Here is a 55937-nt window from a genome sequence, read left to right as displayed (position 1 = left end):
ACAGTTAAGACCGAAAAAACACCATAACAGTTGTGCTGGCGACAATAGCAAGAGTGAACCACCTGATCCCTTCCCGAACTCAGAAGTGAAACCTCTTCGCGCTGATGGTAGTGTGGGGTTACCCATGTGAGAGTAAGTCATCGCCAGCTCATTATTCAAAACCCCCAAGCTGATGCTTGGGGGTTTTTTTTAGTCTGCGCTTAGATAGACTAGGGTTTTATTAAGAGATAAGTATGCAATCAATGTAAGTTACGAATAATACATAGTGATAGTTAATGAACATGCTATATAGTCAAAATTCGTTAATCAATCATTGCTCGCATTATGAATACCTTAACAGACAAAAAAGTGTTAAATACATTGGCTGTATTGCACGAAAAAGCAGATGCTGACCAAGAACTTCGCTCTAAAGAAAGACAAATTGCTAAAGAAAAAGGTCAAGAGATTAAACATGCATGGGCAACTGCTTATAGTGCTGTCGGTGCTGAAGAAGGTCATCTTCTTTATTTTTTGGCAACAGCTTCACAAGCCAAAAATATTGTTGAATTTGGCTGTTCTTTTGGCATTTCAACCATATATTTAGCTGCTGCTGCAAAAAATAATGGAGGTAAGGTAATCACGACAGACTTTGAACCAAACAAAGTTGCTGGAGCACAAGAGAATATAAAAGAAGCTGGACTTGAGGATTTTGTAACTATCTTGGTGGGTGATGCTTTACAAACACTGGCGTCAGTTGAAAGACTGATTGATTTTTTATTTCTCGATGGTGCCAAAGATCTTTATCTTCCTCTTTTTGACTTACTTTATTCAAAATTAAGCAAGAATGCCATAATTGTTGCAGATAACGCCAATCAGGAAGGTGCTCGTCCATTTGTTGACTATATTTTGAAGTCAGAATCTGAATTTACGTCCATTCTATTATTCAATAAACGTGTTTTAATTAGCTATCGAAATTAATTTTTACTTTAATTTCAATGGAATCGGCCGGTAACAACGGTTTGGTAAAATGGAGAATTAAAAGCAGAGTTGAATGTTCAGTCTTTTATATTCGTCATTAAATCAAACCATTTTCCTGATATTAAAAATCAGATAGGATTAACACTAAGGCAATAATTAGATATACCAAACAAACAATTATTGTAATTTTGATTTAATAACAAAATACAAATCGATATTTTTATATCACTTTTTTTGTGATGTAGGTGTTTCACAAATAGGTAAAAGTAATGACTATTTTTATTATCGATTAGTCTGATGGATAGATAAAAAGTATCTAATTATTGATATATTAAAGAAAAATCAACGTGAGATGATCATTTGCTGCAAGTCATTACGCAACTTATCGGTGGGATTGGTTTATTTCTACTCGGCATGTCTTTAATGACCGATAGTTTGAAAGCCATGGCAGGGGAATCTTTGCGACAATGGCTATCCCGTTTTACTGGTTCATCATTCAAGGCCATGCTTTCCGGTATTGGCTTTACGTTGGTGGTGCAATCCTCTACTGCGACCACGTTGGCAACCATTGGTTTCGTCAGTGCCGGGGTATTAACCTTTGCTCAGGCCATCGGCGTGGTGATTGGTGCCAATATTGGTACGACCAGTACAGGCTGGATGGTGGCATTACTTGGATTAAAATTTTCGATTGCCAGTTTTGCCTTGCCTATGATTGGTGTTGGTGCGTTGATGAAGTTGTTAGGCAAGGATCGTTTGGCACTTTTGGGATTGGCATTTGCCGGTTTTGGTTTAATCTTTTTTGGTATCGATGTGTTGCAGCTTGCTATGGCAAGTTTTGCCGAGCGAGTGGATTTATCTGTTTGGTCGAATAACAGCTTTTCCACACGTTTGATTTTGGTACTTGTAGGGCTGGTGATGACAATATTGCTTCAGTCTTCAAGTGCTGCTGTGACAGCAACTTTAGCAGCACTGGCCAGTCAGGCGATTGATGTACAACAGGCGATGGCACTGGTAATTGGGCAAAATATTGGTACCGTGGCAACGGCGATTTTGGCAGCGATTGGCGCAACCACCAGTGCAAAACGAACCGCAGCAGTCCATGTAATTTTTAATGTAGTGACCGCAGTTTTCGCATTTTTTATCTTAATGCCGGCTATGTTATGGATGTTAACGCATTGGGCTTGGGCTGCGACGTGGGATAATACCATCATCATTGCTGCATTTCACACAGCCTTTAGTTTAATGGGCGCAATGATTTTTATGCCCTTTATTCCCCAGTTACAGAGTGTTATCAGTAAATTAATTCCGGAAAAAGAAGTTGAAACAATCCGTTATCTGGATGAATCCTTGTTTAGTATGCCTTCATTGGCTATTGCAACGGCACAGGATTCGATTTGTCATTGTCTTGCTGATATGTATCGTTTATTGATTAAAGCTGGACGGGGCGAAATTATTGGCGCCATGATCAATACCAAAGAGCTGGATCATGTGCTGTTAAAGGTGGATGAATATTTAAAAAAAATGCCAGTACCACAAGCACAAGCCGATCAACAGCGTTTAATTGAGCTCATGCGCTTGATTGTCTATACCCGTGTTGTACGGGAGGATTTACAGCATACTGCTAATCTTGATATTTTGCGGGCTCACTTCGATACAGAGGATTTAAAGGAATTTATAGGCATTATCGAAAAATTGGTGCTGTATTTCAGACAAACGCCTGTACAGAAAATTCCGGTACAAGATGTGGAAAATTTAGAACGGTTTAGTGCACAAATCAAAATACATCAACCAGCAATTCGTCAAAATATCGTAGCGCAATCGGCGACCTCCCAAGTGAAAGCAGCTGATGCCCTAGATTTAATCATTGCCCAGCGCTGGTTAGAGCGATTGGCCAAACATACGGCAAAAATGGCGATCTTGTTGAAGGAAGATACATCTACTATTTAATAAGGTTACTGAGTGAATCAACATGATCTGCATTTTGTGCTTTTATCACAGATCATGTTGGGGATTGATCAGTTATGATCTTTTTTAGATGAATTCTTGGGTAATCTTAACTTTCCAATAAACCCGGCATCGGGACAAAGTTAGGGAGCTTACGCATACGTTGTACCCAGCGACGGATATGGACAAAATCATCCAGATCAATTCCTGCATCCATAGATAATGCAACCAGTGGGAAAATTGTTAAATCTGCAATAGACGGTGTTTTTCCTGCCACTAGCCACTGTTGTTGTAAAACCGTTTGGACACATAGATGGTCATTGAGTTGATTGAGTAGAACAGTGCTTTGTTCTTGTAATATGTCTTCATCATCCAGAAAAGTCGACATACTTAAACTGGCTTGCCGTAGCCGTCCCAGACAATTTTTAAGTTGTTGATGAAACGCTTCCCAATGCTGGAAGTGTTGTGCATGTGAAGGTTCTGCCCAATCGGGTTGTGCTGCAAACTCTGCAAGGAACTCAAGGCTTGGACGTATGCCGTAAATGATTTGATCATCTGCAACCACCAGTTCTGGAATTTTATCACTGGGTTGCAAAGGATCAATATCTGCATAGTCACTTTGAAATGGGACTTGGTGATAATACAGAAATAAACGCACTGCATAGCAATCCGACGACATCGGATCATCTTTTAGGATAAGACGAGGTGAGTTGGTCAGTGGAGAATGGTCGAGATTTGTCATTTAAGCTGCCACCTCTTTTTTTAAATCACTGCCATAGGTCCAATTTTTTTCAAATAACCATTTACGATAGGCAGTTGCCATGGCATCAGCCCGTGTTGGAATTTCAATTCTGGCGGCCAAGGGGAGTTTTAATGGCACATGATTTTCTAGAATGGGTTTATCTTGGGTAAAGATTTTTTGCTGGAATAGCACCATATCTGTCATATGGCTACTTTGATCATCCAATACCATGAGTAAATGAGCACGAATTTGGGTTTCGCCTAAAGGCTGAATAAAAAGACAAATCACATCGGCTGGAATAATGCCTGATGCTGCGGTATTGATTTTATAGAGTAAGACATTTAAAGGTGATAATACCCGATAAATATATTCGGTTTCCTGTGGTTCTTGTGAGTTGGGTGCAGCAAGGGGTTGGGTGAAAACGCATTCAGTCGCCCATAATTCATCAACATTTTGTCGATGTTCAACTTTATAAGGTTTCACTGCTGTTAAGGGTTCTGCACCCAGAATATTGGTGTGGACATAGGGGAAATGTGCCATATCCAGAAAATTTTCCACAGCACGTAGCGGTGAAGTACGTACGCCATAAGCACCACATGGTACAAGTCGTGCTTGTGGATGGTCATATTCTTCTAGGGTAAACAGTGCTTTGTTGGCTGTGCCGATGCATAACCAAATAAATCCATAGGCTTCTTGCGCTTGGACGGGGACAGCCTGCATTTCGCTGGATAGAAACTGGATTTGATAATGCTGCTCTAGTTTATCAATACGTAAGGCATGCCGATCAAGGCGGGTGGTAACGCTGTTTTTATCCTTAAATTCTTCTGTAGACGCGACCACGATCCACTCTCCAATCAGGGAGTGATCAATGGGTAAATATGCTAATTCTTGGTTAGAGGACGGCATATTGGTGCTCCTCAAGTTGTTGGCGAATTTGAAATAAACTGTCTAGGCTGCGTTGTACGCTTTCGGCCTGTGGTTGCAGGGCATGCAGTGTGGTTTTTTCAGTGTCTGTTGGGGTGATAATAAGTTGAACATCAGCAAACTCATCATCGCCTAAAAAACAGTAGGGAGAAACTTGCCTAAAATGCAGATGCTGTAAAAACTCGCTCACTTCATCAATAGCGCAATGGATCAGAACCGATCCGGCATAATGTACAGGCGTGATTTTTGGAAATAGGGTTTGCTGAGATAAGGGTTCCGGCTTAAGCTCGTGGTCAAAACCACCAAACCAGATCATGCCGTTATTTTCTGATACAGGATAGGCTTTACTGCATACACTTTTCGGTGCACGTTGTTCCGGTTGAGCCGGAATTTTTTGGCAGGAACCATCTTGGGCTGCAAATTCCCAGCCATGGTAGGCACATACCAGATTTTCACCATCAACATGACCTAGACTCAAGCGGACACTGCGATGCGGGCAGCGATTTTCCCAAATTTGTACATGACCTAATGCTGACCGCCATACCACAACTTCCTTGCCATTGATCAGTACTTTTAGCACTTCGGTATTTTGCAAAAGTTCAGATGGTAAAATGGGTAACCACTGCACAGACATCATTTTTCTCCTCAATCAATCATACTTCAATCAAAATCTTACTTTGGTAATGCCCCAGTGACACCTTGGACATAAAAGTTGATTTTATTGAGTGCATCATCGCTATAGACTTGTCCGGCTTTGACAAATTGCTGTCCGGCTTGATTATAAAGCGGACCTGCAAAAGGATTAAGTTTGCCGGATTTTAATGCAGCACGACGTTCTTGAAAGATTTTTTTGGTTTCGGCTGGAATCGACGCATTCAAGTTTTCAACATCAACTGCACCTTCCCGAATACCATAATAGATGGGTGTATTGGTCCATTTGTTGGCTTGCACATCACGCAGGGTTTTATCGTAGATTTTGTCCCAGTGAATTGCTGCGGCAGCAAGATGGGCTTCGCTACCGAATTTTGACATATCAGAATCCCAACCAAAGGCATATACACCTTTGGATTGTGCTGCCTGTACTACCGCTGGAGAGTCAGTGTTTTGCATCAGTACATCATTTTTTTGCGAAATCAGGGTGAGTGCAGCATCACGTTCCTTGCCTGGGTCGTACCAAGTATTGACCCAAATGACTTGTGTGGTGACTTTTGGATTAACACTGCGCGCTCCAATGGTGAAGGCATTGATATTGCGTACAACTTCTGGAATTGGGAAAGAACCGACCACACCGATTTTATTGGTTTTGGTGGTTTTACCTGCAAGCACACCGAGCAAGTAAGCATTCTGATACATACGAACATTATAGGTGCCGAGATTTTTTCCGGATTTATAGCCTGTTGCATGCATAAAAATGGTATTTGGGAACTGGCGCGATACTTTTTCCATGGCATTCATATAGCCAAATGAGGTACCAAAAATCACTTTGTTACCTTGTTGTGCCAGATTACGAAAAATACGTTCGGCATCCCCTGTTTCTGGAACATTGGCAACAAAACTGGTTTTTACTGCTCCTTTTAAATCTGCTTCGGTGCGAATACGGCTTTGGTCATGGGCATAAGTCCAGCCATGATCACCGGGAGGGCCAAGGTAGACAAAAGCTGCTTTTAAAGGTTGTGCTGCCTGAGCATTGGTGCTGCAAATGGCAATCGATAATCCTGTGATGGCTAAAAAACTGCCGGTTGTGGCGATGGCGGTTTTTTTAAACTTAGCCATCATGTGCTGTATAGAATATTTTTTTGTTGCACAGGGAGATGATTTTTCGTCTATTTTTTTCATATGATTAAGCATACAAACTCCTATACCTATTTTTGTATCAAAAATACAAATGTGGGGAAACGCAAGACATGACTCTCAGCGCACGATAAACAGCGATTAGAAGTAATTAAGCAATATCTATACCATTAGAAATAAAAACAGCCTATTTTTTGTAGACAATTGAATTTTAGATTGTGAGCAATAACTAATTATTTGATAACATTAAAGATGATTTTTTTACAATTCTCGATAAAATTTTAAGGTCACTATAAAATCATTGGGGAAAAAATTTTTATTTTGATCATCATGCAAACCTTGCACCATAGATTGACAGGATAATCTTCTGATGTATGCAAGCAGTGATCTTAACCTGATTAAAAGGTTGTATTAAAGCGTTGATCCTGATTTTTTTGATCAACAATATCCATTAACACTTGATGGATAAAATGTAATTTTTCCAATACTTTATCTGATAAGGTGAACGGATAGGCGTCTTCCAGTCCCATACTGCGATTGAGTGAGTTTAAACCGTAGGTGAGGGCAAACCAGTTTTTGACGGTTAAATGGAAATTTGCACTATCGACAGGGCAACCATCAAATTTAAGCTCATGATCAAGTGGCGACTGTTTTTGAATGGAGATCCCGGTAAAAAATGCGGTATCCAGCGTACTGATCATATGTAGATAATGCGCCCAAGTTTCGGCCCAGTCTTCCCATGGATGACTGCTGGCATAGGCACTGATGTAATTTTCTTGCCATCTGGCAACTGGCCCGTGATCATAATAATACTGTAATGTTTCGCCGTAATCCTGACGTTCATCACCAAAAAGCTGTCTAAATGATTCAATCCATGGCGTATTTTGTACTAATACATCAAAATAAAAATGGCCGCTTTCATGGCGAAAATGCCCTAGTAAGGTACGATAGTTTTCACCCATCGAAATCCGAGTGGTTTCACGATAGACGGTATCGGCTTCATAGGCATTTAACGTGATGACACCATTGGCATGGCCTGTAAGTACCGGTTGATCGTCGGTAGGTACCAGAAAATGAAAACTTAAGCCCCGAGGATCATCAGGTGTTTTTTTGGCACAGGGGAAAATGTTCAGACGTTGGGTCATGTATAAAAAACGGCGTTTGGCTGTTTCCAGTTTGGCCCAATATTCAATATTTTTTGCTTCATGCAAATCGGGAATCACCGTAGTGAGCTGGCAGGAACAACACAAATCTGATGCACTATCTTGTTCTACCATCCAGTTGCAAACATTGTGTTGTTGATAATTCCGACATGGGCGATAATATTTTTTTGAACCGTCCAGCGCCATCCAGCCTTGTTCGTCGACATGGAAGGTCATCATACTTTGCAGGCGTGGCACATAACCAACCGGATGCTGGCAACCTCCACAAAAATAGTTGGTAAAAAAAATCTCGGATTGGCATTGAGGACAGTAAAATACTTTCATTTTATCATGACTATAAATTCTTGATCTTTGTTATGTATTGTAGATAAGTTGGATTAAAAAGCAATTTGATGTTTGTGTCTTAAACAGGGAATTTTAAGAGTTCATGTAACCAGAGATACTTTATCAAAATTTTATGAAACACAAAAATGTAATGAGGCATTGTCATCACCAACGTATGATAAAAATAGATAAGTGATTGAAAAATAAATTATAACAGTAATACAACAGCATTTTTTAAGTGATTTATTAAAATAACTGCGTACTGATATTGTACATCCTCTCTTTTGTTTACAGCTGCAAATTCTATTTTCATACTCCGCAACACTGCGAAATACAAATTTAAAAATATATGGGGGAAACATGCCTTCCAAAAAGACAGTCAAAGGCTTTGATAATATCAATCCGAATGTTTTTTTTAGCGCAGTCATTGTCATTGCTATTTTTTTAGCAGTTGTGGTGATTGCACCAAATTCATTTGAATTGTTAACCAAACAACTGAATGACTGGATTACCACTTCCTTTAGCTGGTTCTATGTTTTATCGGTTGCTATTTTTCTATTGGTGCTGTGTTATTTTGCCTTTTCTGATGCCGGTAAAATCAAACTGGGACCGGATCACAGTACACCTGAATATAGCAATCAATCTTGGTTCGCCATGCTGTTTACTGCCGGCATGGGGATTGGTTTGATGTTCTTTGGTGTCGCAGAACCCATTATGCATTATACCAGTCCACCGACTGGAGAACCGGAAACCATTGCCGCAGCACAGTCTGCCATGCGTATCACCTTTTTCCACTGGGGGTTACATGCATGGGGCATTTATGCGTTGGTGGGCTTATCGCTGGCCTATTTTGCTTATCGGCATAATTTACCGCTGAAAATCCGTTCCGCGCTGTACCCTATGATTGGTAAAAAGATTTATGGACCGATTGGCGATAGTGTTGATACTTTTGCCACCATTGGTACGGTATTTGGTGTTGCCACCACACTGGGTTTCGGGGTGACACAGATTAACTCTGGTTTAAGCTATTTATTTGGCATCCCACAAAGTTCAACCACACAAATTATTCTAGTGATTGTAGTCAGTATCATGGCGTCAATTTCTGTTGTATTGGGTGTAGATAAGGGCATTAAACGACTGGCGGAATTGAATCTGGTATTGGCTGTTATTCTATTGTTATTTGTGTTTTTTGCTGGTCCTACGGTGTATTTATTACAAACCACATTGCAAAATACCGGACAATATATTTCCAATCTCTTTAGCATGACGTTTAATCTATATGCCTATCAACCCAATGGTTGGATTGGCGGTTGGACTATTATGTACTGGGCTTGGTGGATTTCCTGGTCACCTTTTGTCGGCATGTTTATCGCCCGTGTTTCACGAGGACGTACGGTTCGTGAGTTTATTGTTGGTGTCTTGCTGATTCCAACAGGCTTTACCATCATCTGGATGGGCTTTATGGGCAATGCCGGATTATTCAGTGTCTTGCATGAAGGACATGCCAGTCTGATTACTGCGGTACAACAGGATCCATCGGTAGCATTATTTGAGTTTTTGGGTGGATTGCCTTTTGCTGATGCCTCAAAATTGCTGGCTACGGTTCTAGTGGTATTATTCTTTGTCACTTCTGCCGATTCCGGCGCTTTGGTGACTGATTATCTCACAGCAAAAACGGATCAATCACCTTTATGGCAACGATTATTCTGGACGGCATTGATGGCAACACTGGCCATTATTTTGTTGCTGGCAGGCGGGTTATCGGCCTTGCAATCGGCAACCATTTTAAGTGCTTTGCCTTTTACCTTTATCATGCTGCTGATTTGTATTGGTTTAATCAAGGCATTGCGTATGGATGTGATTAAAATGAATGCCTTACAGGCGGCACGTACCACACCATATGCGATACATACACCTAGAAGCTGGCAGCAACGTCTGAGTTTGATTATGCATTATCCGCATACGCAGGAAGAGGTTGAACAATATATTGAAAGTACCGTTGCACAAGCATTTGCCAGCATGTCCAAAGAATTGCAACGTCGTCATGATCTACAGGTCAAAATTTCCCCGGTGGAGCATGGTTTACAGCTACGGGTAGATCATCAGGAAGAGATTAATTTTATCTATCAGGTTGTATCCAGAGAAACCCAACCACCAAGTTTTCTGGGGGAAACAGAGCAAGATGAGGAACAAAAATATTATCAGGCCGAAGTGTCCTTAAGAGAAGGTGGACAAAATTATGATGTGATGGATTGGACACAGGAAGATTTGCTCAAGGATATTATTGATCAGTATGAGCGGCATTTACATTTCCTGAGTGTGGTGCGCTAAATGTCAGAATCCGCAGAGCAAATGTTTTGCGGATTTTTTATATCAGGAGAATGGTTTTTTATTTCACTGCTTTGATATGGCAAATAAGGTTTTGACGTTTGAATAAGTAAAGCGACGATTTGTTTTCGAGAGGATATTATTTGTATCAATCTTAACAGCATTTAAACTACAAAACTCAAATATAGAAAATCATTAAAATTTGTTTTAATAACAAATGATAAAAGTGTAATAAAAGGTATAGAAGAGATGAAAAATGCATGGTTAAAAATTATATTTTTGAGTGCAGTATTTGCTAGCGTTCCGGCTTGGGCAGGCGACGATGCCAAAGCGATTGCACAAGGATTACAGCATCCGGTGACTGTTGCACAGGCAAAAAAATTACCGGATGAATCATTTATTACTTTAACTGGAACTTTGGTACGTAATCTGCAAAAAGATCATTATGAATTTAAAGATCAAACCGGCACTATTTCGGTCGAAATTGATGATGACCTATTACATCCAGCTCATTTTAAACCAAATACTCAGGTGAAATTGGTAGGTGAAGTGGATACCCATCGTTATAAACCAACAGATATCGAAGTTTTACAGTTAGAAATTTTAAAATAAAAGTCAAATTGCATAGGTCAGAATAAGTGCGTCATGGCAGGAAAAATGCTAAAATGCTGCGCTTATTCTTTTTAGCCTTGCATAGTTGTTGCTCATGACTACCAATACCCAAATTACTGAAGATCGCATCCTGATTCTGGATTTCGGTTCACAATATAGTCAGCTTATTGCCCGTCGTGTCCGTGAAGCTGGTGTTTATTCTGAAATGTACGCTTTCGATATGTCCGAAGATGATATTCGTGCGTTTAATCCAAACGGCATTATTTTATCCGGTGGTCCGGAAAGTGTGCATCTTGAGGGTAGTCCTCGTGCACCCAAAGTCGTGTTTGAACTTGGTGTGCCAGTATTAGGGATTTGTTATGGTTTTCAAACCATGGCAGAACAATTGGGTGGTAAAGTTGAAGCAGGGACTGTACATGAGTTCGGCTATGCCGAAGTTGATATCCAGCAACGTGATGCCTTAATTGCTAATTTGCAAGATCGTGAAAATCAATTGCATGTCTGGATGAGTCATGGCGATAAAGTTAGTCGTTTGCCAGAAGGCTTCGCTGTAACTGCAAGCACAGCAAGCTGTCCATTTGCAGCTGCTTCTGACGAAACACGCCGTTTTTATGGGGTGCAATTTCACCCAGAAGTGACACATACTGCCAAAGGTGCAGAGCTTTTATCCAACTTTGTCCATCAGATTTGTGGGTGTGGTGGTCTTTGGACACCGGAACATATTATCGATTTACGTGTAGAGCAATTACGCCAACAGATTGGTAATGAAAAAGTTTTATTAGGTCTGTCCGGTGGGGTGGATTCATCAGTTGTCGCAGCACTTTTACATAAAGCCATTGGTGATCAATTGACTTGTGTATTTGTCGATAATGGTTTGCTTCGTTTAAACGAAGGCGATCAAGTGATGCAAATGTTTGCCGATAACATGGGTATCCGTGTGATTCGTGCCGATGCAGAAAATCGCTTTTTAACTGCGCTTGCCGGTGAAGTTGATCCAGAGAAAAAACGTAAAATCATTGGTCGTGAATTTATTGAAGTATTTGCCGAAGAAGCTCGTAAACTAGATGGAGTGAAATTTTTGGCACAGGGTACAATCTATCCCGATGTTATTGAGTCCGCAGCGAGTAAACAGGGCAAGGCCCATGTGATCAAGTCGCATCACAATGTTGGTGGTTTACCGGAAGATTTGGCGTTTGATCTGGTTGAACCATTGCGTGACTTATTTAAGGATGAAGTGCGTAAACTAGGAACAACTTTAGGTTTACCACATAGCATGATCTATCGTCATCCATTCCCAGGTCCTGGTTTAGGCGTGCGTATTCTGGGTGAAGTGAAAAAAGAATATGCCGATATTTTACGTCTTGCTGATGATATCTTTATGCAGGAATTACGCGCAAGTGGTTGGTATGACAAAACGGCACAGGCGTTTGCGGTATTCCAGCCGGTAAAATCTGTAGGTGTGGTGGGTGATGGTCGTCGTTATGCCTGGGTGATTGCACTGCGTGCAGTTGAAACAGTAGACTTTATGACTGCTCGTTTTGCCCATCTACCTTATGATTTAGTTGATAAGATTTCTACTCGTATCATGAATGAAATCAAAGATGTTTCCCGTGTGGTATATGACGTGTCATCCAAGCCACCAGCAACGATTGAATGGGAGTAAAATCAGGGTTTCAAAATGCAACGCATTTTGCTGATTTTACGCCAAAGGCTGTGCCTGCGGCAGAGGGATTTCAAGTGGCATTGCCGCTTGCCGATTTTCCGCCATTAACCCGTTTAAAGTGTTGCGTTAAACCGAGAAAAAATATTGATGGTAGTGAGCGTTCTAAAGATAATCCTGCCCTAAAATACAATGTGTTTTGAGTATGCCAATAAAGGATGCAAATTTATTTTGTGTCCTTTTTTATTTCTCTACTTGCATTAAGATATATCTTAATATATCTTAAGTGGTGTAATCATATGAAATAGAGAAAACATAATGAAACCTTATCGTAAACATTCCTTTGGTGAAGAAAAAGATAACCAGTATCGTGGCGGAAGACGTAGTCGTTTATTTGAAGCGGGCCGCATTAAATTGTTGGTCTTGTATTTGATTGAGCAACAACCCAAACATGGTTATGAAGTGATTAAAGCCATCAGTGATCTGGTGGGTGGCGGTTATATACCGAGTGCAGGAACCATTTATCCGACATTAAATGCGCTGGAAGAAGCAGGACTGATTATCACACCTGATGCAGAAGCAGAACCCAAGCAATATCAAATCACTGAAGCGGGGCAGCTTCATTTGCAGCAACAGCAAGATTTGGTAAAGAAATTGCTAGAAAAACTGCAAATGAAACGTAGTTTTCAGGAAAATGATCAATACCGTGATATTCATCGTGCGATGGAAAATTTAAAAACAGCATTACGTCTGCAACTTGCTTCAACAGACATTGAGCAAGAAAAAATCCATAGTATTGCTGAGAAAATAGATCAGGTGGCCGTTGCGATTGGTCGTTTATAGATGAGTATGATGATGACTACACAAATTCAACAGCGTTTAAAAAAAGCTGGATTAAAAGTTACACAGACCCGAATTGCGGTGTTGAGTTTGCTGGAAAATCAAACCGAAATACTCTCAGTGAAGCAAATTTATCAGAAATTATATATTAATTTCAATAAATTAAGTTTAGCTACCATATATCGTGTCATCAAGGATCTGGAAGAGGTCGGTTTAATTGCCCAACAGCAGTTTTATCGCGGTGAAGCACGATATTCGGCAGTAGAAGTGGCCGAATCTCAGGTTTTACAGATTAAATGTGTGATAGATGATCATCTAAACCAGACGCAGTTTATTCATTCCTTGCAGGATTTATTGCAGAAATTCAATATTCATTTGCTGGATATCGAGGTGAATACTGGGAATGATATTAAATTACAACCACTTAAAATATAAAGGAAAAGACATGAAACAACATCAATATCATATTACAGTCCAGCATGTGGCAGATGCCAAAGGGCAGCCCTCTACCTATACTCAACCACTTGAGTTTAATACAGGTAATCATGATGATATTCTTGCAATTGTGGAACGATTAAAAAATGCTAAATTGTTTGAGGATGAGCAAACCTCAATCTCTTTTGCAGTAGGTTTAAAATTATTTGGCGAAGTAATGCTGGAAAATAGGGATCATCCTTTATTTCAGGAAATGATACCTCAGTTTGGACAATTTATGAAAAAATTAAAACAATCTACTGCTGAGCCGATATCCAAGTAGATGGCTAAATACAAGAGCGAGCAATAAATTGCTCGCTCAAATATCCTAGAATTATTCAATCGTTACTTTTACAGGTGCACTAAAGATAGTGTAATTGTAGGTATTATCAATATTATATCGATAGCCAGGTAAAACATAGGCTGTACCTTTGGCCTTAAATGTAAGATTACTACCATTGACTGTATAGGTGGGTGCACCCGCCAGAATCACAAATTGGTTGGCATTCGCAGTAGATTTAGCACCTTCCTGAGTGGTTAACTGAGCACTAATATTCATGGCCTGCCCTACTTTAGCGGTTGCTGTAGTAGCTGTTTTTAGATCAACCACATATTTAGACGCATATTGTGCATAGTTGGTTGTTAAACCATAAGTACCAGCAACATAAAGCTTTTTAAACGCAGTTTCATCATTTACAGTCCATGGCCAGAAGGTAATGCCACGATGTTTTACCGCTTCCATTAATGCTGATGTAACATTGCCATAAGATGGATTAAAGGTCGAAGTATAACCCTGAGTTGTTTGCATCACTGTTCGTGCGTCTTTTAACACATTGCCAGAATTAGGTGCATCTGTTAAAAAGCCGGTAGAAACGCCTGGCAAAATGGTTTTCATGCGTTTGATTTGGTCAGGAATAAATGAGATAGTGACGATCTGATCATCAACGCCATATTCTTCAATTTCTTTTTTCAGTTGGGCGACAATTTTTTCATTACTGCTTTTTAGTTCAACAAAATGCATAACATTTTTATTGTTTTTCAACTCGCCAAAGAATTCACCCAGTGTTGGAATTTTATAACCTTTAGGTTTTGTTGCCAGTTGTTTAACCTGTGCCAAAGACATATCTTCGATATTCCCTTGACCATTTGTGGTACGGTCAACGCTGTCATCATGCATGATCACTAGGTGATTATCGGTGGTGACATAAATATCATTTTCTACGGCATCGACACCCAGACGAACAGATTCTTTTAAACCTTCTAACGTATTTTCATCTTCCAGACTTGGTACACCACGATGTCCAATAATAAGTGGTTTACGTAATAAGGTATAACGTGGAAATTGTCTTAATACACTGTTAAATACATCACTGTTGGATGCCATAATACCATTTGCACCGGAAACAATGATATTGGCTGCATCATTTACCGTCGTAGCGGATGAATCTACCCATACAGTGACCAGTAATTTCTGAATATAACCAACATTCTCTTTTGTGGCCAAGCTGGCTGGCAGAATAACAATACGGGCATTAGCTTGATTGGTTTGTCTAGCAATAGAGAGCAATTCTGCACGGCTATTACCCAGTGTGGTACTGCGTAAATCCAGAGCAGTACGAATAGTAGGCAGGATGCTATGAGCAGTACGTAATAAATCCGGATTACTGGATGTCAAAGTGATGTCTTCAAGATCGATAGATTGTGAAATATTTTTAAGCGATGTGAGGGTGGCTTCATCATTAATTTGTAATACTGGAATGGTGCGGTGTGTACTATCCGCCAGATATTCTTTTAATGTCGTAATTTTCTTACCTGTTAAATCATTAAGATTAAGACTTTTATCAAGTTGGTAAAAAACTTGACTGGCATTGGGGATAGCATCACTAGCAGTTTGAACTTTCTGAATGATGGTCGGTGCTAAAGAGGCATAGGTTCCTGATTCCTGTACATCTGTTGCGGTGCTATTGATGTTGGGCAAAGATTCCCATTGTTCTGTCACTTTAATGCTATTTACTTTCATGACCAGACCAGCAGTAGATAAGCCAATTGCCCCCTTGATCTGATCGGAAGGAAGTTCTACATCTTCCATTAATTGTTCATTCAGATATTGTCTGACACGATTGCCATGTACAATCACTGTGGCTTTATATACTTTTTGTGGATCAATGGCTTCTGTAAATGCCTTGCTACTTTGCACATTCCATTTGCTATCTTGTCTTAAGGCAAATTCCGTGCCGTTACTTGCTGTTGCATTTGAGCGAATTGCAAACTGATAGTAAGGTTCTGGATTGGACGCTGTGCCGGTAGCGCGATAAACGATACTTCCCCAGCGACCGCTATTGTTTGGATTTTCAAAGGTAAATTCGACATCCACACGATAATCAGTATAGTTCTGTGTGGCTTCTGGCAGCATGACAGTGGTCATATTGGTATCATGCTTACGACCATCAATATACAGATGGCCATCTTGAACGGACACACTACCCGCATTACTACTTACTGCTGTCCAGCCAGCCGGTAAGCTATTTTGTTCGGCAAAATTGACTTCATATAAAACTTTGGCTTCAGGTAAAGGCTCGGTCACTGAACCTTCATCGGGATTTGAGCCATCATCGGGGTTTTGTGGTGTTTCTGCTTCCGGTGAATTGTTAGAGTGATCATCGCTACCACAACCGGTAAGTGAAAATGCCAATAAAATGGAGAGGGTAAGTGCGGATATCTTCATAATTTCTTCATGATGTATTGAACGAGTTAAGAAGACTAGGGTGGAGTTATGACATTATTATTTAAAATTTTTTACAGTTTATTTAAGTTTTAATTAAAAAAATCGACTGTTTCACAGAATGAATAAATAAGAAATATCCATAGACATCTCCTTTGAAATTGGTTTTGATAGACTGTGGAACAAGGAAAATGACTTCAAAGGAATAACATAGATATGCTCACACTTCATCACCTGCAACATTCCCGTTCAATGCGGATTCTCTGGGCACTTGAGGAGCTAGGGTTAGATTATCAACTGAAATATTATCAACGTCTGCCAAATATGTCGGCACCACCTGAGCTTAAACAGATCCATCCGTTGGGTAAAGCACCGATTTTAACCGATGACGACAAAGTGATTGCCGAATCTGCGGTGATTCTAGATTATTTACAGGCAAACTTTGATCCTTCACAGCAATTTAAGCCACAGTCTGGTGAGGCACTCAATCAGTACCAATACTGGATGCATTATGCAGAAGGTTCGCTGATGCCTTATCTGGTCTTTACTTTAGTGATGGAGCAGCTTGGCGGAAAATCGGTTCCATTACTTGCCCGTCCTTTGACAAAAATAGTCGGACAACAGGTGCAAAACCAGTTTTCTAAGCCCAGATTAAAAGAACATATTGCTTTTTTGGAACAGCATCTGGCGAAACACCCGTATTTCACGGGAGATCAGTTTAGTTTTGCCGATATTCAGATGAGTTTTCCTCTTCAGGCTTTGGTGATGGCACAAAAGGGTAAACCATTACCTAATATTCAGGACTATTTGGCACGCATTGAACAACGTCCAGCATTGCAAATCGCTCGGCAAAAGAGTCCTGATAAAGGACAGGTGCTTTAGGTCTGCTGACTCATTCCAATACTGATGTTGCCCGAGTCGGCTCAGGATATTTTACCAATCAGCAACATTTTTATTTCTTTTAGAAAACTTGGTATTAATCACGTGAAACTTATGATGAACTGACCCGTCACAGAAATGGTATGCAATATGCATAAACTCATCCATAACATTTGTGAACTGCGAGGCGTATATGGCACATTCAGAATCTGAGGTCGGATCAGGCATTGCAACAGAAGAAGATTATTTTGCTAAACGACAATTAAAACAGGGTGCCGTGGGATGGGTGCTGCTGGTCGGTTTAGGCGTTGCTTATGTAATTTCTGGAGATTTTGCTGGCTGGAATTTTGGTCTTGCACAGGGTGGCTGGGGTGGCATGTTTATTGCCACCGTGGTCGTAGCATTTATGTATTTATGCATGTGCCTGTCGATGTCGGAAATGGCGACTATGTTACCGACAGCAGGTGGAGGATATAGTTTTGCCCGTGCAGCATTTGGTCCGTTGGGTGGTTATTTAACTGGAACAGCCATCTTAATCGAATATGCGATTGCGCCTGCTGCGATAGCTGTTTTTATTGGTGCATATTGTGAGTCGTTATTTGGTATAGGTGGCTGGTTTATTTATCTGCTGTGCTATCTGATTTTTATGGGATTGCATTTAAAAGGTGCCGGAGAAGCACTAAAAATTATGTTTGTGATTACTGCGATTGCCAGTGTGGCATTAGCCGTCTTTATTTTTGCCATGATTCCGCATTTTAATAGTAGTAACCTGTTTAACATTGTACCGACTCAAAACGTCGGAGCAAGTACTTTTCTGCCGTTTGGCTATATTGGTATCTGGGCTGCTGTACCTTATGCCATCTGGTTCTTTCTGGCAGTAGAAGGTGTGCCACTGGCTGCCGAGGAAGCCAAAGATCCCGCAAAATCCTTACCAAGGGGATTGATTGGTGCCATGTTAATTTTGGCTGCTTTTGCATTGTTGATCTTGTTTTTAGGCGCTGGTGCTGCCGGTGCTGATGCCTTAAAAGCTTCTGGTGCACCACTGGTTGATGCCTTGGTTGCGGTATACGGTCAGAATACATGGTTGGCCAGCTTTGTGAATTTTGTCGGCTTGGCAGGCTTGATTGCGAGCTTTTTCTCGATTATTTATGCCTATTCACGACAAATTTTTGCCTTGTCCCGTGCGGGCTATTTACCGAAAAACCTTTCTCTCACCAATAAAAACAAAGCACCTTTTCTGGCGATTATTATCCCAGGAATTATCGGGTTCTTGTTGTCATTAACAGGTGAAGGCGACTTATTAATTTTGATGGCAGTATTTGGGGCTACCATTTCTTATGTATTAATGATGTTGTCTCACATTAAATTACGTTTGTCCCGTCCGGATTTAAAACGTCCCTATAAAACACCCGGTGGCATTATTACGTCAAGTATTGCATTGGTACTGGCGGCAATTGCTGTGGTTGCTGGGCTGATGGTTGATCCAAAAGTATGGTTTATGGCGGCAGCAATTTATGTGGCATTTATTGCATACTTTATGTTTTATAGTCGTCATCATTTGGTCAGTGGTACACCGGAAGAGGAGTTTGCCCAACTTAAAGCTGCGGAAGAAGAGTTAAACTAGGCAGGATGAGGGAGATCAAGTAATGCGTTATTATCAGGATGTTGGTCAGACACGCTATCATTTTAATGACTTAAAAAGTCTGTTGGCTAAAGCGACACCATTACGTTCGGGAGATGAGCTTGCCGGTATTGCTGCGCTGGATTCCACCGAGCGTGTAGCAGCCCAGATGGCTTTGGCTGATTTACCCCTGACGGTATTTCTAAATGAAGTGGTCATTCCCTATGAAGAGGATGAGGTAACACGCCTGATTATTGATCGGCATGATGCACAGGCTTTTGCGGAAATTGCCCATTTTACGGTGGGTGATTTACGTGACTGGCTGCTGGGTGAAGAAGCAACCACAGAAAAATTACAGCAATTACAGTTTGCCTTTACACCGGAGATGGTGGCAGCAGTGAGTAAAATCATGCGTGTGCAGGATTTGATTCTGGTGGCAAAAAAATGTCGGGTCGTGACCAGATTTCGTAATACCATTGGTCTGGAAGGTTGCTTGTCTACCCGTTTACAACCTAATCACCCAACTGATGATCTACTGGGTATTTCGGCCAGTATTGTCGATGGTTTGATGTATGGTAATGGTGATGCTGTGATAGGCATTAATCCAGCAACAGATAATATTCAGAATTTATCCGATTTATTAAAACTATTGGATCAGATTATTCAGGAATATCAGATTCCGACACAATCTTGTGTATTAACCCATATCAGTTCGGCAATACAATTGGTGGAGAAAAATGTACCGCTTGATCTGGTCTTCCAGTCGATCGCAGGAACAGAAAAAGCCAATGAAAGTTTTGGGATTAGTTTACAGCTATTGCAAGAAGGTTATGAGGCTGGATTGAGTCTGAATCGGGGCACAGTCGGACAAAATGTCATGTATTTTGAGACTGGGCAAGGCAGTGCCTTATCCAGTAATACCCATTTTAATGTCGATCAACAAACCATTGAAGCACGTGCCTATGCAGTTGCACGGGAATTTAAACCATTACTGGTTAATACTGTGGTGGGCTTTATTGGTCCGGAATATCTTTACAATGGTAAGCAGATTATCCGGGCAGGACTGGAAGACCATTTTTGTGGGAAATTACTGGGCGTGCCGATGGGTTGTGATATTTGTTATACCAATCATGCAGATGCCGATCAGGATGATATGGATATGTTACTGACCATGCTGGCGACTGCAGGAATTAATTTTATTATGGGGATTCCCGGTTCGGATGATGTGATGTTGAATTATCAGACCACATCTTTTCATGATGCCTTATATATCCGCCAGTTACTGGGTTTACAACCAGCACCGGAATTTTCCGTTTGGCTTGCACAGCAGGGGATTTTTCAGCAACAACAGCACCATATTGAATGGGCAAAACAGTTACCACCGAATTTTGCACGTATTCTGGCATCTTAAGACAGGACATTAACGATGAAAAGTCATGAGCATTCTCCGGTGCATCAGGATATCTGGCAAAAACTGAAACAATATACCGATGCCAGAATTGCACTAGGTCGAGCAGGTTGTAGTGTGCCGACCAAGCCTTTGCTGAGTTTTCAATATGACCATGCACAGGCAAAGGATGCAGTATTGCAGACTTTGGCTGTTGAACAATTACAACAACAGCTGGCACATTTAAATCTGGATGTATTTAGCGTAGATAGTCAGGCAACCGATAAAGCCCTTTATCTAAAACGTCCGGATTTTGGTCGGGTGTTGAGCGAGCAGTCGGCAGAGATGCTGACCAAACTAGGGCAGGATGTGAGCTATGATGTGGCAATTGTGATTGGTGATGGACTTTCTGCCCGAGCAATTGAAGAAAATGCACCAAAACTGGTCACTGAACTGGTCAATTTATTTAGAGAAAAGCACTGGTCTGTTGCACCGATTGTGATTGCAACGGGAAGTCGGGTTGCGTTGGGTGATCAAGTGGCAGAACGTCTGCATGCCAAAATGCTAGTGATGCTAATTGGTGAACGTCCTGGATTAAGTTCGCCGGATAGTCTTGGGATTTATTATACATGGCAAGCCAAAACTGGTTGTCATGATGCCATGCGTAACTGTATTTCCAATGTGCGACCTGCGGGATTACCAATTTTGGTTGCAGCACAGCGATTATTGGCATTGATGTCACAATCGTTGAAATTACAGTTTTCCGGTGTCCATCTTAAAGATCAACATGAAATTGCTGTGGTTGAAAATACGCAGACTCCACCTAAGTTGTTTTTATTAAAGGATGATGTCGTCGATTAAATGAGAGAATAAGGGCTTGTTAACATTTCGTCTATGATTGCAAAAGTGGCCGTTTTTTAGGCGATACAAGGCATGAATAGTGATATTTAGTCATTCTAAATGATGAACAGTATTGCTGTGCAAGATAACGATGTATGAGGCGCATTGCGCTGCTAGCAAAGCAGTGCTTTGCTATTGCTCAGGGTTGTGGCTAAAATTCCCCCATACGTCGTTACAAAGCTCGACAAGGGAATAGCTATTGCCTTCACTTTGTGCCTAGTCTGAAGAAATTTTAGCCGACAACGCAATCTATTTATGAAGTGTCAACAAGCCCTAACAAAATAATGCCAAAGTAAGATATGAATTTTGCGCAATTATTTTTAATATAGTCAGATAAATATATTTTGGAAATTTTATGGCTGGGATCGTTCAGTCCTTATTGGATACAGATTTATATAAATTCACCATGTTACAGGTGGTGTTACATCAATTTCCGCAAGCGCATAGTGTTTATTTATTTCGTTGTCGAAATTCCACAGAAGCAGTTTATCCGTTAAGAGAAATCAAGGACGAACTGGATCGGGAAATTGATGATTTATGTCAGTTAAAATTTAAGGAACAAGAGCTGCAATATTTACGTAGCCTGCGTTTTATTAAAAGTGATTTTGTTGATTATCTGGAGCTTTTTCAACTCAAGCGACGCTTTATTAAAATTATTATTGATGACAATGGCGAATTGGTCATCCGAATTGAAGGACCGATGGTACAGGCCTTGTTTTTTGAGATATTTGTATTGGCGATTGTCAATGAGCTGTATTTTAGACGTCTGAATGTTGAAGAAGCATTAATGGAAGGTGAGCGACGATTACAGGTTAAAGCCGAATTGTTGCGTGAATATGCCGAAATGCAAGTTGAGGGTGAGCCGCCATTTCTGGTGTCTGACTTTGGTACACGACGTCGTTATAGTTATACTTGGCAACGCCATGTAGTTGAAACATTGAAATCGGCAGCACCTAATGTATTCCGTGGTACAAGTAATGTTTATCTTGCCATGCAATTGGGAATTACCCCAATTGGTACCATGGCACATGAGTTTTTACAGGCATTTCAGGCGCTGGATGTGCGTTTAAGAAATTTCCAGAAAGCAGCTCTTGAAGCTTGGGTACAGGAATATCGCGGTGATCTGGGAATTGCTTTAACCGATGTGGTTGGTATGGATGCATTCTTGCGCGATTTTGATTTATATTTTGCCAAGCTGTTTGATGGTTTGCGTCATGATAGTGGTGATCCCTATGTCTGGGGTGATAAGGCGTATGCACATTATCGAAAATTAAAAATTGATAGTCGTACCAAAATGTTGACCTTTAGTGACAGTCTGGATCTACCTAAGGCATGGCAACTTTATCAATATTTTAAAGATCGCTTTCAGGTCAGTTTTGGTATTGGCACCAATCTTACCAATGATATGGGACAAACAGCGTTAAACATCGTCCTGAAACTGGTTGAATGTAATGGCCAATCCGTTGCCAAAATCTCTGATAGTCCGGGAAAAACCATGACGGATAATGATACCTTTTTGGCCTATTTACGACAGGTATTTCAGATTGAAGATGAAGTTGGTGTGTAGTTTGCTTAAATACAGGCGAAATTAAGGCGGTTTGCATCATTTTGAAAAAGGTTAGTGCTAATCCTGCAAATGCAGATCTAAATTGATGTGATAACATGCATATACCCCACTATCGATGAGATAAAAGGCATTATGAATCCTGTTGCACCCTTAGGTTTATTGGTTGAACCAGAACAATTTGCGCCATTTTTGCAAGATGACAATATCGTGATTGTTGATCTCAGCCGAGAATCTGTATTTGAGCAATTACATTTGCCTCGTGCAATATCGGTACGTCCCAAAGAAGTTGTTGAACAACATGAGTTTGCATCAGGGCTTTTACCGGATAATGCAAAATTACAAGCATTGATTGATCTGTTGGGGATTACCGCAAATCATCAGGTCATCGCATATGATGACGAAGGTGGTGCATGGGCTGGACGTTTTATCTGGAACTTACATTGTGCAGGTTTTTATCATACCAGTTTGCTTAATGGCGGTATTCATGCATGGCTAGCCGCAGGTCTTCCAACGACAACGGATATTGAGACAATCACTACTGTGGCGGATACATTTCAGGTAAATACTGCCGGACAAGACCAGTTCCGCATTGGCTATGATGAATTAGCACAACGGGTCGAACAAAGAAATATTCAGCTTTGGGATTGCCGCACCGAACAGGAGTATACCGGCGTTCGCTTAGCTGCACGACGCGGCGGTCACATTGCTGGGGCAAAATGGTATGAATGGAGTACTGCCATTAATCGCCAAGATCATTTAAAATTACATTCTTTAAATCGCATACAACAGCAACTCGAACAACGAGGCTTTAACCTGTCAGAACCTGTCGTGGTGTATTGTCAATCACATCATCGCTCGGGACTTGCCTATATTATTGGACGATTACTCAATTGGGAAATTCGTACCTATGATGGCGCATGGAGTGAATGGGGTAATCGCTTGGATAGTGCTGTCGTCACCGGAGAACAACCCTTTTGAGCACCAATAAATCAATTTTCAATCAACTCTTTATCCGTACTCAGAAGATATTACCACAGCATCAGTTAAGTCGATTGGTTGGAAAGGTTGCAGCAAGCGAACAACCGATTTTAAAAACTGCCGTGATTTATGCCTTCAAACAGAAATATGGTATAGATTTATCTATTGCTGAGGCAGAAGAAATCAGCAAGTATCCCTCCTTTAATGCGTTCTTTACGCGTGCATTAAAGCCTGGGATTCGTGTCATTGATGAGGATCCAACCCATATTGTCAGCCCAGCTGATGGGGCAATTTCACAACTGGGCAAGATTACTGCGGGTGAGATTTTTCAGGCCAAAGGTCAAAGTTTTTCAGTTGATCAATTGATTGCAGATCCGCAATTGGCTAAGCCTTTTCAGGATGGTGAGTTTGTTACGGTCTATTTGTCACCCAAGGATTACCATCGGGTACATATGCCTTTTGCTGGCAGATTAACAGAAACGCTTTATGTGCCAGGAGAGTTATATTCTGTCAATCAAGTGACAGCAGAAAATATCCCGGGGTTATTTGCACGTAATGAACGCATGGTCTGTTTATTTGATACCGAGATTGGGCGTATGGCTGTGGTGCTGGTGGGCGCGATGATTGTGGCTGGGATTGAAACCGTTGCAACGGGTAAGGTCAAGCCGAATGGTCGCATCGAAGTGCAACAGCATGATGTGCAACTGGCAAAAGGTGATGAACTGGGACGCTTCTATCTAGGTTCAACAGCAATCGTATTATTTGAAAAAGACAAAGTACAATGGGAACAGCAGCTTAAGGCCAACGATACGGTATTGATGGGTGGTCAGATTGGACATACCCTCTAGTATCGTATAGAGAGAATCAAAATAGATTGTAAGAAGAAAGTCCCTAATTAAGGGACTTTGTTCTTAGAACTAAGCTAAAAACTATTCCGTATCGACAAAATTTTCTTCGCTTTCAGGTCGATGTAAGCGATGTTTGGGAAATACCGCTTTAAAGGTTGAACCTAATTGTTCTTTGGATTCGATTTCCAGATGACCATCATGTTGTGCCAGTACATGTTTGACAATGGCTAGTCCCAGACCTGTGCCGCCAGTTTCACGGCTACGTCCGCTATCTACTCGATAGAAGCGTTCAGTTAAGCGGGGTAAATGTGTCGGATTAATACCAATGCCGGTGTCCTGTACCGAAAATACCGCTTCATCGCCACGATCTTGCCAGGCAATGGTGATGGTCCCTTGCGATGGCGTATATTTGATGGCATTGGTGATCAAATTGCCAAATGCACTGGCAAGCTCCATATCAGAGCCGATTAAATCATTGTGGCTTTCCAGATTTAGATTAAGCGTATGACCATATTCGGTATTGTAACCTTGTGCATCATCAAATAACTGATTCATCAATTCGGCCATATCAATGATTTGATTTTTGGCCTGTAGCGATTCATTTTCCAGACGAGACAGCAGTAATAAATCGTTTACTAATGCATTCATACGCCGGGTTTGTTGCTGCATTTGATCAAATGCACGTTTCCAGCGTTGAGGCATTTCTTCATTTTCGGATAAGGTTTCCAGATAGCCGCTGAGTACTGTTAATGGTGTACGCAGTTCGTGCGAAACATTATCGACAAAATCCTTGCGCATTTGTTCGAGTTTATGAATCCGTGTCACATCATAGGCGACCAATAGGCGGCTTTCATAACCAAAACGGGTGAGTTTGATCTGCGTATAGCGTCCATCATGAAATGAGGACTCTACAACGATGCCATCCGGGAAATCATTGACATGATTAAAATATTGAATGAAATCGGGATGACGAATAATAGTGAGTACTTGTCGTTTATGATCACCAAATTTCAGGCTTAACAGTCGTTCTGCCGCAGGATTCCACCATTCTATACAATGTTGTTCATCAATCAGTACGACGGCTTCTTCGAGTGCCATCAGAGAAGATTGTGCTCGGTCAATCAAGCCGACCATTTCCGCCTGCATCATCCTTTCCCGGCGCTGTGCTCGATACACATTGAACAGTAATGCACCCCAGACACCCGACAAGTCTGGTGGCGGTTCTTGGGAATGCTGGCTAATCCATTGATTGACAATATAAAGGGAACGAAATTGCAGGGCAAAAAATAAAATCAGCCCCAGTGTAATACATAGTAGAAAATGATGGATACCAAGACCGATAAAACCGGCAATAATCAGAATAAGTGCCAGTCTACGGATATCTTCGGAAATATAATTTTTGAGCGCACTATAACGCTCGGTGGATTGTTCGTCTTTTAAATCGTCGGGTAAAAAAGAAGAATCACTCATGCAACATTTAACCTACCGCAACATCGGTACGTGTAGAAAAGCGGTATCCCGTACCACGAACGGTTTGTACATAGCGATCAGCAGCAAAAGGTTCCAGAACTTTGCGCAAGCGACGGATATGCACATCAATAGTGCGGTCTTCAATATAGACATTGCCGCCCCAGACCTGATCGAGTAATTGCGCACGGGTATAGGCACGTTCCGGATGTGTCATAAAAAATGCCAAAAGACGATATTCAGTTGGACCCATTTCCAAACCTGTGCCTTCAAAACTTACGCGTTGGCTGACAGGATCAAGGGTTAAGCCATTTACGTCAATGGCTTTTTCGCCCTTTAATGCATTGGAGCGACGCAATACTGCTTTAATACGTGAAACCAGTTCTCGGGTTGAGAAAGGTTTGGTCATATAATCATCTGCACCGGCATCCAGCCCTTGTACTTTATGATCTTCCTCACCACGGGCAGTTAGCATAATCACCGGAATTTCCGACAATGTTTCATCACGTTTTAAACGTCGGCATAAATCAATACCACTGACACCATTCGGTAACATCCAATCAAGTAAGATAAGCGCAGGACGTTGATCAACAATCATTTGATGCGCCTGTTTTGCATCACCTGCCTGTTGACATTGAAAGCCAGCCATATCCAGTGAGGTATGGATCATTTCCCGAATGGGTAACTCATCATCGACGATGAGAATATATTCATCTTTCACAGTAAGAACCCTATTTATAGTTTGGCTTTCGCCTTTTTGTTTATGACAGGTCTATTACAAAGGTAGAATATGACAATATTATTGCAGTGTCATGGATTTGTGACGGATTTTGACAGAATTATGTAATCAAACAATTCTCATTGCCCATTTTTGTGATGGTTTACTTATTTCTTCTTGTTTAAGAAAGATAAAATTCCACGATAAGCCAGACAGCTTGCCGATAACACTTCTGCAAAGGGTTGTTTAAACCCACCGACTACCCAGCGCATTGCAATTTGGGTGACATAACCATTTAACCCGGTTGCGATTAGTGAGGCTTCGGATTTATTTTTAAGCTGTTCGGGGAAAATCAGGGTAATAATATTAAAAATGGTTTGGTCAAACCGAGTAAAGGATTCATAGATGGTATCGCCATGTAATTCTTGTACCAGTACAGCATCAATAAATAAAATTCGGGCAATACGCGGATCATCTTTAAGGGTTTTAAGTAAAACGGTTAATCCGGCTTCAATCATTTGTTCATGATCGGGTGCAGCCTGCATCACTGCTTGCACAATATTTTTTTGCAAATCACTAATTAGTTGTAAATAAACGACTTTAAATAATTCTTCGCTACGTTTAAATGACTCGTAAAAATAGCGTTCAGTCAGTTTTGCCTCGTGACAGATGTCCTTAATGGTGACAGAAAAGAAGCCATGCGTACCATAGGACTGTAAACCTGCATCGATAAATTTTTCACGGCGAATTTGTTTGCGTTCTTCTAATGTGAGTCCCTTGAATTGGCGTGAAGCAGTTTTGGTCTTACTCGTACTTGCAGTCATCGACACGATTACCTGGAAAAATTAAATATATATTTAATTATATAAGAATAAACTGCCCGTAATGAATAATATATTGACAATATGTATTGTCAAAAACTATAGTACAGTTGTCAATATGGAAAACAACAATTCCTCATCCAGAATATCAAATGGACAGGTTATTAAAAGGTGGATCAATGAAAAGTTTTAATCAAAAAGTTGCAGCCATTACGGGTGCGGGTTCTGGTATTGGACAGCAACTTGCGATTGCGCTGGCAAAACAGGGCTGTCATCTCTCATTAAGTGATGTGAATGAAAAAGGTCTGGCGGATACAGTAGAGCAGACCAAATCCTACGGTGTGCGTGTCACCAGTAAAAAGGTTGATGTTGCGGATCGTGAGCAGGTGAAAACATGGGCTGCGGAAACCGCACAAAATCATGGCAGTATCAATTTAATTTTTAATAATGCAGGTGTTGCACTGGGCGCAACAGTGGAAGGGGAAACCTACGACGAACTGGAATGGATCATGAATATCAATTTCTGGGGCGTAGTGTATGGTACAAAAGAATTTTTACCGTATCTGAAACAGAGTAAAGATGGCCATATTATTAATATTTCCAGTCTATTTGGTCTGATTTCACAACCTACCCAGTCTGCCTACAATGCCAGTAAATTTGCTGTACGTGGCTTTACCGAATCCTTGCGCCAAGAACTGGATCTAGAAAAATCCGGCGTCAGTGCGACTTGTGTGCATCCTGGTGGTATTCGTACCAATATTGCCAAAGCAGCAAAAATGAGTGATAGCCTCAAGTCTTTGGGGATGGATCCGAATAAATCGATACAATCTTTTGACAAATTATTGCGTACCCCACCAGAAGAAGCCGCACAGGTGATTTTAAATGCAGTAAAAGCAAATAAACCTCGTGTTTTAATTGGTAATGATGCCAAAGTACTTGATGGTTTACAGCGTATTCTGCCAACAGGTTATCAGACCCTTTCCCGTTTAGGTGCAAAGTTTACACAAAAGTTGTAACGCTTGCATAAGATTAACCGGGCAAAAGCCCGGTTTTTTATGACAATAATTTAAATTAAAGCCCGCAATGATTAATCATTTAAATAGGTCTTAAGATGCGGGTTGTTTGACAATAATAGAATCAATACCGCCATTTTGCAGCGTTTGCTGAGCAATACGGGCAGATTCCTGGCTATCATATGGTCCGGAAATGACCCGATACCAGACTTTATTGCCTTCGTTGGTCATGATGACTTCGGCAGATAAACCATTGAGTACGATTTCTGCACGGCGAGCATCAGCAAAGTCGGGATCTTCATAACTACGCACCTGCAAAATGTAGCGAGGAGGAAGCGGAATTTTGGCAGCTTGATAACTTTCATCAAAAGGATCATTGACCTGTGAGCTATTGCTGGTTGTTTTTGCAGCGGGTGCTTCTACTACAACTACAGGTTGTTGATTCTGGTGTTCTGGTACGGCTTGATCGGGGATAGGTGTCACTTGCTGCTGGGGTAAAAGATCATAAAATTTATAATCTTTATTGGTGTCCTGATCTACCTTTGCCACTGGTTGCCCGGGCGTGGAGGTTGTGACGGGTCGCCATGGATTCCATAATGACAAGAATATTGCTACACATAGGCCTGCCAACACAAAAACAATAAGCCATAACCATGAAGGGATGGCTCTTGATGTTGTTGCTGTTTTAGGGCGTTCTGAAACACCTCTAGGCGCTCTGCCAAACACGAGTATTCCTCTTTTATTTTGACCGTTGTGGTTTTATATCGTCAATTCTTTCATTACGCTGTGTTGTCGCATCTGCGAGACGTGCAATATAAGCATGAATCTTAATCTATCTTGCAGTGCGATGAAACAGTATTGCCAAGCTTTTTACATATTTACCTTGATAGTATTGTAAACATGCCAAACAATGTTTGCTTAAATGACATGACAACCTTAAGCATAGCTTGCGGTCTTGCGACCATGCAAAGCAATGTTTTGCTTACATGGCACCTTAAGCATAGCTTTTGGTCTTGCGACGATGTGTGAAACAATGCTTTGTTTAACATGTTCCACCTTAAACAAAGTTTAAGGTCTTGCGGCCATGCAAAACAATGTTTTGCTTACATGGCCTCAGGAGCTGACACGCCAAGTAAGGTCAAACCATTTTTAATCACTTGTTTGATATTGGCTGCTAATAATAAACGGGCCTGAGTCAGTTCCACATCATCACTGAACACTTTGTTGTCGTTATACCAACCGTGGAACAATGCAGCAAGTTCTTTTAGATAGTTTCCAACTTGATGTGGTTCATAGGCATTGGCGGCACGAATAATGATTTCCGGATAGGCTGCCAGTTTTGCCAAAAGCTCAGTTTCTGCATCTAGCACTAAGCGACCAGCAAACTGACGAGCTTGTGCCGAATCAAATTGATTGTTGGCATGGGCTTTTTCTAGCATACGACAAATACGTGCATGTGCATATTGAATATAATACACAGCATTATCTTTGCTTTGTGAAACAGCGAGATCCAGATCAAAATCGATATGTTGTTCAGATTTACGCATCACATAATAAAAGCGCGCAGCATCGTTACCAACTTCATGACGTAATTCACGCAAGGTGACAAACTGGCCTGAGCGGGAGGACATCTGGATCATCTCTCCGCCACGCCACAAGGAAACAAATTGCACCAGCAACACGGTAAGTTTTGATGAGTCGTAGCCCATCGCGTCAATAGCTGCTTTTACCCGTGCGATATAACCGTGGTGGTCCGAACCCCAGATGTCGACAATATGGGTATAACCTCGTTGTAATTTGTCGAGGTGGTAGGCAATATCGGAAGCAAAGTAGGTGGTTTGACCGTTACGACGCTTGACTACACGATCTTTTTCATCGCCAAATTCGGTTGATTTGAACCAGATATTACCATCTTGTTCATAGAGATAACCGCGATCTTGTAGCGTATTTAAGGCTTCATCAATCTTTTGTGTTAATGATGCTTCGCTAAACCATTGGTTAAATGTCACGCCAAATTCGGCAAGGTCATCTTTAATATCATCAAGAATAGCGTTTAAAGCAGCTTGATGGAAAACACGATACCCTTCACCTAGCAATTGTTGTGCATTGGCAATCAAACCATCAATATGCTTTTCTTTATCACCAGATAAAACGATTTTGTCGCCATTGGCATCTGGTTCGGCAGCATATTGCACATCTTCGGGAACATTGTTATAGACATCAGCCACATTTTTAACATAGCGATCGGCATCTTGATCAATAATGCTTTGTGCAATGTCTTTGACATAATCACCCTGATAGGCATTTTTTGGGAAAACCAGTGTTTGGCCTAGTAATTCCAAATAGCGTAAATAGGTAGAAGTGGCCAGAATATCCATTTGACGGCCAGCATCGTTGACATAGTATTCACGTTCAACTGTCGCGCCTGTGGCTTCAAATAAATTGGCAACTGTCATACCATAGGCTGCACCACGACCATGACCAACATGCAGGCTGGACGTTGGATTGGCAGAGACAAATTCAACCTGAATTTTTTGTGCAGCGTTGACCTGGCTTTGTCCGTAATGATGTTGTTGTGTTGCGATTTGATCAAGTACAGCAAAGCGTTGATCTGCATTTAAAAAGAAATTAATAAAACCCGGTCCTGCGATTTCAGCTTTACTGATTTCGGCGACAGTGGGTAAATGGGCTAGAAATTTTTCGGCAAGCTCACGTGGCTTTAAACCGGCTGCTTTGGCAGCAACCATGGCAATATTGGAAGCAAAGTCACCATGACTACGGTCTTTGGTCCGAGTGAGGACACTGTTATTCGTCCAGTCTGGTGGAAGAATACCTTGCGCTTGTAGTGTTTGGACTGTTTGAGAAAGTGCTTGTTGAATTGCCGTGTTCATAACCAATCGGGACATTGCTTAAAAGAAAGTAAATATAGCAAATTATGCCGATCAAGGGGAGTATTAAGGCTGGATTGATGGCAGAGAATGGCGTTTTTTCCAGATATATGCAATGCGATGGTCATGTGCTATGAAATAAATCCGTGAAGACTGCATATTCTTTAGCACTTTTCTCGTAAAATAAGGTTCAGAATAAAAGAGGTTGTTTAAGATTATGGGTCAAAAATCACCCTATATTTTTGCTAAGGTCAAGAAATTGCCATTCAAATACGTCAATTTTGTTTTACCTTTGATCTTATCATGTTTGATGAGTGGCATTATTTCCTTTGTCAATATTGTGCATCATATGGGCTGGGTAGAAGGTTTGTTTCAGATCTGGTTATCAAGCTGGCTATTTTCATGGGGTGTTGCCTTCCCCACGGTATTGATTTTATTGCCTATCGTACGACGTATTACCGCCTGTTTTGTCGATGTGTCGATTCATTAAATCTGCTTAATTTGCCTTATTGTTTGTTGGTGCATGGTTTCCCGATGACTTTGGCTTGTGCTGAGGTTAATGTGTTTATTTGTTGATATTTTTTATTTTTATGTCAGTTGTGATTAGAAATACATATTGTTCTTTTACCATGATAATCAATCTGTTTTGAGGAGTATGTAGATTTTGAATGAAATAATGATAAAAGTTGGGGCGTGGATTGATCAATATCCGTGGTTGGATATGTTAAGTTCATTGTCCATTTTGCTATTGATTGCATTTATTTCTTATTTTATTACCAAAAAAATAGTTGTTGCGGGGTTAAGGCGTTTAATTTCAAAATTACCTTTTGCCAATAATGATATTTTTGCCCATCACAGTGTGATTCGGCGGGTTGCCAATATTGTGCCTGCACTGGTGATTCTTAATGGGATCGTCAGTATTCCGCATTTGTCGGACAAATTTGTTCAGTTGATTCAAATGGCTGCACAGGCATGGATTTTCCTCACCATTGCATTATCAATTGCAGAAATCTTAAATATTTTTAATCTGATTTATCAACGTAATCCAAAATCGCATAATAAACCGATCAAAGGTTATTTGCAGTTGGTAAAGCTGATTATTTTTATTGTCTGCGGCTTAATGATTCTGGGTACATTTCTAAAGAAAGATGTATTTACCCTGTTGGCAGGCTTTGGTGCTATGGCAGCAGTATTGATGTTGGTGTTTCAGAATACGATTTTGTCGCTGGTTGCCAGTGTACAGATTTCTTCTTATGACATGATTCGTATTGGTGACTGGATCGAAATGCCAAGTCTGGGGGCAGATGGTGATGTGATTGATATGTCCTTGCATACTGTTACCGTGCAGAATTTTGATAAAACCTATACCACTATTCCAACCAATCGACTGGTGACAGATACCTTTAAAAACTGGCGTGGTATGGCAGATTCGGGCCGCCGCCGTATCAAACGTTCGATTTTTATTGATCAAAGTAGTGTGCATTTTTTATCTGATCAAGAGTTAAGTAAACTCAAGCATTTTCTTATGCTGGAGAAATATCTTGATGAGAAAAGTCATGAATTGCTGGAATGGAATCAGCAAGTGAAAGAAAGTGTTAATCAGCGTCGGTTAACCAATCTTGGGACGTTCCGCGCATATATTTTACATTACTTGCGTCATCATCCTGGTATTGCACAGGATCAAAGTATTGTGGTGCGTCAGTTGCAGCCTACAGCAGAGGGTTTACCACTCGAAGTCTGGGCATTTACCAATACCACCAATTGGGCACAATATGAAAATACCCAATCGGATATTTTTGATCATTTGTTGGCAATTATTGGCGAATTTGGTTTGCGTACCTATCAGGCACCCTCAGGTGCGGATTTTAGTCACTGGCTTGAGCGACAAAGTCAGGAATAACAGCAATTAAAGTAATCACCGACATGACATGCTGTATAGATAATGCAGCATGTCATGGATTTAAATAAGATAATCAAGCGTGTTGCTTTCTTTATCCTTGCTTTTAAACAAGCAGTTGCTTTGTACAGAAAACAAATATTTCATTGATTCTTTTCTTCTAAAATGACATAAATACTCAAATAATCATTCCGAAAAAATCAGGTTTTAGTGACGTATACCTTTAAATTTTTGCAGAGTAAAAATCAATGCAAACAAGAATGACATCATAATCACAATGCACAAACCTGTCGCCAGATCTAGCCATGCACTTCCCCATAGTCCCAAAGAAATACAAATCTCGGCACAGATAAAAGCCCAGAATACCATTTGTTTAGGTGAGTGAGAGAGGAGGCGGGCTGTCAGTGCAGGAATGACCAGTAATGCGCCCATTAATAATGAACCAACGGCTTTTAAGGCCAATACGGTAAATAATGCCAGCACCACCATAAAAATAAGACGATGTACCCCAGCACGAATGCCTTCACTTTGTGCAATATCTTCGGCTATTGCCAGACGTAATTGTGCATGCCATGTACGCCAGAGTATGGCAGCACCAATAATAACTGCCAGTACCAAGGCAGGTAAATTTTCCCAAGTGACAGTGAGCAGATCGCCAAATAGATAGCTCATGATTTCCGGGCGTAAGGTGGGTAAATGCTGAATAACCAATAAGCCACTGCATAATAAAGTGGCCGAACACAATGCCAGCAATGCATCATTGGGCAAGCGCCGATCATGCAAAAACCAGAGTAATGCAACCAAAAGTGCAGCCAGACAACAGACGCCAAGCCATAGCGGTAACTGGAGTAATCCTGCCAGTGCTACACCAAGTAAAGTGCCATGCGCCATGGTATCTGCAAAGAACGACATACGACGCCATAACATCAGACAACCTAGCGGTGCAGTCAATAATGGCAAAATACAGCCCATAAACCATGCTGGACCAAGTAAGATTAACCATTCCATCATGATTTATGGCTCCACTTCTGGATGAATATGTGGATGTGCCAGATGATCACAAGGTTCGGCATGATCACCGTGAGCACAATGGTTATGATGATGTTGATATGGCACGCGATGTCCAAACATCGCCAGATATTCCGGATGTTTTTGAATATTTTCTGGTGTGCCTGTACAACAAATATGATGATTTAGACAGATGACACGTTGTGTACCTTGCATAACCCATTGCAGGTCATGCGAGACAATTAATATGGCACAGCCCAGTTGTTCCGGTAATGTACGCACATAGGCATATAATTCTTCTTCAGACTGGATATCCAGTCCTTGCATCGGTTCATCAAGGACCAACAACTGAGGTTTTCGCAATAATGCTCGGGCGAGCAGAACGCGTTGTCGTTCTCCCCCTGACAGACTTTGTACTGACGAATCTTGAAGCTTGCCAATTCCGGTGTCCTGAATAATACGTGTTTTATATGTTTGGTCACAAGGTTCCAGTGCCAGTAAATCTTTGACTCGAATTGGTAAACTTGGGGAAGGATTGAATTTTTGCGGGACGTAAGCCAAACGTAGATTTGGCTGCTGAATCACCTCACCCTGTGAAGGTCGTTCGATACCTAATAATACTTTAATTAAAGTAGACTTGCCTGCGCCATTAGGACCAATCAAGGTCATGATTTCCTGCGGATAAATGTCCATATCAATTTTGGAGAGAATGGATCTCTGCTCAAGCGATAGACTGACCTGTTTCAGTTGAACTAAAGGTGCATGCGTCGTTATTGACATTTTTGGCAAATTCCGGAGATTTCAATAATGCTATGTTTGGCTTTGAATTTTCCCTGTGTTGCAATCTGTGCCAGTTCGTCAAATAAATTGTTTGCCGAGGTTTCCTTGACGGTATGGCATTTTTGACAAATCAAAAATGCAGCCTGATGACCCTCACGTGGATGGCAGCAGGGAATAAAGGCATTAATTGAGGTCAGACGATGGACTAAACCCTGTTCCAGTAAAAAATCCAGTGTACGGTAAACCGTTGGTGGTGCAGCGGGCCGTTCACTTTTGCCCTTGAGTTTGGCAAGCAGGTCATAAGCACCAATCGGTGCATTTGCGGCTAGAATCAAGCCTAAAACTTCTTTTCTTAACGGTGTCAGGCGCGCACCTTCGAGCGCACAGATTTGTTCTGCTTCCTGTAAACGATCGCTAATACTGCCATGATCATGTACACCATGTAGACTATCATCATGTGTATTGCCATCATGCTGTGTATGTGAGCATAAAGTCATGATCAAGTGATCCTATTAAAAATAATCAGCTATTTTAGCATGTAACATGGGTCTGTTGACACTTCATAAATGGATTACGTTGTCAGCTAAAATTTCTTCAGACTAGGCACAAAGCGAAGACAATGGTTATTCCCTTGTCAAGCTTTGTAACGACGTATGGGGGAATTTTAGTGACAACCCTTCGGGACAGGGGCGTTTTTTGATGCTACGTCGTTATGAATAGTTCATTTAGAATAACTAAATCTCACTATTCATGCCTAGTATCACCTAAAAAACGACCACTGGCGTAACCATAGACGAAATGTCAATAGACCCTAATAAATAAATGAGCACAATAGTATTAAAAGTAGCACAATGTTATATTATAACGCTAGTCTTGCTTTGGATTTTAAACTCGTGCGATATTTTTTTGCTGTGTTACTGATTTTGAGTCTGCCTCAATTGTCATTTGCCAAGGGTTTGGTGGTCTCTACCTATCCATTATTTCTGATTGCTCAGGAAGTTACCGCTGGTATTGAGCAACCCACTTTATTGCTGACACAGCATCAAACCGGACATGATGCACAGCTTACACCGAAAACCCGTCAATCTATACAAGACGCAGATCTGATCGTGTGGTTGGGTAAACAGCATGAAGTACCTTTGCAAAGTGCATTGGAAGGTAAAAAAAATGCGATTTCCATTCTTGAAAGTAATATTGTTAAAACATTGCCGCAACGCGATGTAAAAGGCAATGTTCTGGAAACTGATAGCATTGATACCCACGTCTGGTTGGAACCCAATAATGCAGTTAGAATCGCTTTTTTCATTGCAGCATTGAGATCGCAGCAGGAACCACAAGCAAAAGCACAGTATTTTCAAAATGCAAAAGACTTTTCCAAAAAAATGTACGATGCCACCAATATTACCATTAAGGGCACACAAGAGCGTAATTACTGGGCTTATCACGATGCCTATCAATATCTAGAACGGTCTTTACAATTAAAATTTGCTGGATCGTTGAGCTCAGATCATGACTTGGCACCGACAATTACCCAGATTAAATATTTGACCACACATCGTCCACAGACACAGATGTGTTTATTGGCCGAATATCATGCCGATCAATCCCTTATTCAGCGTTTGCAACCAGTAAAAATTGTCGCGGTTGACGAATCGATGGCGGAACAAAAAGATTTTGTTACAGCTTGGCTAAAATTAGCCAATTCAATTCAGCAATGTTTTCGCTAAGGGACAGTAAACTGTTTTTGTAAATGATGTGACTGCATGTTCATTACTACATTAGTCGAAGCAGAACGGTTTTTGGCGAATTTTATCGGTACTTTTTCGGATAAAGATTGCATGTTTAGGGGTGTAACTCTATAATGCCTGCGATTAAAAACAATCATTCGCATACTTTATCCAAGAAAATCTGGAAGCAGATGGGAAATAAATGAGTCGAACTTATCGCTTAGTTGATAGACGATTAGCAAAGGCTTTACTCGTTTTTCAAGTCATCATGATTCCAGTCGCAGCAGTATTGGCTTGGCTAATACAAGATGCGGTAGCCGCAAAAAGTGCAGCTTTGGGGGCGTTGGTATATTGGCTGGCAAGCAGTTATTTTGCATGGCAGGCATTTAAATCTTCTGGTGCAAGAGCATCCCGACAGATTTTAAGCAATATGTACCTTGGGCTAATGGGTAAGTTTGTCATTGTGGTTGTTGGGTTGATTTTGATTTTAAGCTGTGTTTCACCAGTGAATATGGTGGCAGTGATCGGTGGTTTTTTGCTTATCCAAGCAATGTCCTGGGTCGCACCTTTTTGGCTGGCTAGACATAAAGCTTAAATATGCGTTGTGCATAATATTGAAAGATTTTCACAAAGAGTTGATGTCGTGCAGCATGAGCATCAAATTTCTCTTTAAATAGTAATTTACATTGACCAGGTGTGATTTATGGCTGCTGAAGAACATGCCCTTACTTCGACCGAGTATATCAAGCATCACTTGACCAACCTGACCTATGGCAAAATGCCAGATGGTTCATGGAAACTGGCCGAGACTGCTGATGAAGCTCAACAGATGGGGTTCACTGCAATTCACTTGGATTCAATGGGTTGGTCAATCGGTCTTGGGATCATTTTCTGTGTGTTATTCTGGATTGTTGCTAAAGCTGCCAATACTGGCGTGCCAACAAAATTCCAGTCTGCAATCGAAATGATTATCGAGTTTGTTGACTCAAGTGTTCGCGATACCTTCCATGGTAAATCACGTTTAATTGCTCCGCTTGCCCTGACGATTTTTGTCTGGGTATTTTTGATGAACCTGATGGACTTAATTCCAGTTGACTGGATTCCATATTTGGCGCAACAAATCGGTGCAAGTGTATTTGGTATGGACCCTCATCACGTTTACTTTAAAATTGTGCCATCTACAGATCCAAACATTACTTTAGGTATGTCTTTATCTGTATTTGCCCTGATTTTATTCTATAGTTTCCGTGAAAAAGGTGTTGCCGGGTTCGTTGGTGAACTTGCGCTTAATCCATTTAATCCGAAAAACCCAGTGCTTAAAGCATTGCTCATTCCAGTAAACTTGATCTTAGAATTGGTTACTTTCTTGGCGCGTCCAATTTCATTGGCACTGCGACTTTTTGGTAACATGTATGCGGGCGAATTGATCTTTATCTTGATCGCTTTATTACCGTTCTGGATCCAATGGGCGTTGTCTGTGCCTTGGGCGATTTTCCATATTCTTGTAATTACATTGCAAGCCTTCATTTTCATGATGTTAACCATCGTGTACTTGAGTATGGCAAGCGAAAAACATTAATGGTAATGCCTGGCAGCATAATGTTGTCAGGCACAATTTTTAGTTTAAATATGGGTATAACCTAACCTTTGAGGAATTTTTCATGGAACTCACTTTAGGTCTAGTTGCAATTGCATCTGCTATCTTGATCGCTTTCGGTGCTTTAGGTACTGCGATTGGTTTTGGTTTGTTGGGCGGTCGTTTCCTAGAAGCTGTTGCACGTCAACCAGAATTAGCGCCACAACTTCAAACGCGTATGTTCTTAATCGCGGGTCTTCTTGATGCTGTACCTATGATCGGTGTTGGTATTGGCTTGTTCTTCATCTTCGCTAATCCATTTGTAGGTTAATCGGCTTCATTCCTAAAACTATCTTTGAGGAATAGCTAAATGAATATCAACCTCACATTGATTGGCCAAGCGATTGCATTTGCACTCTTTGTTGCATTCTGCATGAAATTCGTTTGGCCGCCACTAATCAATGCGATTAGTGAGCGTCAGCGTAAAATTGCTGATGGCTTAAATGCTGCTGAAAAAGCGAAAGCAGACCTTGCTGATGCGCAAGCGCAAGTTAAGCAAGAAATTGATGCAGCAAAAGCACAAGCGGCACAATTGATCGAAAATGCCAACCGTCGTGCAGCACAGCTTATTGAAGAAGCACGTGTACAAGCTGCTGCGGAAGGTGAACGTATTCGTCAACAAGCTCAAGAAGCTGTTGGCAATGAGATCAACCAAGCCCGCGAAGCCCTACGTCAACAAGTTGCTGCCTTGGCAGTTGAAGGTGCGGAGAAAATCCTCACTCAACAAGTTGATCAACAAGCTCATGCTGTCATGCTTGAACAGCTGGCTGCGAAACTTTAAGCGAGGCGAAATATGGCTGAACTCTTGACGTTGGCACGCCCGTACGCCAAAGCAGCATTTGCTTATGCTTCTGAGCAAGGTGCGATTGACTCTTGGTCAAACGTATTAAGCCTGCTCAGTGCAACGGTGCAAGATGAAGCATTTTCCGCTTATATCAATCGCCCTGAGTTGACACCTGTAGAAAAAGTGAAAGCTTTTGTACAGGTACTGGGTGCAGAACAAACGACTGTAGCAATTTCAAATTATTTGGCCTTGCTTGCAGATAATGATCGTTTGGCACTGTTACCTGATATCTCAGAAGAGTATGAACTACTCAAAGCACAGAATAATCATACTGTAGACGTTGTGATTGAATCAGCATTTCCTTTAACTGCTGAACAAGAACAAAAACTTGCAGAGCGTTTAACACAGCGCTTTAACAGCAAAGTCAATGTTACGGTAGAAGTCAACTCCGACTTAATTGCTGGAGTGGTGATTCGTGCAGGCGATCAAGTGATAGATGATTCTGCGCTGAACAAGCTTGAAAAAATGCGGACTCGTCTTCTTGCGCAATAAAGAAGACTGAACATACAAAGAATTGAGGTAATAGCGCAATGCAACAACTGAATCCATCCGAGATCAGTGCGCTCATTAAACAGCGTATCAGCGATCTGGACACCAGCGCGACCGCAAAAAATGAGGGTACCATCGTTATGGTATCTGACGGTATCGTGCGTATTCACGGTCTGGCAGATGCCATGTATGGTGAAATGATCGAATTTGAAGGCGGCTTATACGGTATGGCACTGAACCTTGAACAGGATTCAGTGGGTGCTGTGGTTTTAGGTAGCTACTTAGGTCTTCAAGAAGGTCAAAAAGCGAGCTGTACTGGTCGTGTATTAGAAGTTCCAGTGGGTCCTGAACTTTTAGGTCGTGTTGTCGATGCTTTGGGTAATCCAATCGATGGCAAAGGTCCACTAAATGCAAAATTAACCGACAAGGTTGAAAAAGTTGCACCTGGCGTAATTTGGCGTCAAGGTGTAGATCAACCTGTACAAACTGGTTATAAATCAGTTGATACCATGATCCCTGTTGGTCGTGGTCAACGTGAATTAATCATCGGTGACCGTCAAACTGGTAAAACAGCAATGGCGATCGATGCGATTATTGCCCAAAAAAATTCCGGCATTAAATGTGTATACGTGGCGATTGGTCAGAAACAATCAACGATTGCCAACGTAGTACGTAAGCTGGAAGAAACCGGTGCAATGGCATATACCACTGTTGTTGCAGCCGCTGCTGCTGATCCTGCTGCAATGCAGTATCTGGCACCATATTCTGGCTGTACTATGGGTGAATACTTCCGTGACCGCGGTGAAGATGCGTTAATCATTTATGATGACTTGTCTAAACAGGCTGTTGCTTATCGTCAAATTTCCCTGTTGCTTCGTCGTCCACCAGGTCGTGAAGCATATCCAGGTGACGTATTCTATCTTCACTCACGTCTACTTGAACGTGCTTCTCGTGTATCTGCGGATTATGTTGAGAAGTTCACAAATGGTGAAGTGACTGGTCAAACAGGTTCTTTAACTGCATTGCCAATCATCGAAACGCAAGCGGGTGACGTATCTGCATTCGTACCAACGAACGTAATTTCGATTACCGATGGTCAGATCTTCTTGGAAACTTCATTATTCAACGCGGGTATCCGTCCTGCTGTAAACGCAGGTATTTCGGTATCTCGTGTGGGTGGTGCTGCACAAACCAAGATCATCAAAAAATTGGCAGGTGGTATCCGTACCGCGCTTGCACAATATCGTGAATTGGCTGCATTTGCGCAGTTTGCTTCTGACCTTGATGAAGCAACACGTAAGCAACTTGAACACGGTCAACGTGTGACTGAGTTGATGAAGCAGAAACAATATGCGCCGTATTCAATTGCTGACCAAGCGGTTTCAGTTTACGCATCTAACGAAGGCTACATGGCTGATGTTCCTGTGAACAAGATTGTAGATTTTGATGCTGCGTTAATTGCATATTTCCGCTCTGAAAAAGCTGCATTAATGCAAAATATCGATGAAACTGGTGATTATAACAAAGACATCGAAGCAGAAATTAAAGCAGGTATTGAGAGCTTCAAAGCGACTCAGGCTTACTAATTGTTAAGAGTAAGTTTGTTTCACGGATCAACCTTCGAAAGCTCGAAAGGGCTTTCGATGATTAGGTTAAGCGTATGGCAAATTTAAAAGAAATTCGAGCCAAAGTAGCAAGTATCAAAAGTACGCAGAAGATTACGCGTGCGATGCAGATGGTTGCTGCTTCAAAAATGCGTCGTGCGCAAGAGCGCATGGCTCAGGGCCGTCCGTATGCCGAAAATATGCACCGTGTAATTGCTCACTTGGTTCAAGCGAATCCTGAATACAAACACCGCTATATGATCGATCGTCCAGTCAAACGTGTGGGTTATATCATCGTTTCATCAGATCGTGGTCTTGCAGGTGGTTTGAACATTAACTTGTTCAAAAAAGTAATTCAGCATGTCCAGCAGCAACGTGAGCAGTCAATTGAAGTTCAATTTGCTTTAATTGGTCAAAAAGCGGTTTCGTTTTTTAAAAACTACGGCGGTAAAGTGCTAGGGGCAACAACACAGCTTGGTGATACACCAGATGTGGAACAGTTGACAGGTTCTGTGCAGGTGATGCTAGATGCTTATGATAAAGGCGAGTTGGATCGTATTTATCTGGTATCAAACAGCTTTATTAACGCCATGACACAAAAACCGCAAGTTGAGCAACTTGTGCCTTTGGCTCCAGCTAACGACAGCGAAGATCTCCACCGTCAATATGGTTGGGATTATATTTACGAACCTGAGGCAGAAGAATTGCTGAACGGTTTGTTGGTTCGCTATATCGAGTCTATGGTTTATCAGGGCGTGATTGAAAATATCGCCTGTGAGCAATCTGCACGTATGGTCGCAATGAAAGCTGCGACAGATAACGCAGGTCAGCTGATTAAAGACCTACAGCTCATTTACAACAAGCTGCGTCAAGCCGCGATTACTCAGGAAATTTCCGAGATCGTTGGCGGTGCCGCTGCCGTTTAACATTATTAGTTTGAATTGAGGAGACAGCAATGAGTAGCGGTCGTATCATTCAGATCATCGGCGCGGTTATCGACGTCGAGTTTGAACGTAATAGCGTTCCAAAGATCTATGACGCTCTCCATGTTGATGGTACTGAAACGACGTTGGAAGTTCAGCAACAACTTGGTGATGGTGTTGTACGTACTATCGCAATGGGTTCTACAGAAGGTCTTAAACGTGGCCTTCCTGTAAGTGATTCTGGTGCGCCAATCTCTGTACCAGTTGGTACAGGTACATTGGGTCGTATCATGGATGTTCTTGGACGTCCAATTGATGAAGCTGGTCCAATTGATAGCAATACAACTTGGGCGATTCACCGTCAGGCACCTTCATATGCAGAACAAGCGGGTTCAACTGAACTACTTGAAACTGGGATTAAAGTAATCGACTTACTTTGCCCGTTTGCAAAAGGTGGTAAAGTAGGTCTGTTCGGTGGTGCCGGTGTTGGTAAAACCGTAAACATGATGGAATTGATCAACAACATCGCAAAAGCACACAGTGGTTTATCTGTGTTCGCTGGTGTTGGTGAGCGTACCCGTGAAGGGAACGACTTCTATCATGAGATGAAAGATTCCAACGTACTTGACAAAGTTGCGATGGTTTACGGTCAGATGAACGAGCCACCAGGTAACCGTTTACGTGTTGCTTTGACTGGTTTGACCATGGCTGAGTACTTCCGTGACGAAAAAGATGAAAATGGTAAAGGTCGTGACGTATTATTATTCGTCGACAACATCTACCGTTATACATTGGCAGGTACAGAAGTATCAGCACTGTTAGGTCGTATGCCATCTGCGGTAGGTTATCAGCCTACACTTGCTGAAGAAATGGGTGTTCTACAAGAACGTATTACTTCAACCAAGTCTGGTTCGATTACCTCTATCCAAGCGGTATATGTACCAGCCGATGACTTGACTGACCCATCACCAGCAACAACATTCGCCCACTTGGACGCAACTGTTGTATTAAGCCGTGATATCGCATCAAGCGGTATTTATCCAGCGATTGACCCACTTGATTCGACTTCACGTCAATTGGATCCTTTGGTTGTTGGTTCTGAGCATTATGATATTGCACGTTCTGTACAGAATGTATTGCAACGTTATAAAGAGCTTAAAGACATCATCGCGATTCTGGGTATGGACGAATTGGCTGAAGAAGACAAACTGGTTGTTTACCGTGCGCGTAAAATCCAGCGTTTCTTCTCACAACCGTTCCACGTTGCTGAAGTATTTACTGGTGCACCTGGTAAATATGTACCACTTAAAGAAACGATTCGTGGCTTTAAAGGTATCTTGGCTGGTGAATACGATCACCTTCCAGAACAAGCGTTCTATATGGTGGGTAGTATTGACGAAGCGATTGCTAAAGCCGAGAAGCTGTAATTAGCAACTCTAATTAGGAGGCTATCTCATGGCGACTATGCAATGTGATGTCGTAAGTGTTAAAGAGTCAATTTACTCTGGACAAGTTACGATGCTGATCGCAAAAGGTGCAGGCGGTGAACTGGGTATTTTACCCGGTCACGCACCGCTGGTAACCTTGTTACAACCTGGACCGATTCGTGTTCAGCTTGCCAACGGTACAGAAGAAATTGTCTATGTATCTGGTGGTGTGTTAGAAGTACAACCGAATGTTGTGACTGTACTTGCGGATACCGCAATTCGTGCAGACAACTTGGACGAAGCAGCAATTCTTGAAGCACGTAAAAATGCGGAAAACTTGTTGGCGAACCAGAAAAATGAGGTTGATACTGCGGCTGCTCTTGCTTCTCTTTCCGAGATTGCAGGTCAGCTTGAAACCATCCGTAAAATTAAAAATCGTGCATTGTAAGTCAATGTCATGATTGAAGAGGCCACCGTAAGGTGGCTTTTTTATGGGCTATGGTTTCCAGATTGATTTAGTCTGTAACATCTGAACCAATTCTTCTACATAGGGATCAAGATCGGAGTCTTGTTTCCATATACATTTTACCTCAGACATTAAGGTATTCTGTTCTAGACTTAACAATTTCACCTGAGGCGGTAGAATCGACTGAAATTCCAGCGGTACAATGCAAATGCCAAGATTGGCTGCAACCAATTGCAGTTGTGAGATTTTTCTTGATTGAATACTGGCTTTCTTAGGAAAAAAACCTCTGGATAAGCACAAATTAGAAACCAGATAGCTTAATCCGCCACGTTCGGCATGCGGTGTCGATACAAATAATTCATCTTTTAAATCCTCGATTTTAATTTTTTGTAAGGTGTCAAATTTTGCATGGACAGTATTGATGGCTAAATATAAGGGTTGATGATAAAGACACTCTGAATGGATCTGTTGCATATGATGCAATACAGGTGGCCGAATCATGCCAATATCTATTTGATGATGTAGTAGTGCCTGAATTTGTTGTTCCGAAGAGAGCGTATTGAGTTCAATCTGTATCTGATATTTTTTGCTGATGTAATCTAGTGCTTGGATTTTCGTCTGATCCATTATTACACTACTCGAATGTGCAATTTTAATTACGCGATGAATTCCTTGGGCAATGTGTTGTGAGGATTGAATAATGTCCTGCATGCCACTGAGATGAATTTTGATGTTTTGATAAAAATACTGTCCTGTAGGTGTCAGTTGCATATTTTTCTGACTGCGGTCAAAAATTTCAAATCCGACTTCCTGTTCTAATAATTTCATCTGACGGCTTAATGCAGATTGAGCAATATATAATTTTTCTGAAGCAGCAATAAAGCCATTTTCTTCAACAATCTTGATTAAATACTGCAATTGTTTGAGTGTAGGCATATTGATCTTAAAATTAGATTGATTATGTATTTTTCTATATTAGATGAGATGAATCGTTTTGCCTAGACTATATTAATCATATTGGATTGAGAGTAAGCATGATGCATCATTATAAACAGGCAGGCTGGATAATATTACTGATACTTGTGGTGGGTCTTGCAATTTTTTATGATAAAAACGTATTAAAGATAAATACTAATGCACAGAAAGAAACCATTCTTTATGCAGATTAAAGAGATTTAAGTCTGGGTGAATGGTGCTAGGCGGATAAGTACGTCCTGAGTACTAAAGCGCACTTAGGACGTAAAGTTAAAGGTACTTAATCAGATAAATAAGCTTCTGTCAGCGCTACCCAGAAAGCCCCTCCGGTTGCCAGATTTTCATCGTTGAAGTCATAATGATCATTATGTAAATCTGCGGATTCACCATTGCCGATGAAAAAATAAGAGCCTGCACAGGCCTGAGTCATAAAGGCAAAATCTTCACTAAAAGTGAAAGGTTTGCTCAGTTCTAGCACCGCATCTGGCCCAAGAAGTTGTTCCGCAACCTGCTGTGCAAAAGCTGTTTTTTCAGCATCATTGACGACTGATGGATGATTACGCCAATATTCTATCTCGGCATGTGCACCGAAAACAGCACATTGATGATGAACAATATCTTTAATTCGTTGTTCCAGTAAATCCCTTACATCTGGACTATAACTACGAATACTCAGACGTAATTCAGCGTTGTCTGCGATGATATTATAGGCATCGCCCGAATGCAGACTACCAATACTAATGACACCTGCTTCCAGAGGATCAATATTTCTAGAAACAATAGTCTGTAATGCTGTCACAATATGCGCTGCTGTGACGATTGGGTCTATGACTTTATGTGGTTTTGCACCATGACCACTTTTTCCATGGATAACAATTCTGGCACGATCAGAAGCTGCAGTGGCAACTCCAGGTATAAAGCACAGTTTACCTAGGGCAATACCAGGCACATTATGGAAGGCATAAATGGCTTCACAAGGAAAACGTTCAAACAGCTTTTCTTCTATCATACGACGGCCACCTCCCAGTCCCTCTTCAGCAGGCTGGAAAATTAAACGTACGGTACCAGAAAAATTTTTATGCTCTGCCAGATATTTTGCAGCGGTAAGCAATGACGTGGTATGACCATCATGCCCACACGCATGCATTACACCGTCATTTTGACTGGTATAATGACATCCTGATTGCTCTATAATGGGTAAGGCATCCATATCTGCTCTTAAACCAATGGTTTTTTTACCATTGCCGGCTGTCAGATTTGCGACTATACCAGTACCAGCAATATTGGTCACCACATCATATCCCCAGTCCCTCAGTTTTTTCGCAACAAGCTGACTGGTATTTTTTTCCTGAAATCCCAATTCAGGGTGAGCATGTAGACTATGGCGAATTTCAATCATTTCAGGTAGAAACTGTTGAATACCTGAAATGATTTTTGCCTTGTTCATATTGTAACTCCAATGTAGCAAAGATCGTAATACATCATTTGTGATAGTTATTGTGTGGCTTTCTTAAATACTTTAGTGGAAGCAAGCAAGGCAATAATACTGATGAATGCTGCAAACATAATGTAATAAGAAATGGCACGGTTATCGCCCGTAATACTAATCAGGGCAGTAGCAATGGCGGGAGAGAATCCACCAAAAATTGTGACGGCAATGTTATAGGACAGTGCAATACCAGATGAGCGAAAAGCAGTTGGATAAAGTTCCGATAACATGGCAGAAGCAGGTGCTGTATATAGCAGCATTAAAATGGCATAAAACAACTGCTGGAAGATGAGTACCCAAGTAGTAGGATAACTGGATAATAGCCAAAAAGAAGGATAAGCTGAAATCAGAATTGCCAAAGCAGATCCGAGCATAATTGGCTTTCTACCAATACGGTCAGACCATGCCCCAACAAGAGGGCAAAATAAAAGGACAATACCCACCACAATCATGCCCAGATAAGGTGATGAAAGTTCCATATGAAGGTTCTTTACTGCATAGGTGGGCATGAAAGAACTGGCAGTTTTACTGGTAACAGTCCAGATCATGACAATACCAATACCGAGTAACAGGGCTGCACCATTACTACGGATAAGCGTCATAAAAGGTACATGTTCCTTGTTATCTTTTTTCTTTTCTTCAATAAAGACAGAAGATTCCTTGATATGGCGACGAATAAAGAAACCTACTGGTGCGACCAGAATACCGAAAGCAAAAGCCAATCGCCAGCCCCATTCCATGACTTGTTCAGGTGTAAAGGACAATGTAATTAACCAGCCAACTAAACCTGCAACTAGAAATGCACCAGTTTGACTGACTTGTTGCCATGCAGCATATTGACCACGTTTGTGTTTAGGTGCCGATTCAATCAGGATGGAAAGCGCACTGCCAATTTCACCACCAGCAGAGATGCCTTGAATCAAGCGGGCAATTACAATAATAATAGGGGCTAACAGACCGATTTGTTCATAGGTCGGACAAAAAGTGATGATGGCCATACTGACAGCCATTAACATCATGGTTAATGATAAAGCGGCTTTTCGACCGACACGATCAGAATATGCACCTAAAATGGCTGCACCTAAAGGACGTGTTAAAAAACCGGCAGCAAAAGTTACGAAAGTAAGGAGTAAAGAAACGCTTTCATTTGCTGTAGGAAAGAAATGGTGCGAAATTGCATATGCAAATAAAGTATATGCACCAAGATCATACCATTCCAGTGCTCCACCAATTACGGCTGCACCAATAAGTTTCTTCGGAACCTTGTCTTCTATTGGCTGCGCTGTAGTGATGTCCTGTTCATTCATTGTCATATACCGATCCTGATAGATATTCCCTAAAATTTTCCCCATCATAATGAAATACAGTACTTGCATAAAAATATTAATTTTCTATCACTGCTATAGAAAAAAAGTATGGCTAGAGGCTGGAAATAATTCTAAGATAAGCGTTATACAGGAGAGATACTGTGATTGACCTAAAGAAAATTATCTATTTTCAAGCTGTTGCCCAATATGGCAGTATTTCTGAAGCCGCTCGGCATCTTTTTATTGTACAGCCTGCGTTAAGTCGACAAATTCATGATCTGGAGACTTTTTTGGGAGTGGAGTTATTTACACGTCGTTCTCGTGGTATTGAATTGACCCCTGCAGGGGAGCAGTTTCTTCTGGATGCACCATACATTTTAAGTACCTTGGAACAGGCAAGAAGTAATGCCAAGCGCGCTGGTGGTATTTCGGAAGTTCTCCACATTGGCATCGCTCCAACTTATACATGGAATCCTGCAATTACTAAAATTATTAGTTTATTTCAGAAAAAATATAAAAATATTCAATTGATTATAGAACCTACGCTGGCAGTGAGTCAGTCAGAAAAGCTCAGCGAAGGTGTACTGGATGCGGGATTTATGGCATGGCGAACCAAAGCTGATAAAACTAAAATAGGTATTCCATTGTTGAAATGCCGATTATTGATTGCCTGTGCTGCTGGAGGAAAAATTGAGAGTATTGCACGTAAATCTTTACATGGCCTACAGCAGGAGAATTGTATTTTTTTTCCACGGGAACAATCTCCAGAATTTTATGATTTTACTTTTATGCAATGTGCCAAAGCCAATTTTGAACCTAAAATCATGGAAACTGTTTCCGACTTTAATTCTGCTTTAGGTCTGGCGGCCTCTGATCTGGGCTATACTATTATTTCCAGCGCATCGCGTTTTAATTGTCCTCGCAATATTACTTTGATTGAGTATCCGGAACTGGCGGAAATTTATGATTTGGAATTTGTTTATCGTAAGCCGATCCAAAAAGAGAGCGTCAATGATCTGATTAGATTTATCAGCAAATTCTTGAATAAGAATGTACGGATGGAAGATACTTTTTATCTGAATGAATAAAAATAATGCAATCCTATACTTTTTTATTTTTGGTCGGCTGTTAGCATGGACTTAAGTATACTTTGTAAAAAGATATAAATGTTTATGAATGAGAAGAATAAACAAAAGACTCACCACTTTAAATAACCCTATGGATCAAGATGCAATGATGAATGAAATTAAACTACGGCAGGCTGAAATCGGTCATGGCACCATCATTAAACGGGCTTTACCCAGTCGTGAAAAACGTATGATTGGTGCTTGGTGCTTTCTTGATCATGCTGGTCCGGTTGAGTTTCCGGCAGGTGATGGATTAGATATTGGCCCGCACCCGCATATTGGTTTGCAGACCTTTACCTGGATGATTGATGGTACCGTCATGCATATGGATAGTTTGGGCAGTGAACAGTTGATTCGGCCAAAACAGGTCAATTTAATGACGGCTGGTTATGGCATTTCGCATACCGAAGTTGCGCCAGTGACCGAAACCCGCATGCATACTGCCCAGTTTTGGATTGCCTTACCTGATGATCAACGCAATATGCCACCACGCTTTGATCATTATCCAGTGTTGCCTACCCTTCAGAAAGATGGTGCCTGTATCACGATACTGGTTGGAGATTATTTAGAGCAAAGCTCTCCCGTCGAAGTCTATAGTGCATTGCTTGCACTGGATATAGAAGCAGTTGATGATGTGGACGTAGTACTTGAACTGAATCCGCAATTTGAATATGGGGTGTTGGTACTGGATCATCAGGCAGTGATCAATGGTCATGAGTTGACTCAGGAAAATATGTTGGTGATTGATACCACACATGACAATCTACATCTACAAATGCAAAAAGGTAGTCGTATTTTATTGATTGGCGGCGAACCTTTTGACAGTGAGATTTTATTATGGTGGAATCTGGTGGCACGGAGTACTGAAGAAATTAAAACTGCACGGGAGCAGTGGATTAATCATGACGCTCGCTTTGGTGATATTCCCAAGTATCTTGGCGATCGTTTAGTTGCACCCGTTATGCCCGAGAAAATGAAAGCATCAAAATAAGGATTAAAGATGGCGATTATTGCAACGACACATATTTCAAGTTTAGCCGAACCTTGGGCTGGTCAATTAAGTAGTGGTCGGCATCAATATTTAACTGATAAACCCGAGCAATTCGGTGGCAAAGATCAAGGACCTGCGCCTTATGATTATTTGCTTGCCGCATTGGCAGCCTGTACCATGATTACATTACGGATGTATGCACAACATAAAGGATGGGATTATGGACATTTTAGCATTGAACTCAATTTTCATACCGATCAGACGGGTGAAGAGTGGATTTCAAGGACGCTTCGTTTTGATCGGGATTTAGATGAGATCAGTAAAGCAAAAATTTTAGAGATTTGCCAAAAGACTCCTGTGACAAAAACTTTATTGCGTGGTACACGTATCGATACACAGATTTTGGCATGATGTGAACCGGTTATCATTTTAAATTTTACTGATCAATCACATCCACAAATTTTGCATTTAATACCGTGGCAAGATCCTGCGGCGCAATACCAATGTCTAGGCCACGTTTACCACCACTGACATACATTTTTGCTAAGGTTTGTGCATGGCTGTCAATGATGGTCGTTAGGCGTTTCTTTTGCCCAAGTGGACTAATACCGCCCACCAGATAGCCGGTCAATCGCTCGGCATCATGCAGGTCAGCCATGCTTAATTTTTTACAACCAAAGGCATGCGCAGCTTTTTTCAGATTCAGCTGAAATGCAACAGGCAATACCGCAACATAGTGATTTTTGCCATCGGTCACCAGTAGGGTTTTAAAGGTTTCTTCCGGGCTTAAGCCCAATTTTTCTACTGCTTCCAGACCAAAATTATGATTGTTAGGATCATGCTCATATTCATGGATAGAATAGTCAATTTTCTTTGATTTAAGCAGTTTACAGGCAGGAGTCATGATAAAAAGAAATAGCCAGAGAATGCTTTATGATAAAACAAATGGCTAGATATAAACTAGCAGTCTGATGGAAAAAATTATTTTTGCGGGATCAGGCGGATCATTACACAATTGCTAAATTTTATCCTGTGAAATGATTAGGGTAGCATGATAAAAATGTTCTATTATCATGAAGTGAATAACTTTATTAAATTTAAGGATATAACATGGCAACAGATCAACAATTTCCTACACCAGAAAACTTGGGTATCGCAGCGTATAGTAATAATGCAGAAGCCATTGGTAATACACCTCTGGTTCGAATCAATCGTATTATCCAAGGGCAAGCGAATGTCTTTGCAAAAATAGAAAGTCGTAATCCTGCATTTTCGGTGAAATGCCGTGTCGGTGCAGCATTGATTGCCGATGCTGAAAAACGTGGTGTATTAAAGCCCGGTATGCATATTGTTGAACCGACCAGTGGCAATACCGGTATTGCGCTGGCATTTGTTGCAGCGGCAAAAGGTTATCCGATTACCTTGACCATGCCAGCCAGTATGAGTATTGAGCGTCGTAAAGTGCTTAAAGCTTTTGGTGCCAATCTGATTTTGACTGAACCTGCCAAAGGCATGAAAGGTGCATTGGATGAAGCACAGCGTTTGGCAACTGAACATCCTGATACTTATTTCTTGCCACAACAATTTGAAAATCCGGCCAATCCTCAAATTCATCAGGATACAACAGGACCGGAAATCTGGGCAGCAACACAGGGACAAGTCGATATTCTGGTGGCAGGTGTCGGCACCGGCGGTACCATTACCGGAATTTCCCGATATTTCGAGCACAGTAAACAACAGCCGATTTATTCTGTGGCCGTTGAACCCGCTGAATCGCCGATCATTAGTCAGGCCAAACGTGGTGAAGATTTGACACCCGGACCACATAAAATTCAGGGTATCGGAGCAAACTTTATTCCAAAGAATCTGGATTTGGACCTTGTCGATGAAGTGATTGCGGTCAAAGGTGATGATGCTGTTGAATGGGCACGTAAATCTGCCACACAAGAAGGTATTTTAGTCGGCATTTCCAGTGGTGCAGCCTTGGCCGCAGCGGCAATATTGGCAGCACGTCCGGAGAATGCTGGTAAAAATATTGTGGTGATTCTACCAGATAGTGGTGAGCGTTATTTATCGACAGTCCTGTTTGAAGGAATTCTGGATGATTAATGTCTGTTTTAGGATTTAAGAACTGTATCTAGCCAACTGAACCACAGCTTAAAAGGGAGTCCGCTCCCTTTTTTATTTTGCGTAAAGTTTTGTTATAGACTATTTAAAAAGCATAAATGAAGTGACATTAATAACAGATAAATTTGTAATCGAGAATTATCATGCGTGTAGATATCTGGTCAGATGTGGTCTGTCCCTTTTGTTATATTGGTAAAAAACGACTGGAACAGGTGGCTGCCGAAGCAGACGTGACGCTAGATATTCATTGGCATAGTTTCGAGCTGGATCCCAATGCACCAGTGAAACATCAACAATCCAATACAGAACGTCTGGCGCAAAAATATGGGCGTACAGTTGCTCAGATGCAAGAGATGGAACGAAGCATTGCCGAACTTGCTGCAACAGAAGGAATTGATTTTCAATGGCAAAAGGCCAATTCCGGTAATAGTTTTAACGCACATCGAATTATTCATTTGGCTCAGAACAAGGGTTTGGGGAATGAGGCAGAAGAAGCTTTTTTCCATGCCTATATGACTGAAGGGCTGGCGATTGGTGAGCGGGAAGTGGTCGTGCACATTGCCGAACGTATTGGTTTGAGCTCCGTAGATGTGATTGAGGTGCTGGACAGCCAGCAATTTTCCGCAGATGTCCGTCAGGATGAAGCACTTGCACAACAGTTAAATATTACAGGTGTACCATTTTTTGTTTTTGATCAAAAAGTTGGATTATCCGGGGTGCAGGACCGGAGCGTATTTTTACAGGCGTTACAGCAAGCATTGCAACAGTCACAGGTTCCCGAAGCAGCATCTTGTGAAGGGGAACAATGCGAAATCCCTGCAAAATCCTGATGTATTTAAATCATTAGAATGCAGTTAAATGACACACATTGATTTTGCTTTGCGTTAATTTTGCAAAGCAATTACATATTGTGAAATTTCAACCGTTATAATGATCCGCTATACTTGCAAACATTTAAAAAATCGAGTGAAAATCATGCGTGTACTTGTGGTAATGGATCCCATTGAAAACGTCAATTTAAAAAAAGATTCCACCATGGCGATGCTGTGGGCAGCAAGTCGTCGAGGGCATGCGTTGGGTTATGCCTTACAACAGGATTTATATATTGAGCAGGGTAAGGCATTTGGTTTGATCTCTCCTTTGACGGTGTCTGAGGATTACAACGATTATTATACGCTGGGCGAAAAGCAGAAAGAGTCAATCGCCGCTTATGACGTGGTGTTAATGCGTAAAGACCCACCATTCGACATGAATTTTGTCTATACCACTTATATTCTGGAACAGGCAGAACGCGAGGGTGCATGGATTATTAACAAACCACAATCCTTACGGGACTGTAACGAAAAGTTGTTTGCAACACAGTTCCCCGAATTACAGGTGCCGACACTGGTCACCTCACAGCATGGTTTAATTCGTGAGTTCTTGACACAGCATCAGGATGTCATTGTAAAACCACTTGATGGCATGGGTGGCACAGGAATTTTCCGTTTGACTGCCGATGGTGTAAACATTGGTTCAACGCTTGAGATTTTGACACAAAATGGACAACAACCAATTATGGCGCAGCGTTATATCCCGGAAATTGTCGATGGGGATAAACGGATTCTGATGATCAATGGTGAACCAGTGCCATATTGTCTGGCACGTATTCCGCAAAATGGTGAAACCCGGGGTAATCTGGCGGCTGGCGGTAAGGGTGAAGCGCGTCCTCTCACCGAAAATGATAAAAAAATTGCAGCAAAAGTTGGACCATTTTTAAAAGCAAAAGGATTAGTATTTGTCGGTCTGGATGTAATTGGGGATTTTGTTACAGAAATTAATGTCACCAGTCCAACCTGTATTCGGGAAATTGACCATCAATTTGGGACTTCAATTGCCGATGATTTATTCGATGTGCTTGAACAGGGTCGTGAGTAATCATTTATCATACCCATTCGAAAATTTTTTGAATAAATTGGAAAAAGTAATTCTATGAATAAAGTATTATTGATCGGTGGTGTGTGTCTAGCTCTAAGTTTATCTGCTTGCCAACATGCACCTACCCAACGAGATACTGTCGTCAGTCAGCAGCAAATTCAACAGATTCAACATGATTTTCAAACCCATGCCATTGATGGGGTTATGACCATTTATAATGGACAAAGCTTTGCAAATTTTGGCAGTGATGTGGATCGTGCCACACAGCAATATATCCCTGCTTCAACCTTTAAAATATTGAATGCCCTGATTGGACTAGAGCATGGCAAAGTGACCAGTTCGGAAGTGTTTAAATGGGATGGGCAAAAACGCAGTTTTCCAGCTTGGGAAAAAGACATGACGCTGGCACAGGCGATGCAGGCATCGGCAGTACCGGTTTATCAGGAGTTGGCACGTAGAATTGGTCTACCATTGATGGCCAGCGAAGTCAAAAGAGTCGGTTATGGCAACCAAAATATTGGTACTCAAGTGGATAATTTCTGGCTGGTTGGGCCACTCACCATTAGTCCCGAACAGGAAGCAAAATTTGCTTATCAATTGGCTAACCAACAGCTGGCCTTCTCCAAAAATGTCCAACAGCAAGTCCAGCAGATGATATTGATTGAGGAAAAGCAGGGTTATAAGTTGTATGCCAAAAGTGGTTGGGGCATGGATGTTGAACCAATGGTGGGTTGGTATACGGGCTGGGTCGAACAGCCTAATGGGAAAGTTCAGGCATTTTCGCTCAATATGACGATGCAAAAAGACAGCTCGCCAAAAACCAGACAAACGTTGACAATCTCTACGTTAAAAACCTTAAAGTTACTCCCAGAGAATTTTTAATACATTTTGATTCATAAATTTTAGGTGCAACGATGGTTAAGCAGTTTTTGTTGTCATTCTGGCATAGCTTAAAACTCTTGCCATCGGCTTGGTTGTTATTGGTTCAGTTGCTGATTCTATTGCTTGCACCTTTTACCAACCATAGTGTGGCCAATAGTGCTGTGTCATGGACGTTGTCTGCAATTGCCCTATTACTGGTGGCAAAAATCATGCGCACGACAACTGTGTATACGACGGTGACGGTGATTAGCATTGCACCGGCATTGTGCCTTTCGATTGCTGTTGCGCTGGGATTTGACAGTAAATGGATGGTGATCAGTGCCAATTTATTTGAAGCCTTTGCTTATATGTATGCTGCCTATGGTTTATCACGTTATATGTTCCATGACAGATATCTGACCCGTGATGAATTATTTGCCGCAGCGTGTGTCTTTACCCTGATGGTCTGGTCATTTGCATTTTTATATAGTGCATGTCAGGCATGGGATTATCATAGTTTTAATTTGGTACAGGATACAGCACGTTCCTGGTTAGGCTTGTTATATTTAAGTTTTAGTGTGCAATCGGGCACTGGCTTGAGTGATATCTATCCACAAGCAGATATTGCACGGGTGATTGTATCGTTACAGATGTTTTGTGGGGTTATGTATCTGACCCTGATTGTATCGCGGTTGATTGCCTTGCAATATATTAAACATCTACCTCGATCCAAGGATGATGATCAATAAGCTTGTCTTAATTTTTCGACAATAT

Annotated in this window: 55 protein-coding genes and 1 rRNA gene; 38 read left to right on the top strand and 18 right to left on the bottom strand. The window is 41.3% G+C overall.

Annotated elements, in window-relative coordinates; translation table 11 throughout:
* The first annotated feature begins 34 nt into the window (after nt 1-34).
* The 3 genes from rrf to CAP51_RS06190 all read left to right on the top strand — a co-directional run bounded on the left by rrf (nt 35) and on the right by CAP51_RS06190 (nt 2904).
* Nucleotides 35-149 (top strand): 5S ribosomal RNA (gene rrf / locus CAP51_RS06200).
* 175 nt (nt 150-324) lie between these two features.
* Nucleotides 325-957 carry an O-methyltransferase gene (locus CAP51_RS06195; RefSeq protein WP_087619836.1) on the top strand — a complete coding sequence of 211 codons (633 nt, stop codon included), beginning with the start codon at nt 325-327 and terminating at the stop codon, nt 955-957.
* A 360-nt stretch (nt 958-1317) separates the two neighbouring features.
* A complete protein-coding gene (locus CAP51_RS06190) occupies nt 1318-2904 on the top strand; it encodes a Na/Pi cotransporter family protein (protein WP_087619835.1) in 1587 nt (528 codons plus the stop codon).
* 106 nt (nt 2905-3010) lie between these two features.
* Here the strand turns inward: CAP51_RS06190 and CAP51_RS06185 are convergent, their stop codons facing one another.
* The 5 genes from CAP51_RS06185 to CAP51_RS06165 all read right to left on the bottom strand — a co-directional run bounded on the left by CAP51_RS06185 (nt 3011) and on the right by CAP51_RS06165 (nt 7845).
* Complete coding sequence (locus CAP51_RS06185) at nt 3011-3643, bottom strand: glutathione S-transferase family protein (protein ID WP_087619834.1); 633 nt, start codon at nt 3641-3643, stop codon at nt 3011-3013.
* Nucleotides 3644-4549, bottom strand: coding sequence for a (2Fe-2S)-binding protein (locus CAP51_RS06180; protein ID WP_087619833.1), 906 nt, complete (start codon nt 4547-4549; stop codon nt 3644-3646). It lies immediately after the preceding gene.
* The gene (locus tag CAP51_RS06175; RefSeq protein ID WP_087619832.1) at nt 4536-5201 is read right to left on the bottom strand and encodes a Rieske 2Fe-2S domain-containing protein; all 666 of its coding nucleotides are present in this window, start codon (nt 5199-5201) and stop codon (nt 4536-4538) included. The genes CAP51_RS06180 and CAP51_RS06175 overlap by 14 nt, the downstream gene beginning before the upstream one ends.
* Before the next feature lie 38 nt (nt 5202-5239).
* Nucleotides 5240-6343 (bottom strand): BMP family ABC transporter substrate-binding protein, encoded by a 1104-nt coding sequence (locus CAP51_RS06170; protein WP_087619905.1) that lies wholly within the window; start codon nt 6341-6343, stop codon nt 5240-5242.
* Between the two features lie 413 nt (nt 6344-6756).
* Entirely contained in the window at nt 6757-7845 is a 1089-nt protein-coding gene (locus CAP51_RS06165; RefSeq protein ID WP_087619831.1) for a zinc-binding metallopeptidase family protein, read from the bottom strand.
* Between the two features lie 360 nt (nt 7846-8205).
* Between CAP51_RS06165 and CAP51_RS06160 the strand changes: the two genes are divergently transcribed.
* The 7 genes from CAP51_RS06160 to CAP51_RS06130 all read left to right on the top strand — a co-directional run bounded on the left by CAP51_RS06160 (nt 8206) and on the right by CAP51_RS06130 (nt 14042).
* On the top strand, nt 8206-10176 hold the full coding sequence (locus CAP51_RS06160; protein WP_087619830.1) for a BCCT family transporter: 1971 nt from the start codon (nt 8206-8208) through the stop codon (nt 10174-10176).
* A 246-nt stretch (nt 10177-10422) separates the two neighbouring features.
* Nucleotides 10423-10785, top strand: a complete 363-nt coding sequence (locus CAP51_RS06155) for a NirD/YgiW/YdeI family stress tolerance protein (RefSeq protein WP_087619829.1) — start codon at nt 10423-10425, stop codon at nt 10783-10785.
* Nucleotides 10786-10879: 94 nt separating this feature from the next.
* A complete protein-coding gene (gene guaA, locus CAP51_RS06150; RefSeq protein WP_087619828.1) occupies nt 10880-12448 on the top strand; it encodes a glutamine-hydrolyzing GMP synthase in 1569 nt (522 codons plus the stop codon).
* Nucleotides 12439-12648, top strand: coding sequence for a hypothetical protein (locus tag CAP51_RS06145; RefSeq protein WP_087619827.1), 210 nt, complete (start codon nt 12439-12441; stop codon nt 12646-12648). The genes guaA and CAP51_RS06145 overlap by 10 nt, the downstream gene beginning before the upstream one ends.
* Before the next feature lie 115 nt (nt 12649-12763).
* Nucleotides 12764-13288, top strand: coding sequence for a PadR family transcriptional regulator (locus CAP51_RS06140; RefSeq protein WP_087619826.1), 525 nt, complete (start codon nt 12764-12766; stop codon nt 13286-13288).
* A 12-nt stretch (nt 13289-13300) separates the two neighbouring features.
* On the top strand, nt 13301-13720 hold the full coding sequence (locus CAP51_RS06135; protein ID WP_087619904.1) for a Fur family transcriptional regulator: 420 nt from the start codon (nt 13301-13303) through the stop codon (nt 13718-13720).
* Between the two features lie 10 nt (nt 13721-13730).
* Complete coding sequence (locus tag CAP51_RS06130; RefSeq protein WP_087619825.1) at nt 13731-14042, top strand: DUF3861 domain-containing protein; 312 nt, start codon at nt 13731-13733, stop codon at nt 14040-14042.
* A 51-nt stretch (nt 14043-14093) separates the two neighbouring features.
* Here CAP51_RS06130 and CAP51_RS06125 read toward each other — a convergent pair whose 3' ends face one another.
* A complete protein-coding gene (locus CAP51_RS06125; protein ID WP_087619824.1) occupies nt 14094-16484 on the bottom strand; it encodes a glycerophosphodiester phosphodiesterase family protein in 2391 nt (796 codons plus the stop codon).
* A gap of 213 nt (nt 16485-16697) precedes the next feature.
* Here CAP51_RS06125 and CAP51_RS06120 point away from each other — a divergent pair, with 213 nt between their 5' ends.
* From CAP51_RS06120 to asd, 7 genes are all read left to right on the top strand, one after another.
* Nucleotides 16698-17363 (top strand): glutathione S-transferase family protein, encoded by a 666-nt coding sequence (locus CAP51_RS06120; protein WP_087619823.1) that lies wholly within the window; start codon nt 16698-16700, stop codon nt 17361-17363.
* Between the two features lie 190 nt (nt 17364-17553).
* A complete protein-coding gene (gene eat / locus CAP51_RS06115; protein WP_087619822.1) occupies nt 17554-18984 on the top strand; it encodes an ethanolamine permease in 1431 nt (476 codons plus the stop codon).
* A gap of 22 nt (nt 18985-19006) precedes the next feature.
* Nucleotides 19007-20392 carry an ethanolamine ammonia-lyase subunit EutB gene (locus CAP51_RS06110; protein WP_087619821.1) on the top strand — a complete coding sequence of 462 codons (1386 nt, stop codon included), beginning with the start codon at nt 19007-19009 and terminating at the stop codon, nt 20390-20392.
* Nucleotides 20393-20407: 15 nt separating this feature from the next.
* Nucleotides 20408-21229 (top strand): ethanolamine ammonia-lyase subunit EutC, encoded by an 822-nt coding sequence (eutC, locus tag CAP51_RS06105; protein WP_087619820.1) that lies wholly within the window; start codon nt 20408-20410, stop codon nt 21227-21229.
* Nucleotides 21230-21623: 394 nt separating this feature from the next.
* Nucleotides 21624-22835: a nicotinate phosphoribosyltransferase gene (gene pncB / locus CAP51_RS06100; protein WP_087619819.1), complete on the top strand. Its 1212-nt coding sequence runs from the start codon at nt 21624-21626 to the stop codon at nt 22833-22835.
* Nucleotides 22836-22967: 132 nt separating this feature from the next.
* The gene (locus tag CAP51_RS06095) at nt 22968-23813 is read left to right on the top strand and encodes a sulfurtransferase (RefSeq protein WP_087619818.1); all 846 of its coding nucleotides are present in this window, start codon (nt 22968-22970) and stop codon (nt 23811-23813) included.
* Nucleotides 23810-24661 (top strand): archaetidylserine decarboxylase, encoded by an 852-nt coding sequence (asd, locus tag CAP51_RS06090; RefSeq protein WP_087619817.1) that lies wholly within the window; start codon nt 23810-23812, stop codon nt 24659-24661. Before CAP51_RS06095 ends, asd begins: the two co-directional genes overlap by 4 nt.
* 81 nt (nt 24662-24742) lie before the next feature.
* Here the strand turns inward: asd and phoR are convergent, their stop codons facing one another.
* The 3 genes from phoR to CAP51_RS06075 form a co-directional block, all read right to left on the bottom strand.
* A complete protein-coding gene (gene phoR, locus CAP51_RS06085) occupies nt 24743-26131 on the bottom strand; it encodes a phosphate regulon sensor histidine kinase PhoR (RefSeq protein ID WP_087619816.1) in 1389 nt (462 codons plus the stop codon).
* Between the two features lie 7 nt (nt 26132-26138).
* Nucleotides 26139-26849 carry a phosphate regulon transcriptional regulator PhoB gene (phoB, locus tag CAP51_RS06080; protein ID WP_087619815.1) on the bottom strand — a complete coding sequence of 237 codons (711 nt, stop codon included), beginning with the start codon at nt 26847-26849 and terminating at the stop codon, nt 26139-26141.
* 164 nt (nt 26850-27013) lie between these two features.
* On the bottom strand, nt 27014-27670 hold the full coding sequence (locus CAP51_RS06075) for a TetR/AcrR family transcriptional regulator (protein ID WP_087619814.1): 657 nt from the start codon (nt 27668-27670) through the stop codon (nt 27014-27016).
* Nucleotides 27671-27846: 176 nt separating this feature from the next.
* Between CAP51_RS06075 and CAP51_RS06070 the strand changes: the two genes are divergently transcribed.
* Nucleotides 27847-28683: an SDR family NAD(P)-dependent oxidoreductase gene (locus CAP51_RS06070; RefSeq protein ID WP_087619813.1), complete on the top strand. Its 837-nt coding sequence runs from the start codon at nt 27847-27849 to the stop codon at nt 28681-28683.
* Nucleotides 28684-28773: 90 nt separating this feature from the next.
* Here CAP51_RS06070 and CAP51_RS06065 read toward each other — a convergent pair whose 3' ends face one another.
* Nucleotides 28774-29406 carry an SPOR domain-containing protein gene (locus CAP51_RS06065; protein WP_087619812.1) on the bottom strand — a complete coding sequence of 211 codons (633 nt, stop codon included), beginning with the start codon at nt 29404-29406 and terminating at the stop codon, nt 28774-28776.
* Between the two features lie 377 nt (nt 29407-29783).
* Nucleotides 29784-31571: an arginine--tRNA ligase gene (gene argS / locus CAP51_RS06060; protein ID WP_087619811.1), complete on the bottom strand. Its 1788-nt coding sequence runs from the start codon at nt 31569-31571 to the stop codon at nt 29784-29786.
* Between the two features lie 214 nt (nt 31572-31785).
* On the opposite strand from argS, the gene CAP51_RS06055 reads away from it, so the two are divergent.
* Both CAP51_RS06055 and CAP51_RS06050 read left to right on the top strand, forming a co-directional pair.
* Nucleotides 31786-32058 carry a DUF2798 domain-containing protein gene (locus CAP51_RS06055; RefSeq protein ID WP_087619810.1) on the top strand — a complete coding sequence of 91 codons (273 nt, stop codon included), beginning with the start codon at nt 31786-31788 and terminating at the stop codon, nt 32056-32058.
* 186 nt (nt 32059-32244) lie between these two features.
* Nucleotides 32245-33468, top strand: coding sequence for a mechanosensitive ion channel family protein (locus CAP51_RS06050; protein WP_087619809.1), 1224 nt, complete (start codon nt 32245-32247; stop codon nt 33466-33468).
* Nucleotides 33469-33672: 204 nt separating this feature from the next.
* Here CAP51_RS06050 and CAP51_RS06045 read toward each other — a convergent pair whose 3' ends face one another.
* Genes CAP51_RS06045 through CAP51_RS06035 form a run of 3 tightly spaced genes read right to left on the bottom strand, consistent with a single transcriptional unit; the run spans nt 33673 to nt 35750 of the window.
* Nucleotides 33673-34476, bottom strand: coding sequence for a metal ABC transporter permease (locus CAP51_RS06045; protein WP_087619808.1), 804 nt, complete (start codon nt 34474-34476; stop codon nt 33673-33675).
* A gap of 3 nt (nt 34477-34479) precedes the next feature.
* Nucleotides 34480-35253 (bottom strand): zinc ABC transporter ATP-binding protein ZnuC, encoded by a 774-nt coding sequence (gene znuC, locus CAP51_RS06040; protein ID WP_087619807.1) that lies wholly within the window; start codon nt 35251-35253, stop codon nt 34480-34482.
* On the bottom strand, nt 35244-35750 hold the full coding sequence (locus CAP51_RS06035; protein WP_087619806.1) for a transcriptional repressor: 507 nt from the start codon (nt 35748-35750) through the stop codon (nt 35244-35246). The genes znuC and CAP51_RS06035 overlap by 10 nt, the downstream gene beginning before the upstream one ends.
* Before the next feature lie 396 nt (nt 35751-36146).
* On the opposite strand from CAP51_RS06035, the gene CAP51_RS06030 reads away from it, so the two are divergent.
* From CAP51_RS06030 to CAP51_RS05985, 10 genes are all read left to right on the top strand, one after another.
* Nucleotides 36147-36980: a metal ABC transporter solute-binding protein, Zn/Mn family gene (locus tag CAP51_RS06030; protein WP_425426749.1), complete on the top strand. Its 834-nt coding sequence runs from the start codon at nt 36147-36149 to the stop codon at nt 36978-36980.
* 202 nt (nt 36981-37182) lie between these two features.
* Entirely contained in the window at nt 37183-37575 is a 393-nt protein-coding gene (locus CAP51_RS06025) for an ATP synthase subunit I (protein ID WP_087619804.1), read from the top strand.
* Between the two features lie 108 nt (nt 37576-37683).
* Nucleotides 37684-38559, top strand: coding sequence for a F0F1 ATP synthase subunit A (gene atpB / locus CAP51_RS06020; protein WP_087619803.1), 876 nt, complete (start codon nt 37684-37686; stop codon nt 38557-38559).
* A gap of 82 nt (nt 38560-38641) precedes the next feature.
* Nucleotides 38642-38887, top strand: a complete 246-nt coding sequence (gene atpE, locus CAP51_RS06015) for a F0F1 ATP synthase subunit C (RefSeq protein WP_000424060.1) — start codon at nt 38642-38644, stop codon at nt 38885-38887.
* Between the two features lie 39 nt (nt 38888-38926).
* Entirely contained in the window at nt 38927-39397 is a 471-nt protein-coding gene (locus CAP51_RS06010; RefSeq protein WP_087619802.1) for a F0F1 ATP synthase subunit B, read from the top strand.
* A gap of 12 nt (nt 39398-39409) precedes the next feature.
* A complete protein-coding gene (locus CAP51_RS06005) occupies nt 39410-39952 on the top strand; it encodes a F0F1 ATP synthase subunit delta (RefSeq protein WP_087619801.1) in 543 nt (180 codons plus the stop codon).
* Between the two features lie 38 nt (nt 39953-39990).
* Nucleotides 39991-41535 (top strand): F0F1 ATP synthase subunit alpha, encoded by a 1545-nt coding sequence (gene atpA / locus CAP51_RS06000; RefSeq protein WP_087619800.1) that lies wholly within the window; start codon nt 39991-39993, stop codon nt 41533-41535.
* 74 nt (nt 41536-41609) lie between these two features.
* Complete coding sequence (gene atpG / locus CAP51_RS05995; RefSeq protein ID WP_087619799.1) at nt 41610-42479, top strand: F0F1 ATP synthase subunit gamma; 870 nt, start codon at nt 41610-41612, stop codon at nt 42477-42479.
* A gap of 29 nt (nt 42480-42508) precedes the next feature.
* Nucleotides 42509-43903 (top strand): F0F1 ATP synthase subunit beta, encoded by a 1395-nt coding sequence (gene atpD, locus CAP51_RS05990; RefSeq protein WP_087619798.1) that lies wholly within the window; start codon nt 42509-42511, stop codon nt 43901-43903.
* Between the two features lie 28 nt (nt 43904-43931).
* Nucleotides 43932-44351 (top strand): F0F1 ATP synthase subunit epsilon, encoded by a 420-nt coding sequence (locus CAP51_RS05985; RefSeq protein WP_087619797.1) that lies wholly within the window; start codon nt 43932-43934, stop codon nt 44349-44351.
* Between the two features lie 48 nt (nt 44352-44399).
* Here the strand turns inward: CAP51_RS05985 and CAP51_RS05980 are convergent, their stop codons facing one another.
* From CAP51_RS05980 to CAP51_RS05970, 3 genes are all read right to left on the bottom strand, one after another.
* Nucleotides 44400-45305, bottom strand: coding sequence for a LysR family transcriptional regulator (locus tag CAP51_RS05980; protein WP_087619796.1), 906 nt, complete (start codon nt 45303-45305; stop codon nt 44400-44402).
* Between the two features lie 319 nt (nt 45306-45624).
* Nucleotides 45625-46791, bottom strand: a complete 1167-nt coding sequence (locus CAP51_RS05975; protein WP_087619795.1) for a M20 aminoacylase family protein — start codon at nt 46789-46791, stop codon at nt 45625-45627.
* A gap of 47 nt (nt 46792-46838) precedes the next feature.
* Nucleotides 46839-48146, bottom strand: a complete 1308-nt coding sequence (locus tag CAP51_RS05970; RefSeq protein WP_171294732.1) for an MFS transporter — start codon at nt 48144-48146, stop codon at nt 46839-46841.
* 155 nt (nt 48147-48301) lie between these two features.
* On the opposite strand from CAP51_RS05970, the gene CAP51_RS05965 reads away from it, so the two are divergent.
* The 3 genes from CAP51_RS05965 to CAP51_RS05955 all read left to right on the top strand — a co-directional run bounded on the left by CAP51_RS05965 (nt 48302) and on the right by CAP51_RS05955 (nt 50669).
* Nucleotides 48302-49228, top strand: a complete 927-nt coding sequence (locus CAP51_RS05965) for a LysR family transcriptional regulator (RefSeq protein ID WP_087619793.1) — start codon at nt 48302-48304, stop codon at nt 49226-49228.
* An 88-nt stretch (nt 49229-49316) separates the two neighbouring features.
* Complete coding sequence (locus CAP51_RS05960) at nt 49317-50258, top strand: pirin family protein (protein ID WP_087619792.1); 942 nt, start codon at nt 49317-49319, stop codon at nt 50256-50258.
* Between the two features lie 9 nt (nt 50259-50267).
* The gene (locus tag CAP51_RS05955) at nt 50268-50669 is read left to right on the top strand and encodes an OsmC family protein (protein WP_087619791.1); all 402 of its coding nucleotides are present in this window, start codon (nt 50268-50270) and stop codon (nt 50667-50669) included.
* 25 nt (nt 50670-50694) lie between these two features.
* Here CAP51_RS05955 and ybaK read toward each other — a convergent pair whose 3' ends face one another.
* The gene (gene ybaK, locus CAP51_RS05950) at nt 50695-51162 is read right to left on the bottom strand and encodes a Cys-tRNA(Pro) deacylase (protein WP_087619790.1); all 468 of its coding nucleotides are present in this window, start codon (nt 51160-51162) and stop codon (nt 50695-50697) included.
* A gap of 206 nt (nt 51163-51368) precedes the next feature.
* Between ybaK and cysK the strand changes: the two genes are divergently transcribed.
* The 5 genes from cysK to CAP51_RS05925 all read left to right on the top strand — a co-directional run bounded on the left by cysK (nt 51369) and on the right by CAP51_RS05925 (nt 55912).
* Nucleotides 51369-52367: a cysteine synthase A gene (cysK, locus tag CAP51_RS05945; RefSeq protein ID WP_087619789.1), complete on the top strand. Its 999-nt coding sequence runs from the start codon at nt 51369-51371 to the stop codon at nt 52365-52367.
* 161 nt (nt 52368-52528) lie between these two features.
* Nucleotides 52529-53215 carry a DsbA family oxidoreductase gene (locus tag CAP51_RS05940; RefSeq protein ID WP_087619788.1) on the top strand — a complete coding sequence of 229 codons (687 nt, stop codon included), beginning with the start codon at nt 52529-52531 and terminating at the stop codon, nt 53213-53215.
* Nucleotides 53216-53360: 145 nt separating this feature from the next.
* Nucleotides 53361-54302 carry a glutathione synthase gene (gshB, locus tag CAP51_RS05935; RefSeq protein ID WP_087619903.1) on the top strand — a complete coding sequence of 314 codons (942 nt, stop codon included), beginning with the start codon at nt 53361-53363 and terminating at the stop codon, nt 54300-54302.
* A gap of 54 nt (nt 54303-54356) precedes the next feature.
* Nucleotides 54357-55184 carry a class D beta-lactamase gene (blaOXA, locus tag CAP51_RS05930; RefSeq protein WP_087619787.1) on the top strand — a complete coding sequence of 276 codons (828 nt, stop codon included), beginning with the start codon at nt 54357-54359 and terminating at the stop codon, nt 55182-55184.
* A 32-nt stretch (nt 55185-55216) separates the two neighbouring features.
* Nucleotides 55217-55912 carry an ion channel gene (locus CAP51_RS05925; protein ID WP_087619786.1) on the top strand — a complete coding sequence of 232 codons (696 nt, stop codon included), beginning with the start codon at nt 55217-55219 and terminating at the stop codon, nt 55910-55912.
* Nucleotides 55913-55937 lie beyond the last annotated feature (25 nt).

The organism is Acinetobacter populi (genome assembly GCF_002174125.1).
Lineage (GTDB): Bacteria > Pseudomonadota > Gammaproteobacteria > Pseudomonadales > Moraxellaceae > Acinetobacter > Acinetobacter populi.
The sequence above is the reverse complement of the archived record's forward strand: the minus strand, read 5'-3'. Positions and strand labels throughout refer to the sequence as shown.

Bases quoted from the DNA above. Each gene is read 5' to 3' on its own strand.
- phoR (WP_087619816.1), bottom strand. From the start codon at position 26,131: ATGAGTGATTCTTCTTTTTTACCCGACGATTTAAAAGACGAACAATCC.
- CAP51_RS05980 (WP_087619796.1), bottom strand. From the start codon at position 45,305: ATGCCTACACTCAAACAATTGCAGTATTTAATCAAGATTGTTGAAGAA.
- blaOXA (WP_087619787.1), top strand. From the start codon at position 54,357: ATGAATAAAGTATTATTGATCGGTGGTGTGTGTCTAGCTCTAAGTTTA.
- CAP51_RS05970 (WP_171294732.1), bottom strand. From the start codon at position 48,146: ATGACAATGAATGAACAGGACATCACTACAGCGCAGCCAATAGAAGAC.
- CAP51_RS06165 (WP_087619831.1), bottom strand. From the start codon at position 7,845: ATGAAAGTATTTTACTGTCCTCAATGCCAATCCGAGATTTTTTTTACC.
- CAP51_RS06145 (WP_087619827.1), top strand. From the start codon at position 12,439: ATGGGAGTAAAATCAGGGTTTCAAAATGCAACGCATTTTGCTGATTTT.
- CAP51_RS06110 (WP_087619821.1), top strand. From the start codon at position 19,007: ATGCGTTATTATCAGGATGTTGGTCAGACACGCTATCATTTTAATGAC.
- CAP51_RS06195 (WP_087619836.1), top strand. From the start codon at position 325: ATGAATACCTTAACAGACAAAAAAGTGTTAAATACATTGGCTGTATTG.
- CAP51_RS06045 (WP_087619808.1), bottom strand. From the start codon at position 34,476: ATGATGGAATGGTTAATCTTACTTGGTCCAGCATGGTTTATGGGCTGT.
- CAP51_RS06175 (WP_087619832.1), bottom strand. From the start codon at position 5,201: ATGTCTGTGCAGTGGTTACCCATTTTACCATCTGAACTTTTGCAAAAT.
- CAP51_RS06135 (WP_087619904.1), top strand. From the start codon at position 13,301: ATGACTACACAAATTCAACAGCGTTTAAAAAAAGCTGGATTAAAAGTT.
- CAP51_RS06180 (WP_087619833.1), bottom strand. From the start codon at position 4,549: ATGCCGTCCTCTAACCAAGAATTAGCATATTTACCCATTGATCACTCC.
- CAP51_RS06050 (WP_087619809.1), top strand. From the start codon at position 32,245: ATGATAAAAGTTGGGGCGTGGATTGATCAATATCCGTGGTTGGATATG.
- CAP51_RS06125 (WP_087619824.1), bottom strand. From the start codon at position 16,484: ATGAAGATATCCGCACTTACCCTCTCCATTTTATTGGCATTTTCACTT.
- atpB (WP_087619803.1), top strand. From the start codon at position 37,684: ATGGCTGCTGAAGAACATGCCCTTACTTCGACCGAGTATATCAAGCAT.
- CAP51_RS06055 (WP_087619810.1), top strand. From the start codon at position 31,786: ATGGGTCAAAAATCACCCTATATTTTTGCTAAGGTCAAGAAATTGCCA.
- CAP51_RS05985 (WP_087619797.1), top strand. From the start codon at position 43,932: ATGGCGACTATGCAATGTGATGTCGTAAGTGTTAAAGAGTCAATTTAC.
- CAP51_RS06185 (WP_087619834.1), bottom strand. From the start codon at position 3,643: ATGACAAATCTCGACCATTCTCCACTGACCAACTCACCTCGTCTTATC.
- CAP51_RS06005 (WP_087619801.1), top strand. From the start codon at position 39,410: ATGGCTGAACTCTTGACGTTGGCACGCCCGTACGCCAAAGCAGCATTT.
- CAP51_RS06140 (WP_087619826.1), top strand. From the start codon at position 12,764: ATGAAACCTTATCGTAAACATTCCTTTGGTGAAGAAAAAGATAACCAG.
- CAP51_RS05975 (WP_087619795.1), bottom strand. From the start codon at position 46,791: ATGAACAAGGCAAAAATCATTTCAGGTATTCAACAGTTTCTACCTGAA.
- CAP51_RS06170 (WP_087619905.1), bottom strand. From the start codon at position 6,343: ATGATGGCTAAGTTTAAAAAAACCGCCATCGCCACAACCGGCAGTTTT.
- ybaK (WP_087619790.1), bottom strand. From the start codon at position 51,162: ATGACTCCTGCCTGTAAACTGCTTAAATCAAAGAAAATTGACTATTCT.
- guaA (WP_087619828.1), top strand. From the start codon at position 10,880: ATGACTACCAATACCCAAATTACTGAAGATCGCATCCTGATTCTGGAT.
- CAP51_RS06155 (WP_087619829.1), top strand. From the start codon at position 10,423: ATGAAAAATGCATGGTTAAAAATTATATTTTTGAGTGCAGTATTTGCT.
- CAP51_RS06035 (WP_087619806.1), bottom strand. From the start codon at position 35,750: ATGACTTTATGCTCACATACACAGCATGATGGCAATACACATGATGAT.
- eat (WP_087619822.1), top strand. From the start codon at position 17,554: ATGGCACATTCAGAATCTGAGGTCGGATCAGGCATTGCAACAGAAGAA.
- atpA (WP_087619800.1), top strand. From the start codon at position 39,991: ATGCAACAACTGAATCCATCCGAGATCAGTGCGCTCATTAAACAGCGT.
- CAP51_RS06130 (WP_087619825.1), top strand. From the start codon at position 13,731: ATGAAACAACATCAATATCATATTACAGTCCAGCATGTGGCAGATGCC.
- znuC (WP_087619807.1), bottom strand. From the start codon at position 35,253: ATGTCAATAACGACGCATGCACCTTTAGTTCAACTGAAACAGGTCAGT.
- CAP51_RS06075 (WP_087619814.1), bottom strand. From the start codon at position 27,670: ATGACTGCAAGTACGAGTAAGACCAAAACTGCTTCACGCCAATTCAAG.
- CAP51_RS06095 (WP_087619818.1), top strand. From the start codon at position 22,968: ATGAATCCTGTTGCACCCTTAGGTTTATTGGTTGAACCAGAACAATTT.
- cysK (WP_087619789.1), top strand. From the start codon at position 51,369: ATGGCAACAGATCAACAATTTCCTACACCAGAAAACTTGGGTATCGCA.
- atpD (WP_087619798.1), top strand. From the start codon at position 42,509: ATGAGTAGCGGTCGTATCATTCAGATCATCGGCGCGGTTATCGACGTC.
- CAP51_RS06010 (WP_087619802.1), top strand. From the start codon at position 38,927: ATGAATATCAACCTCACATTGATTGGCCAAGCGATTGCATTTGCACTC.
- CAP51_RS06120 (WP_087619823.1), top strand. From the start codon at position 16,698: ATGCTCACACTTCATCACCTGCAACATTCCCGTTCAATGCGGATTCTC.
- argS (WP_087619811.1), bottom strand. From the start codon at position 31,571: ATGAACACGGCAATTCAACAAGCACTTTCTCAAACAGTCCAAACACTA.
- atpE (WP_000424060.1), top strand. From the start codon at position 38,642: ATGGAACTCACTTTAGGTCTAGTTGCAATTGCATCTGCTATCTTGATC.
- CAP51_RS05925 (WP_087619786.1), top strand. From the start codon at position 55,217: ATGGTTAAGCAGTTTTTGTTGTCATTCTGGCATAGCTTAAAACTCTTG.
- CAP51_RS06025 (WP_087619804.1), top strand. From the start codon at position 37,183: ATGAGTCGAACTTATCGCTTAGTTGATAGACGATTAGCAAAGGCTTTA.
- pncB (WP_087619819.1), top strand. From the start codon at position 21,624: ATGGCTGGGATCGTTCAGTCCTTATTGGATACAGATTTATATAAATTC.
- CAP51_RS05955 (WP_087619791.1), top strand. From the start codon at position 50,268: ATGGCGATTATTGCAACGACACATATTTCAAGTTTAGCCGAACCTTGG.
- CAP51_RS05960 (WP_087619792.1), top strand. From the start codon at position 49,317: ATGAGAAGAATAAACAAAAGACTCACCACTTTAAATAACCCTATGGAT.
- atpG (WP_087619799.1), top strand. From the start codon at position 41,610: ATGGCAAATTTAAAAGAAATTCGAGCCAAAGTAGCAAGTATCAAAAGT.
- eutC (WP_087619820.1), top strand. From the start codon at position 20,408: ATGAAAAGTCATGAGCATTCTCCGGTGCATCAGGATATCTGGCAAAAA.
- CAP51_RS05940 (WP_087619788.1), top strand. From the start codon at position 52,529: ATGCGTGTAGATATCTGGTCAGATGTGGTCTGTCCCTTTTGTTATATT.
- gshB (WP_087619903.1), top strand. From the start codon at position 53,361: ATGCGTGTACTTGTGGTAATGGATCCCATTGAAAACGTCAATTTAAAA.
- CAP51_RS06070 (WP_087619813.1), top strand. From the start codon at position 27,847: ATGAAAAGTTTTAATCAAAAAGTTGCAGCCATTACGGGTGCGGGTTCT.
- CAP51_RS06160 (WP_087619830.1), top strand. From the start codon at position 8,206: ATGCCTTCCAAAAAGACAGTCAAAGGCTTTGATAATATCAATCCGAAT.